Origin of the sequence: Enterobacter cloacae complex sp. P18RS (assembly GCF_014982105.1) — a bacterium.
In the GTDB taxonomy this organism is placed as follows: domain Bacteria; phylum Pseudomonadota; class Gammaproteobacteria; order Enterobacterales; family Enterobacteriaceae; genus Enterobacter; species Enterobacter hormaechei_C.
This window is the reverse complement of record NZ_JADCKV010000011.1, coordinates 419,044-467,723: the sequence shown is the minus strand read 5'-3', so window position 1 is coordinate 467,723 and position 48,680 is coordinate 419,044. Positions and strand designations below refer to the sequence as shown.

Below are 48,680 nucleotides of genomic sequence, written 5' to 3'. Positions count from 1 at the left end.
TCCGTTCCGCCACTTATTAAAAGCCCTGAGCTAACGCTCAGGGCTTTTTTCTTATCTGTCGTTTGATTGTTGCGAAATTAGCAAAAATCCTCTGCGGTTCACGATCTTTTTCGGCATAACAACTACAGCGATAATTCTCCTCAGTTTATGAACATAACGATTGAGGAATCATATGACTATCCCTGCACTGGGTCTGGGCACTTTCCGCCTGAAAGACGACGTTGTTATCGCATCTGTTAAAACCGCACTTGAGTTGGGCTATCGTGCTATTGATACGGCGCAGATTTATGATAACGAAGCTGCCGTAGGCCAGGCCATCGAAGAGAGTGGCGTACCGCGCGACGAACTTTTCATCACCACTAAAATCTGGATTGAGAATCTCGGCCAAGACAAGCTGATCCCAAGCCTGAAGGAAAGTCTGAAAAAGCTGCGTACTGACTATGTTGATCTGACGCTGATCCACTGGCCATCACCTGACGATGCCGTCTCTGTGGAGGAGTTCATGCAGGCGCTGCTGGAAGCGAAAGAGCAGGGCTTAACGCGTAAAATTGGCATCTCTAACTTCACCATCCCGTTGATGGAAAGGGCCATTGCCGCAGTGGGTAAAGAAAATATTGCCACCAACCAGATTGAACTCTCTCCTTACCTGCAAAACCACAAAGTCGTGGACTGGGCGAAACAGCATGGTATTCACATCACCTCGTACATGACGCTGGCATATGGTAAGGCGCTGAAAGATGAAGTGATTGCACGCATCGCTGAAAAACACAATGCGACAGCCGCACAGGTGATCCTGGCATGGGCGATGGGTGAGGGCTATGCCGTGATCCCGTCTTCAACCAAACGTGAAAACCTGGCAAGTAACCTGTTAGCGCGGGATCTCCAGCTTGATGATGAAGATAAAAACGCGATCGCTGCACTGGAATGCAACGATCGTCTGGTCAGCCCGGAAGGGTTAGCACCAGACTGGGATTAATAAAAGCCCTTCCTCTGTACCCTTAAACCCTCACACAGCTCCTCCGGGAGCTGTTTTTATATGTTCGCTAAGGAAGTCGATAAAAGCGCGTATGCGCGTACTTACCGCTCTGTCACTGTAATACACTGCGCTAAAAGGCATCTCTACAGGTAAGCGTTTGTCAGCCATCAGTTCTACAAGCTGACCCGCAGCTATTTCCTTATCAATCATATAGTCTGATAAACAGGCGATCCCATTTCCTTCAAGACAAAGCTGTTTCAGCGTTTCTCCGCTATTAGACGAAAGTCCGCAAGTGATCTCATGAAGTTGTCCGTCATGACAGGCCACGGGCCAGGTGTTCAGCGAGACAGGTTCCGTAAAGCCCAGGCACAGGTGCTGCTTCAGCTCCTCAACGGTCTCCGGTTTGCCATGCTCTGCAATATATTGCGGTGACGCGATAATTTTGCGGTAGCTGGTGAACAGTGGGCGAGCGCGTAAACTTGAATCCGTCAGGGTTCCCGCGCGGATCGCCACATCAACTTTACGCTCAATCAGGTTAATAAACGTCTCTGAAGAGACCAGGGACAGAGTCATCTCCGGATAACGTTCCCGGAATGGCTTGATTAACGGCATCAGAAAATGAAGCACGACCGGCGTCGCCGCATCAATGCGTAGCAATCCACGCGGAGTGCTACGCGACTCCATTATTTCCGTCTCAGCTGCCGCCATCTCCTGCAAAACGGATTGTACGCGGCGAAAATAACGTTCACCTTCTTCCGTCAGGCTGAGCTGCCGCGTTGTTCTGTTGAGCAGACTTACCCCGAGCTTCATCTCCAGCTTTTTCACCGAGCGGCTGATGGCGGAGTTCGCCTGCCCGAGCTGTTCGGCCGCACGGCTGAAGCTGCCGCTTTCAACAACGGCAACAAAGATAGTCAGTTCTTCCGATGTGGCTTTCATTATTGCATCATCCGCAAAATTCTATTGAGATTCTAACCATTTTTGTTATTTAAACACTGGCGCATACTGCCTGTCATCTTAATCCTGAAGAGACGGAGTATTTATGCCACTGGCGCTTCTTGCCCTGACGATCAGTGCCTTCGCAATTGGCACGACCGAATTTGTTATTGTAGGACTTGTTCCCACTATTGCTGAACAACTCGCCATTTCGCTGCCTTCTGCCGGGCTGCTGGTATCTATTTACGCGTTAGGCGTCGCTGTTGGGGCGCCTGTGCTGACCGCACTGACTGGACGCTTTCCACGTAAACAACTGTTAGTTGCCCTGATGGTGCTCTTCACCGCCGGCAATATTCTGGCGTGGCAGGCTCCGGACTACACTACCCTGGTCATTGCCCGTTTGCTGTCTGGCCTCGCGCACGGTGTCTTCTTCTCCATCGGTTCTACGATTGCAACCAGCCTGGTGCCAAAAGAGAAAGCGGCGTCAGCCATTGCGATTATGTTTGGCGGCTTAACCGTCGCGCTGGTCACCGGCGTACCGTTAGGAACGTTTATTGGGCAACATTTTGGCTGGCGAGAAACCTTCCTTGCGGTATCGCTGTTGGGCGTGATTGCTCTGGTAGCCAGCCTGCTGCTGGTGCCCTCCAGTATTCCGGGGCGCGCGAGCGCCAGCCTGAGCGATCAGGTTAAGGTTCTGACACACCCGCGCCTGCTGCTGATCTATGCCGTTACGGCTCTGGGTTATGGAGGTGTGTTCACTGCGTTCACTTTCCTTGCACCGATGATGCAGGAACTGGCTGGTTTTTCTCCGGGCGCAGTGAGCTGGATTTTACTGGGCTACGGTATCTCCGTCGCAATCGGCAATATCTGGGGCGGCAAGCTTGCAGATAAGCATGGTGCGGTACCGGCGCTAAAATTTATCTTCGCCGCGCTGGTTGTCCTGCTGATGATTTTCCAGTTCACCGCGTCGATACAATACGCAGCGCTGGTAACTGTGTTGGTTATGGGAATATTCGCGTTTGGTAACGTACCGGGATTGCAGGTCTATGTTGTACAGAAAGCCGAACGCTATACGCCCAATGCGGTGGATGTCGCATCCGGCCTGAATATCGCCGCATTCAATATCGGTATCGCACTCGGATCGGTTATCGGCGGGCAGACGGTTGAACACGTTGGATTAACCCAAACGCCATGGATTGGTGCGGTAATTGTGCTTGTCGCTTTCCTGCTTATTGGTCTGAGTGGACGGCTTGATAAACCCGCTCGTATCGCGCTTGGATAAGTATCAGTAAGTGCTTGCTTACAAAACTGGAAAGCGGTTTCTCAGTAATTGCGTTGAAAGTGTGACCTAAAATCCCTATAACATTAGAACCAGTCCGTTTTCCGGGCTGGTTCATGTTACAGAGGTCGTTTCCAAAAGTGCGAAAAAATACCTATGCCATGCGTTATGTTGCCGGAATGCCCGCGGAGAGGATCTTGCCTCCGGGGTCGTTTGCGAGCTTGGGTCAGGCATTACCAGCGGGCACGCCATTAAGCAGTGACGAAAAAATTCGCGTACTGGTGTGGAACATCTTTAAACAACAGCGTGTGGAGTGGTTATCCGTACTTAAAAATTTTGGTAAAGATGCGCATCTGGTTCTGTTACAGGAGGCGCAAACCACGCCTGAGCTGGTCAGGTTTGCAACGACAAACTATCTTGCAGCCGATCAGGTGCCTGCCTTTGTTCTGCCACAGCATCCTTCTGGGGTGATGACCCTTTCAGCCGCACATCCGGTCTATTGCTGCCCGCTGCGTGAACGTGAGCCAATCCTGCGTCTGGCAAAATCGGCGCTGGTCACGGTCTATCCGTTGCCCGACACCCGTCTGCTGATGGTGGTAAACATTCATGCGGTGAACTTCAGCCTGGGTGTTGATGTGTACAGTAAGCAGTTACTACCCATTGGCGATCAGATTGCTCATCACAGTGGGCCGATCATTATGGCCGGGGACTTCAATGCCTGGAGCCGTCCACGTATGAACGCGTTGTACCGCTTCGCGCGTGAAATGTCGCTGCGTGAAGTTCGTTTTAACGATGACCAGCGCAAGAAAGCGTTTGGTCGTCCTCTCGATTTTGTCTTCTATCGGGGTTTAAGCGTGCACGACGCCTCCGTTCTGGTGACGCGCGCCTCCGATCATAATCCTCTACTAGTTGAATTCAGTCCCGGCAAACCTGATAAATAATGGTGCGTCAGGTCTGCCGTGGGGCAGGCCTGTGCGGGTGCTGCCCTTTATTTTTTAACCCATAAAAGGACAGCAACATGACAACAACACACTCCCATCATGACAACGTCGAAAAACAGTTTGGTTCTCAGGCAAGTGCCTACCTGAGCAGCGCCGTGCACGCCTCTGGCCGCGATCTGGTACGTCTCGGCGAACGGCTCGCCGCGTTTCCTGACGCGCACGTGCTGGACTTAGGCTGCGGGGCGGGGCACGCCAGTTTTACCGCCGCACAGCAGGTTGCTCAGGTGACGGCATATGACTTATCGAGCCAGATGCTGGATGTGGTTGCTGAAGCGGCGAAAGCGAAAGGGCTGAATAACGTCACGACGCGCCAGGGCTACGCTGAATCTTTACCCTTTGAGGATGCGTCGTTTGAGGTTGTGATTAGCCGTTACTCTGCACACCACTGGCATGATGTGGGGCAGGCATTACGGGAAGTGAAACGCGTGCTCAAACCGGGCGGAATCTTCATCATCATGGACGTGATGTCTCCCGGACATCCGGTACGAAATATCTGGCTCCAGACGGTTGAAGCGCTGCGTGATACCTCGCACGTGCAAAACTACTCCAGTGGAGAGTGGCTTACGTTTATCACCGAAGCCGGCTTGATTTCACGCTCATTGATAACCGACCGTTTGCCGCTGGAGTTCACATCATGGATTGCACGGATGCGCACACCCGAGGCATTGACTCAGGCGATCCGATTGTATCAGGAGAGCGCCTCTGCTGACGTGAAGGCGTACTTTGAACTGCATGATGATGGTTCGTTTACCAGCGACACCATTATGGCTGAAGCGCAAAAAGCGGGATAAATAAAAAAGGCACCGAGGGGAATCGGTGCCTTTTTAACAAGCGATCGTACTATCAGGAATCTGGCGTAGCGCTGTTTTTCACAAACAACGTCAGCTGGTCGCCAGGTTGCAGGTTGTCAGTATCGTTGTTCCAGCGCATCACATCTTTGATGTTTACGCCGTGACGCTTAGCAATACTGGACAGCGAGTCGCCTTTACGTACGCGATAGGTAATGCTATCGCTGTTTTTAGCGAGACGCTGTGCGCTGCTACCTGCACCTACGGTCAGCGTTTGACCCACTTTCAGACCAGATCCGCGCAGATTATTCCACTGCTGGAGATCTTTCGCATTCACGCCAAGACGTGATGCAATACCTGAAAGCGTATCACCTGAACGCACCTTATAGCTGCGGCTACTTACAGGCGACGTATCAGCGATCAGCGTGGACTGAACGGCTGCAATTTCACCCGAAGCCAAAGACTCTCGTAACTGTTCCGCATGTTTCTGCGGAACCATCACATAGCCAGGGCCACTAGCGCCCAGCGTGGAGCCTTTAACACCTGCATTAAAGGTTTTAAGCTTACTTACCGACATACCCGTCATATCGGCAACCTGTTGAATATCAACCGGGCTGCTGAGGCGGACACGCGCCAGTGCACGACTTTCGTCTGGTGTTGGCAGTTGTACACCGTAACGTTTGCTGTTCTTGAGAATATCGCCCAGTGCCAGCATTTTCGGTACGTAAATCTTTGTTTCCTGTGGCAGTGAGAGCGACCAGAAGTCTGTGGATTTTCCACGCGCTTTATTCGCTTTCATTGCCTTCAGTACACGACCTTCACCACTGTTATACGCCGCGACGGTCAATAACCAGTCGCCGTCAAACATCTTGTTCAGACGTTGCATCATGTCGAGAGCGGCTGTCGTTGAAGCGACAACATCACGACGCGCATCGTAGTTGCGGGTCTGCTTTAAACCATAATTTCGCCCTGTGCTCGGAATGATCTGCCAGATGCCTGCTGCATTGGCGCCAGACGTCGCGTGCGGGTCAAAAGCGCTCTCCACTATGGGTAGTAGTACCAGTTCCATAGGCATGTTACGTTTCTTAACTTGCCCGGCTATCCAGTACATATACGGCTCTGCCCGTAATGTTACATCGTGGAGATAGCTCTTATTTCTCAAATACTTCTGTTTCTGTTCGCGAATCCGGCTGTTTTCCGGAATTCCCATCTTTAGCTCGTCGCCAATAGAGGCCCACAAGTCTTGTTCCTGCGCGAAGGATGTCCCATCGTCCAACCATCGCGCCTGACTCGTAAACTTCCCTGCTTCCCCTTGACCAGCCGCAGAAAGGCTCTGTGCGTGCTGTTGTACGTTGCTGCCGTTTTGTGACTGGCAACCTACAAGCAGGACAGAGGCGAGTAATATCGCTTTTGCCTTCATGTGTGTGTCAATAGTTGCTTAAAAGACGAGCGATGATAACGGCGAAATTTTGAAAAGGCAACCCGCAATTATCTGAAGTTATCTTTCTTTGACCTTAACCATGCAAATCGCGCTTCAGGTTGTAACAAATTTGTTTCTTGATTAATTTTATTAATTAAATCAACATCATCAGTTCTTAAAAATAAATTTATTTGTCGCTCATTTTTCAGAATTACGGGGAGTGTTTTTTGGTTTTTTGCACGTAACTCCTTCACTTTCTGGTAATAATCCTGAATCGCCCGATCCTCAGGCAGCACGCTTGCAGCAAACTTCATATTCCCTAATGTATACTCATGTGCGCAACAAATTACGGTGTCGGCTGGCAGCGCATTAATTTTTTGTAAAGATTGATACATCTGTTCTGGCGTGCCTTCAAACAGCCTTCCACAGCCGCCAGAAAACAGCGTGTCGCCACAAAACAGATAAGGTTTGCTGTAGAAACAGAGATGACCGGAAGTGTGACCTGGCGTAGCAAATACGGAAAACTCCCACCCGAGGATGAGGATACTTTCGCCTTCTTCGACAACTTGCGTTGTACCCTTATCCTGTGTCTCTGCTGGTCCGTAGACGGGTAGATGGGGATAGCGTGCAAGGAGATCGGGAACACCGCCGACATGATCGTGATGGTGATGGGTAAGAAGGATCGCCTCCGGCTGCCAGCCGTTTTCTTTAATCGCGTGCAGGATCGGTGCGGATTCGCCTGGATCAACAATGATGCATCTGCGATCGTGGTCGACTAAAACCCAGATGTAATTGTCCTGAAAGGCGGAAATACTGATAAGATTCATGCATTACCTCTTATAGCGTGGCGGGTGTTTTGATGAAACCGGCAAGGATACCTCAGACTGTCGCACCACCGGAACGTTGGGCAGAGTTGCCCTGGGGTGAATATTATCGCGAGGCCTTAGAACTTCAGCTTAAACCCTGGCTCGCGAAAATGTATGGTTTTCACCTGCTTAAGATTGGCAATCTGAGCGCAGAAATCAATACCGAAAGCTGCGCTATCTCGCATCAGGTCAGCGTATCGCTTAATGGCTCCCCGGTTCAGGTGAAAGCGGATCCGCTGCATTTGCCGTTTGCGGAAAAATCCATTGATGCCTGTCTGCTCGCCCACACGCTGCCCTGGTGTAGCGATCCCCATCGTCTGCTGCGGGAAGCCGACCGCGTTTTGATTGATGACGGCTGGCTGATCCTGAGCGGTTTTAATCCGCTGAGTCTGATGGGGCTACGTAAACTGACGCCCGTTCTGCGTCGCACGCCGCCTTATAACAGCAGGATGTTTACCATGATGCGCCAGCTGGACTGGCTTTCACTGTTAAATTTCGAAGTGCTAAGCTACGGGGGTTTTCAGGTCATCCCCTGGACGCGTAAAGGCGGGGTCTTATTAAGCACCCATTTACCCGCGCTGGGCTGCATGCAATTTATTGTCGCGCGTAAGAGGACGATCCCCCTTACGCTCAACCCGATGAAGCAAAGCAAATCAAAAACGCGGATCCGCCAGACCGTGGGGGCCACGCGGCAGTACAAAAAACCGTGATCAGGATTCAGGTTGATAACCTGCATCCTCATGGGTCGGGTTGGATGCCGCCGCGCGAGCCAGCTCGTCACAGCGTTCGTTTTCAGGATGACCGGCGTGCCCCTTTACCCACTCCCATTTGATTTCGTGCTGACCGAGGGCGGCATCAAGACGCTTCCAGAGATCGACATTCTTGACGGGTTTTTTCTCTGCCGTTTTCCAGCCCCGCTTTTTCCAGTTGTGGATCCATTGGGTAATGCCCTGGCGGACATACTGGCTGTCGGTACTCAGCACCACGTCACAATGTTCTTTTAACGCTTCCAGCGCCACGATGGCCGCCATCAACTCCATGCGGTTGTTGGTGGTCAGGAAATAGCCTTCACTAAATGTTTTTTCATGCTGGCGATAGCGCATAATGGCGCCATAGCCGCCGGGCCCTGGGTTACCGAGACAAGATCCATCGGTGAAAATTTCTACCTGTTTACGCATCTCTGGTAGACTTCCTGTATTTGAAACGTTCAGTAAAACGATAAGTCTGACATAAATGACCGCTATGAGCACTGCAATTACTCGCCAGATTGTTCTTGATACCGAAACCACCGGTATGAACCAGATTGGCGCCCACTACGAAGGGCACAAAATCATTGAGATTGGTGCCGTTGAAGTGGTGAACCGTCGTCTTACGGGCAACAACTTCCACGTTTACCTCAAACCCGATCGGCTGGTGGACCCGGAAGCGTTCGGTGTTCACGGAATTGCCGATGAGTTTTTGCTGGATAAGCCCACCTTTGCCGACGTCGCAGATGAATTTCTCGACTACATCAGAGGTGCGGAACTTGTCATTCATAACGCGTCGTTCGATATCGGCTTTATGGACTATGAGTTCAGCAAGCTCAACCGTGATATTCCGAAGACGAATACGTTCTGTAAAGTCACGGATAGCCTGGCGCTGGCAAGGAAGATGTTCCCCGGCAAGCGTAACAGCCTTGATGCCCTGTGCTCTCGCTATGAGATAGACAACACCAAGCGAACGCTGCACGGCGCGTTGCTCGATGCCCAGATCCTGGCCGATGTCTACCTGACCATGACCGGCGGGCAAACGTCGATGAAATTCAGTATGGAAAATGAATCCCAGCAGACGCGGGATGAAGGGGGAATTCAGCGCATTGTGCGTCAGGCGAATCGCCTGCGGGTTGTTTTAGCCAGTGATGAAGAACTGATGAACCATGAATCTCGTCTCGATTTAGTGCAGAAGAAGGGCGGAAGCTGTCTGTGGCGCACGTGAAAATGTGCTGAAACGTTTGTTAAATCACCGTTTGGGTGAATTTTGCAGCAAACGATTCAAAGCCTGAGAAAAAGCGTTGACGAGTTCAGAGGCAAACCGTAATATTCGCCTCGTTCCCCAAACGGGAACAGTGGAGCGGTAGTTCAGTCGGTTAGAATACCTGCCTGTCACGCAGGGGGTCGCGGGTTCGAGTCCCGTCCGTTCCGCCACTTATTAAGAAAGCCTGAGTCAGAAATGATTCAGGCTTTCGTCGTTTTATAGTCCCTCGAATATTGTTTATTCCTCTTTTTATTTCCATTAACAAAAAGTTAATAAGTACGGTGCATTTTATTAACAAATGCATGATTTTAGTGCGTTATTTGCACTGTTTTTGTGCGTTTCTTGCCCATTCTCACCTTCGCGCCCATCTTCTTATGTAATAATTATGTAAAATAATTGGTAGGAAATCATTCGGTTACCGATCATTTTTCAGAAAATTAACGAACCAATACGCTATTGGTTCGTTAATTGCTTAATTACTAGCACGTTAAGTTCTGCGTCATATCAATAACTTATTATTAATAAAAATAAAGCAATGATGAAAGCGAGCGAACCAATATGGAAAAGCCTTCACGGTTTTTAGCTAATTCCAGTACCGCGCTTGAGCAGCTGCGCGGGCTTATCAACCAGCACGAGTCAACACCAGGCATTCCGCTGCCCACTGAACGTGAGCTGTCGGACACTCTCGGCGTAGGCCGACGTGAAGTGCGTCGCGCGCTGGACGTGCTGGAAGAGGAAGGGCGTATCTGGCGCAAGCAGGGCAAGGGTACCTTCATTGGTCCATCTGCCCCGGTTGAGCCGTTGGCGCTTCAGGGATTGGTTCAGCAAACCAACCTGCTGGAAGTCATGGAAGCTCGACTACAGCTCGAACCCGGCTTAGCCCGACTTGCGGCACTGCGTGCCACCAGGGAAAACCTCGCGCTCATGCAGCGTATGCTGGAACGCATTAATAAGGTCAGCCCGGATGACCGCGATCTCAACGAACTGTGGGATAGCGCCTTCCACCGCGCCATTGCGGAGGCAGCAGGTAACCGCCTGATGCTTGGGCTTTTTGATGCGATAGATGCCGTCCGCCGGGAGCCTGGCTGGCAGCATTTACGCGAACTTGCCCGCACCCCTGAACGTGTCGATAGCTACAACGACCACCATCACAAAATCATGTCAGCGATTATTCATCGCCAGCCTAATGAAGCAGCTGCCGCGATGCGCGAGCACCTGCTCAGCCTGCAAACCGCCCTGATTCAGGCGATCCACCTTGAGGACGATTTCACGCTATGACGACCATACCCTTTAAGGACGCCACGCCCGTATTGCGGCTGCAAAACCTCAACGTTAAATTCGCGGGCTCGCCGGTGAGCGTGCTCGACGATATCTCGCTGACGGTCAGGGCGGGAGAAACGCTGGCGCTGGTAGGCGAGTCCGGCTGCGGTAAAAGCATCACTTCCCTGGCGCTGATGGGGTTATTACCTGCCAGCGCCAGGATCGTCAGCGGGGAGATGAATTTCCGCCGCCAGGATCTGCGCAAGCTCTCGCCGCGGGAGTATGCCGATCTGCGCGGCAGCGAGCTGGCGATGATATTCCAGGAGCCCATGACCTCGCTCAACCCGGCCTTCACGCTTGGCGATCAGCTCAGTGAAGCGGTGATGCGCCATCAAACGATCTCCCGGGCTGAGGCGATGACGGTTGCGCTACAGATCCTGGAGAAGGTGCAGATCCCGGCCGCAGAGATGCGCCTTAAGGCTTACCCGCATCAGCTTTCCGGCGGTATGCGCCAGCGCGTGATGATAGCGATGGCGCTGATAAACCATCCCAAACTACTCATTGCTGACGAACCCACTACCGCTCTGGACGTGACCATTCAGGCGCAAATTCTCTCCCTGCTCAATACTTTAAAAGAAGAAACGGGCACGGCGGTGCTGATGATCACCCACGATTTAGGCGTGGTGGCCGAAGTCGCGCAGCAGGTGGCGGTGATGTATGCCGGACAGGTAGTGGAGCAGGGGAGTGTTGAAGCCCTGTTTGCCGATCCGCAGCACCCCTATACCATTGGCCTTATGGGTTCCCTTCCTTCTATGGGCGCGCGTAAAGGCCAGCTATCAACTATTCCCGGATCGGTCCCGCTGCCGGAATCCATGCCTCAAGGCTGCCGCTTTGCTACCCGATGTCCCTTCGCGCAGACGCGCTGTCATGCTGAAAAACCACCGCTCACTACGCTCGGTACGGGCCATCAGGTTGCCTGCTTCCGCGTGCCGCTCGAACATCACATTGCCCTGGGAGAGACCGCATGACCATGCCCATTCTTGAAGCCCGCGATCTGAGCAAGCTTTTCCCCGGCCCGAAAAAACTGTTTACGCCGGCCCGCTTTGTCACCGCTGTCGACCGAGTTTCGATGTCGGTGATGCCTGGCGAAACGCTGGCAATTGTCGGCGAGTCGGGGTCCGGGAAATCCACCCTTGGTCGTCTGCTGCTGCGCCTGCTGGGCGCCAGCGAAGGGCGGGTATTTTATCAGGGTGAGGAGATCACCCACGCCTCGGGCGCCCGTCTGAACCAGCTCCGGCGTGAGCTACAGATCATCTTTCAGGATCCCTTCGCCTCGCTGAACCCGCGCATGACGGTGGAGCAAATTGTCGGTGAGCCGCTGTGGCTGCACCAGAACATGAAAAAAACGGATCGCCAGTACCGCGTTTCCGAGCTACTCAGGACGGTCGGCTTGCCCTCAGCCTGGGCCGGGCGTTATCCACACGAATTTTCCGGCGGGCAGCGCCAGCGTATCGGCATTGCGCGCGCGCTGGCGTCAGGCCCAAAGCTGCTGCTGGGTGATGAGCCGGTTTCTGCGCTGGACGTTTCCGTTCAGGCACAGGTGGTTAATTTACTGGAAAGCCTGAAGCACCAGTTGGGGCTAACGATGGTGATCGTCGCCCACGGGCTGGCGGTTATCCGTCATATGAGCGACCGCGTGGCGGTAATGTATCTTGGGCAAATCGTCGAGCTGGCCACCGTCGACGACATCTTCGACGCACCGTTGCATCCTTATACCCAGGCGTTGATTGCCTCAGCGCCGCAAATGCAGCCAGGCGTAGCGCGGGATACGCCGCTGTTGCAGGGTGATTTACCGAACCCGGCTAACCCGCCGTCCGGCTGCCGTTTCCACACCCGTTGCCCCTACGTTACAGATGAATGCCGCCAGATCGAGCCGATTAATCAGGTGCTCGACGGCGGACGTCAGGTTGCTTGCCATCGCTGGCAGGAGATCAATCGCGATCGCAGCGTTATCCAGATCGCGCCGCCATCCGCCGCTTTTCTGCGCCGCCGCGCGCTGTTTGAACACGCGGCCACTCACTCCTCCCTTCCTTCAAGGAACTCATGATAATGACAATGCGTAATTCTCTTTTGACCGTACTGGGAAGTGTTATGTTGCTTGGCGCGGCGCTGCCCGCCCATTCTGAAAGCGTGCTGCGGATCGGCCTGGGGGCCGACCCGGATATGCTCGACCCGCATCTGGCGCGCACCTACTATGGCCGTTTCGTGTTTGCCTCCCTGTGCGACAGGCTGGTGGACGTCGACGAGCACCTGAAAGTGGTGCCGGGTCTGGCAAAATCCTGGGCCTGGAGCGAAGATGGCAAAACGCTGACTATGGATCTACGCGAAGGTGTGACCTTCCACGACGGTGAAAAATTTGATGCCGCTGCGGCAAAATACAACCTCGACCGCGCCCTGACCCTCAAAGGCTCCCTGCGTAAAAGCGAGATCTCATCCGTTGAATCGGTCGAGGTCACCGGCCCGATGCAGATTGCGCTGCACCTGAAAACACCGGATGCCGCGCTGCTAATGCAGCTTACCGACCGCGCGGGCGCGATGATGGCACCCGATGCGGCGAAAAAGCCTGACTTTGCCGCCCATCCCGTCTGCTCCGGTCCATACAAATTCGACAGCCGCGTGTCGCAGGACCGCATCGTTCTGACCCGCTTCGACAACTACTGGAACAAAGACGCCTATCACTTCGACAAAATCATCTATCTGCCGATCCCGGATGCCTCCGTGCGTCTCGCGAACCTGCGCGCGGGCGATCTCGACCTGACCGAGGGCATTGCCGCCAGCGACGTCAAAACCGTCGAAGCCGACAGCAAGCTGGCGCTGGCGAAGGTCACCGGTCTGGGCTATCAGGGGATCACCTTCAATATTAACAACGGCAAGGTGCCGGCCAACGATCCGTTCAAAGATGCCCGCGTGCGCGAGGCATTTTCTCAGGCAATCGATCGCGATGCCTTAAACCAGGTGGTCTTTGAAGGGCTCTACACCCCGGCAAATCAGGCGTTTTCACCGGTCAGCCCGTACCACGTTAACCTGCCGGTCCCGCCGCGCGACGTCGATAAAGCCAAAGCGCTGCTGAAAGCCGCCGGTGTGACCACGCCGCTGAGCGTCAATCTGCTGGTGCCAAACAACCCAACCTCGCAGCAGGTGGGACAGGTATTGCAGGCGATGGTGGCAGAGGCGGGCTTTAACCTGAACCTGCAAATGACCGAGTTCGCCACGCTGCTGGATCGCCAGCAGAGCGGTGACTACCAGTTGAGCTTCTCCGGCTGGTCGGGGCGCCCGGATCCGGATGGCAGCATTTACGGCTTTATCAACAGTAAAGGCACCCTGAACGACGGCCGCTACAGTAACGCGCAGATCGATGAATGGCTGACTCAGGCGCGTCAGAGCACCGACCAGGCCGCACGCCAGCCGCTGTACGACAAGGTGGTGAAGCAACTCCAGACCGACATGCCGATTGCCTACCTCTACTTCGAGCCGCGCATTTTTGGACTGAACAAGAACGTGCAGGGCTTTAAGCCGTACCCGGACGGCATCGTGCGTCTGGCCGGTTTGACGCTGGCAAAATAAACGTCCTGAGGAGAACCCATGCTGGAACTGATTTGCAAACGTCTGCTGCTGGCCGTCCCGACGCTATTGCTGGTGAGCATGATGGTGTTCGGGCTGCAAAAGCTGCTGCCCGGCGACCCGCTGATCGCCATGGCCGGGGAGGAGCGCGATCCGGCGGTCATTGCCCAACTGCGTGCTGAGCTTAATCTGGATGCGCCGATCCCCGTGCAGTATTTCCATTGGCTGACGCGCGCGCTGCAGGGCGATCTGGGCGTCTCCTTGCGCACGCATGAACCGGTCACGCAGCTGATTGCCAGCAAGCTGCCGGTCACGCTGGAGCTCTCTCTGCTGGCGATGATCATCGCGCTGGTGTTTGGCATCAGCATGGGGATCCTTGCGGCGGTGAATAAAAACAGCTGGGTCGATCACGGGGCGAACTTTGTGGCGATCTCGGGGATATCAATTCCGCACTTCTGGCTGGGGATCCTGCTGATTCTGGTCTTTTCGGTGAACTTGCAATGGTTACCTGCGTCCGGTTATGTGCCATTCAGTGAAGATCCGATCCAGAACCTGCGCACGCTGCTGCTGCCCGCGTCCGTGCTCGGAACCGGACTGGCGGCGACGCTGATGCGCCATACCCGTGCGTCGATGATTGCGGTACTGAAGGCGGATTACATCCGCACCGCGCGCGCTAAGGGGCTGCTGCCGAAAGCAGTGATCCTGAAGCACGCCTTTCGCAACGCGCTGGTGCCTGTAATCACCCTCACCACGCTGCTGTTCGGCGAGCTACTGGGCGGCGCGGTGCTGACCGAGCAGGTCTTCACCATTCCGGGCTTTGGCAAAATGATCGTCGACTCGGTGTTCAATCGTGACTATGCGGTGGTGCAGGGCGTGGTGCTGATCGTGGCGATCGGCTTCCTGATGCTCAATCTGCTGGCCGACGTGCTCTACGTCCTTATCAACCCGAAAATGCGAGGTTAACCATGGCGGAACTGACGACGCAAACCGTTGCCCCCACGCTGCCGCGCGCGCAGAACCGGGTGCTGAAGAAATTTCTCGGCAATAAAAGCGCGGTGATTGGCGCGCTTGTGGTGGGCTTTTTTGTCCTGGTGGCGCTGCTGGCGCCGTGGATCGCCCCCTTCGACCCGGTCAAAGCCAACTTCCTGGCGGTGCGCAAAGCGCCGTCGGCGATGTACTGGTTCGGCACCGACGAGCTGGGGCGTGACATCTTATCCCGCATTATTTGGGGGGCGCGCACCTCGCTGATGGCGGGCTGTATGTCGGTCATTATTGCCGTGGTCATCGGCGTGCCGCTGGGGCTGGTGGCGGGCTACTTCCAGAAGATGTGGGACGGCGTGATCTCGCGCTTTATTGAGGCCTTGCTGGCCTGTCCGTTCCTGATCATGGCGATCGCGCTGGGGGCATTTTTGGGCCCAAGCCTGACGAATGCGATGATCGCCATTGGTCTCTCGGCAATGCCGATTTTCGCCCGGCTGACGCGCGGCCAGGTGATCGCCATTCGCAACGAAGAGTATATCGACGGCGCGCGGGCGATTGGCCTGCCGGATCGCTGGATCATCATTAAATACGTCCTGCCAAACGTGATGTCGCCGATCCTCGTGCAGGCCACGCTGGCGATCGCCTCGGCGATTATCGCCGAAGCCAGCCTGTCGTTTTTGGGGCTGGGACAGCAGCCGCCAAATCCGTCCTGGGGCTCCATGCTCAACACCGCGAAAGGGTTTCTGGAGCAGGCTCCGTGGATGTCCGTTTTCCCCGGCGTGGCGATTTTCCTTGCCGTGCAGGGCTTTAATCTACTCGGCGACGGGCTGCGCGATGCGCTCGATCCGCGCCACGACTAAGGAGTCATGATGACCAAAGCGCTTGATTTTACGTCCGGTTACGATTCACGCCGCCCGCCGATGCTGGGCCATAACGCGGTTGCCACGTCGCAGCCGCTGGCGGCGCAGGCGGGGATGAAGATGCTGCAACTGGGCGGCAATGCCGTCGATGCAGCCATTGCCACCGCGATGGCGCTGACGGTAGTTGAGCCGACCGGCAACGGGATCGGCAGCGACGCCTTTGCCATCGTCTGGGACGGTGAAAAGCTTCACGGCCTCAACGCATCAGGCCGCTCGCCGGCCAGCTGGCATGCGGATCTGTTTGCCGGAAAAAGCGCAGTGCCGGAAATTGGCTGGGACGCGGTGACCGTGCCGGGAGCTGTATCCGGCTGGGTCGCGCTGGCGGAGCGCTTCGGCACGCTGCCGCTGACCACGCTGGCGCAGCCTGCCATTGACTACGCGCGCAACGGCTTTCCCGTCTCGCCGCTGATTGGTCATCTCTGGCAGCGAGGCTATAGCAAGCTGAAAGATCAGCCGGGCTTCAGCGCCTGCTTCGCGCCGGAAGGCCGCGCCCCGCGCGTGGGGGAAATCTTCCATAACCCGGCGCAGGCGAACTCGCTGGAGCTGATTGCGAAAACCAACGGCGATGCGTTTTACCGCGGCGAGCTGGCGCAGAAAATCGCTGCTTTTGCCAAAGAACACGGTGCGCATCTGACGGCAGAGGATCTGGCAAACCATCGCGTGGACTGGGTAGACCTGCTGTCGCGCGACTTCGCGAGCGGCTCGGTTCAGGAATTGCCGCCAAACGGTCAGGGGATCGCCACGCTGATTGCGCTCGGCATTCTTGAGCAGTGCGGCATTGAGAAGCACCACCCGGATTCCGTGCAGTCTCTTCATCTCTCCATTGAGGCGATGAAGCTGGCGCTGGCGGATCTCGACCGCTACGTTGCGGATGAAGAACACATGGCCTTCGCGGCGAAAGAACTGCTGAGCGACCATTACCTGAAGTCGCGCGCGGCGCTTATTAACCACGATAGCGCCTCTGATTTTGTCTACGGTTCCCCGACGCAGAGCGGTACGGTTTACATCAGTACCGCGGACGCCAGCGGGATGATGGTCTCGTTTATTCAGTCCAACTATATGGGATTCGGTTCAGGGATCGTGGTGCCGGATACCGGGATCAGCCTGCAAAACCGGGGCTGCGGCTTTGTGCTGGATCCTGCGCACCCGAACGCGCTGGCGGGCAGCAAGCGCCCGTTCCACACCATCATTCCGGGATTTGCGATGGACGGCAACGGCAAGCCGCTGATGTCCTTCGGCGTGATGGGCGGCCCGATGCAGGCGCAGGGGCACATGCAGATGGCGCTGCGCATTATGCTGCACGGGCAAAACCCGCAGGCGGCAATCGATGCACCGCGCTGGCGCGTGGTGCAGGGCAGGGAGGTGATCGTCGAATCAACGTTCGATCGCAATACTATCGCGGCGCTGCGCGAGCGCGGGCATCAGATCGTGGTGGAAGATCCGCTTCAGGATTATAACTTCGGCGGTGCGCAAGTGATTTACCGTATGCCGGAAGGGCACTACGTGGCCGCGACGGAAAGCCGCAAAGACGGGCAGGCGCTGGTGAGTTAATTAACGCCCGGTGGCGCTGCGCTTACCGTGCCTACGCTGTGCTTTTTGTAGGCCGGGTAAGGCGCAGCCGTCACCCGGCTTTTTTTCAACCAATGCTAAACGGATCTGCATCCTGCCAGGCCGGAAACTTCTCCCGATACTCCTTTAACGCCGTTAACGAGATCTCAGCGTCAATTCGTGTTGCCTGATGCGGCTCGGCGGTGGCAATAATCTCACCCTGCGGACTTATCACCCGGCTGTCACCGCGATAGTGATGCCCGTTGCCGTCCGTTCCCACGCGGTTACAGCCAACGACATAAGCCTGATTTTCAATCGCGCGCGCGGTCAGTAAAGCCTGCCAGTGCAGGGAGCGTGGGGCGGGCCAGTTGGCGACGTACAACGCCAGGTCATAATCGTTGCGGTTGCGCGACCACACCGGGAAGCGCAGGTCATAGCAGACCAGCGGCAGAATACGCCAGCCGCGCCATTCAAATACCACGCGTTCGCTTCCGGCTTCATAATGTTGATGTTCATCCGCCATGCGGAACAGGTGGCGCTTATCGTAGAAATGGACTTTTCCTTCCGGCTCGACCAGCAGGAAGCGGTTGACCGGTCCGCGCCCGGTCTGGAGTGCGACGCTACCGGCAATCAGCGCATTTGTTTCCTGCGCCCTGGCGTGCATCCAGGCCACCACCTCGTCCTGCGGCATGGACTGTTTTGCTGCCTCCATCGCGAAACCTGTGGTAAACATCTCCGGCAGGACAATCACATCGCGTCCGGTAATCTCTTCCAGCTGGCGATCAAAATGGCGAAGGTTGGCGGGGCCGTCCATCCACACTAAAGGTTGCTGCAAAACAGAAATCTTTAAACCAGGCACGATACAGGCTCCTTAATAAACACTTTTTGACACTGTAGCACGTCATTACCAGAAAATGTGGCAATAAAAAACCCCGCGCGGGGCGGGGTTTGTGGGAGCAAAAGGCCTTATGCCGCTTCAGGTTTGCGGTGTTTCTCTGGCAGCTTTACCGGCTGTGTCGCCAGCTCTTCAGGTTCGAAATCATCCACATTAATACTGCGCAGACGGCTCTCTTCGGCTTTCACCAGAATCGCAACTTCGCTGTTGTCGATGATGCCACCTGCCAGCGCCTGTTTTGCCAGCTCATCCAGTCGTGTAAACGGCAGGTTTTTGCCCAGCTGTTTGCAGATCTTCTGGTGAATCGGGTCGGCGGCCATCACGTCAAGCAGCGCCTCTTCCAGCAAACCTACCGGGTTATGCGGGGTAGGTGCCAGATATTGACCCCGACCAATACGAGAGCGGGTTGCGCTTGGTACCTGGAGGATTTTTGCCACTTTGTGATCCAGCTTGTCGGACGGCGCCAGGTGATGACGACCGGTCGGGAAGATCACCGCGCGCAGGGCACCCGCTACGAAGCGGTTCGGGAAGTTCGCCAGCAGATCGTCAATCGCCTGTTCGGCCTGATACATCGCATCCTGCACGCCCCAGTGCACCAGCGGCAGATCCGCTTCCTGACGGCCTTCATCGTCGTAGCGTTTCAGCACCGCAGAGGCCAGGAAGATCTGGCTCAGCACATCACCCAGACGGGCGGAGATGCGTTCGCGACGCTTCAGGCTACCGCCCAGGACGGCCATTGAGACGTCAGACAGCAGGGCCAGGTTGGCGCTCAGACGGTTCAGATGCTGGTAGTAACGTTTGGTCGCATCGCCGGTTGGCGTCGCGCTGGTCAGCCCGCGCGTCAGGCCCAGCCAGAAGCTGCGCACCTTGTTGCTGCCGACGTGACCGATATGTTTGAACAGCAGCTTGTCGAAGGCATCCACATCATTATTCTGCGCGGCAGCCATCTCTTCCAGCACGTACGGATGGCAACGAATCGCACCCTGGCCGAAGATCATCATGCTGCGGGTCAGGATGTTTGCCCCTTCCACGGTGATGGCAATCGGCGCACCCTGATAGCCGCGCGCCAGGAAGTTGCCTTCGCCGAGCATGATACCTTTACCGCCTGCGATATCCATTGCATCAATAATTGACTGCTGTGCGCGGTGGGTACAGTGATACTTCACAATCGCTGACAGCACGGCGGGTTTTTCACCCAGCATAATGCCGTAGGTAATCAGCGAGGCTGCGGCGTCCATCACGTAGGCATTGCCCGCAATACGCGCCAGCGGCTCTTCGATACCTTCCATCTTGCCGATGGAGATTTTGAACTGACGGCGGATATGCGCGTAAGCCCCAATCCCCATCGCCACCGATTTCAGACCGCCTGTTGAGTTCGACGGCAGGGTAATGCCGCGGCCCACAGACAGACATTCCACCAGCATACGCCAGCCCTGCCCGGCCATTTTCGGGCCACCGATGATGTAGTCAATCGGGACAAAGATATCCTGACCGCGGGTAGGACCGTTCTGGAACGGTACGTTCAGAGGGAAGTGACGGCGACCAATTTCAACGCCCGGGGTTGAGGTTGGGATCAGCGCACAGGTAATACCCAGCTCTTCTTCACCGCCCAGCAGTTTTTCCGGGTCAGAGAGTTTGAACGCCAGGCCCAGCACCGTGGCGATAGGTGCGAGGGTGATATAACGTTTGTTCCAGGTCAGGCGCATACCCAGCACCTGCTGGCCCTGCCATTCGCCCATGCAAACCACGCCGGTATCAGGGATTGCGCCGGCATCGGAGCCCGCCTCCGGGCTGGTCAGCGCGAAGCACGGAATTTCCTGACCACGCGCCAGACGCGGCAGGTAGTGATCTTTCTGCTCTTCTGTACCGTAATGCTGTAAAAGCTCGCCCGGGCCTAAGGAGTTTGGCACGCCAACGGTGATCGCCAGGATCCCGGAGACACCCGCCAGTTTTTGCAGTACGCGAGCCTGAGCGTAAGCGGAGAATTCCAGACCGCCGTACTCTTTCTTAATGATCATCGCGAAGAAGCGATGCTCTTTCAGGTATGCCCACAGCTCAGGCGGCAGGTCGGCCATTTCGTGAGTGATGGCAAAGTCGTTTGCCATGCGGCACGCTTCTTCTACCGGACCATCAATAAAGGCTTGTTCTTCGGCGGTCAGACGCGGCTGCGGATAGTTGTGAAGCTTTTTCCAGTCAGGGTTGCCCTGGAACAGATCGCCTTCCCACCAGGTTGTACCGGCGTCAATCGCTTCTTTCTCTGTACGCGACATCGGCGGCATCACTTTACGGAATCCCCTGAACACCGGCGCAGAGATCATCGACTTACGCATCGGCGTCAGGTTGAACGGCAGCAAAATGATGGCCAGGGGAACAAGGACCCAGATATTCCACAGGCCAGCGACGCCAAGTGCAGCCGTCCAGGCCAGAAGAATCAGGCTACTCAGGAATAAACTGACACGGTGATAGAACAACACACCGAGCAGCACAACGGTTGCGAAAATGCTCAAAATCATCATAAAGAAAAGCTCCCTTGCTTGTAGGAGGTCTGACCACTTGTGATGATATGGTTGTAGTTGATGTCATTTCCTTTAGCAATGTGTTTACAAAATAATTACAACCTGGTTCACATTGTTCGCGTTTTAGCCGGCACAAAAATCAAAACGCCGGACGATTCGCATGGCTTTAGCTTCTCGCTTTTACTGCTATCCGGTACACTCCACTGTGTTATTTCATCAATACTGAAGGATTATCCTCATGTACCAGGATCTTATTCGTAACGAACTGAACGAAGCGGCGGAAACGCTGGCGAATTTTCTGAAAGATGATGCCAATATTCACGCTATTCAGCGCGCGGCGGTCCTGCTTGCCGACAGCTTCAAAGCCGGCGGTAAAGTGCTCTCCTGCGGTAACGGCGGTTCCCACTGTGACGCCATGCACTTCGCCGAAGAGCTGACCGGACGCTATCGCGAAAACCGTCCGGGCTACCCGGCGATTGCGATTTCCGACGTGAGCCACATCTCCTGTGTAGGCAACGACTTCGGTTACGACCATATCTTTTCCCGCTACGTTGAAGCCGTAGGCCGTGAAGGCGACGTGCTGCTGGGTATCTCCACGTCCGGTAACTCTGCTAACGTGATCAAAGCGATCGCCGCCGCGCGTGAGAAGGGCATGAAAGTGATCACCCTTACCGGGAAAGATGGCGGTAAGATGGACGGTACAGCGGACATTGAAATCCGTGTACCACACTTCGGTTATGCGGATCGCGTTCAGGAAATTCACATCAAAGTGATCCACATCCTGATCCAACTGATCGAAAAAGAGATGGTTAAGTAAGACTTCGCTGGGGGGCGCCGGTGCCCCCCGCTGTTGTGGAGGTGATCTATGTGCGAACTGCTCGGGATGAGCGCCAATGTGCCAACCGATATCTGCTTTAGTTTTACCGGGCTGGTTCAGCGCGGTGGAGGAACCGGGCCGCATAAAGACGGCTGGGGTATTACCTTCTACGAAGGCAAAGGATGTCGCACGTTTAAAGATCCACAACCCAGCTTTAACTCACCCATTGCCAGACTGGTGCAGGACTATCCTATTAAATCCTGTTCGGTGATCGCCCATATCCGCCAGGCAAATCGCGGCGAAGTGGCGCTGGAAAATACCCATCCGTTTACCCGTGAACTGTGGGGCCGTAACTGGACCTATGCGCACAACGGGCAGCTTTCGGGCTATAAGTCGCTGGAAACCGGCAATTTCCGTCCTGTCGGTGAAACGGACAGCGAAAAAGCATTTTGCTGGCTGCTGCACAAGCTGACCGAGCGCTACCCCCGTACGCCCGGCAACATGACCGCCGTTTTTAAGTACATAGCGTCACTGGCGTCTGAGTTACGCGAGAAGGGCGTCTTTAATATGCTGCTGTCTGACGGGCGCTACGTGATGGCGTTCTGCTCGACGAATCTGTTCTGGATCACCCGACGTGCGCCGTTTGGCGTCGCCACGCTGCTCGATCAGGATGTGGAAATTGATTTTCAGAAGGAGACCACACCGAACGATGTGGTCACTGTCATTGCAACGCAGCCGCTGACCGGCAACGAAACCTGGCAAAAGATCATGCCAGGCGAGTGGGCGCTATTTTGTCTCGGGGACCGCGTAATTTGACGCCAGCTGCGGCTGAACCACTTCATGGCTGAGCGGTTTACTCACCACGTAACGGCCATTGACGATGGACACCACCGGCGGCTTATGGGTCTGCTCGAAGTAGTCATAGCCCGGTTTTAGCTGTTTCCAGAAATCTGTGTAAACAGAGTACTTATGGCGCGCCATGTTCGCATCCGTCATACGGAACGGATAGATGCTGACCTGAACGTTCGGCTGGCCGAAGACCAGTGCGCCCGTGACAAACTGGAAGATTTCATCAATGCCGGAATCCGTCATCGCATAACAACCGACAGACACGCAGGCACCGTGAATCATCAGGTATTTCCCTTCGTAACCGTGCGCACGGTCGAAGGCATTGGGGAAACCGATGTTAATCGCTTTATAGAACCGGCTGTCCGGTTTTAGCTGGTTACGCTGAACGTTGTAAAACCCTTCCGGACTTTTGAAGTCACCCTGGCGCTGTTTCGGCCCCAGCCCGCCAGAATAGTTACAGATTTTGTAGCTATCGAGCAGCTGATACGTCTCGCCCATTTTGACAAACAGATCGAGTGTGCGCTCTTCCTTGAAGATTTGAATATAAACCGGGGATCCCATCAACTGCTGTTTATACTCTTTGCTGACCGGCGTCGTTGAACTATTACTGCCAAGCAGCCCGGCAAACGACATGCACGGTATCAGAAGCATCGCAATGAACAATGCGATTTTACGCATACTACTGGTTCCTTGATAAAACAATGACCAACTTGCCAGAACGGCAAAAGACACCCGAAATCAGACTAATCTGGACAGGAGCGCTCACATTAGCACCGATGGAGATTTTCGCAAGAGCCAACCTTTGCGTTTACAAATTAGTTTTACTTTATAACCCATTCATAATGTCCTGACTCCAGGAACTTTGCGCAATAGCTCGCATTTCGGCGCGCCAGACGGCGGATTTGCTGCCCCTGGCAGGGCCGAAAATGGTACACTCCGGCCTCTCTGGATTGTTGTTCATGGATACCTGCTAACCACATGTTTAGAATCAGAAAAGGACTCGATCTGCCAATCTCTGGCGTGCCTGAACAGCACGTCACCACCGGCGCCAGTATTCATCATGTCGCTATTGTAGGTGATGATTACGTGGGCATGCGTCCCGCGATGCTGGTACAGGAAGGCGATCGCGTAATAAAAGGTCAGGCGCTCTTCGAGGATAAAAAAAATCCTGGCGTTATGTTTACAGCCCCAGCCAGCGGCACCGTTGTCGCCATCCATCGTGGTGAGCGTCGCGTCCTGCAATCGGTTGTTATTCAAATTGAAGGCGATGAGAAACGCGAATTTGCGCGTTTTGACGCCGCCGATCTTGCCACCCTCAGCCACGACGCGGTGCAGACGCAACTGCTGGAGTCGGGACTGTGGACGGCGCTTCGCACGCGCCCCTATAGCAAAACGCCCGTGCCTGGCACTGTGCCGGCCGCTATCTTCGTCACGGCCATCGACACCAACCCGCTTAGCGCAGATCCGCAGCCTCTTATCCTGGCGGAACGAAACGCTTTCGATGCCGGCCTCACCGTGTTAACGCGCCTGACGCCGGGTAAAGTGCATGTCTGTCAGGCCAGCGGCGGTAAGCTGGGCGGGCATCCGCAAGGGCAGGTAGCCTTTAATGAATTTGCCGGCCCGCATCCGGCCGGGCTGGTGGGAACGCATATTCATTTCCTGGAGCCGGTAAGCCTGACGAAACAGGTCTGGCATCTTAATTATCAGGACGTGATCGCTATCGGTAAGCTATTCACCACGGGTGAGCTGTGCGCAGAACGCATTATTGCCATCGGCGGCCCTCAGGCAACCCAACCGCGTCTGGTTCGCACGCTGCTTGGGGCAGACCTGACGGCGCTGTTGGCTGGCGAAACGAAAGAGGGTGAAAACCGTATTATTTCCGGTTCGGTGCTGAGCGGCAGGCACGCGACAGGCCCGATGGCCTGGCTGGGTCGTTTCCATCTTCAGGTGAGCGTTGTGCTTGAAGGACGCGAGAAAGAGCTGTTCGGCTGGGTACTGCCTGGTGCAGAAAAATACTCGGTAACGCGCACCACGCTCGGCCACTTCCTGCGTCGTAAGCTGTTTAACTTCTCCACCAGCACCAACGGCGGTGAGCGCGCCATGGTTCCGATTGGCAACTACGAACGCGTGATGCCGCTGGATATTCTGCCCACCGTGCTGCTGCGCGATCTCCTGGCCGGCGATACCGACGGTGCCCAGGCGTTGGGCTGTCTGGAGCTGGACGAAGAAGATCTGGCGCTGTGTACCTATGTGTGTCCAGGTAAATACGAATATGGACCCGTATTGCGCGAGGTGTTAACCCGCATTGAGCAGGAAGGATAACCATGGGCTTAAAACACCTCTTTGAAAAAATTGAGCCGCACTTTACCGAAGGGAAGCTCAAAAAGTACTACCCGCTGTATGAAGCGACAACGACCATTTTCTACACGCCGGGTCTGGTGACGAAAGGCGCGGCGCACGTTCGCGACGCCATCGACCTCAAGCGAATGATGATTCTGGTCTGGTTTGCGGTCTTCCCGGCCATGTTCTGGGGGATGTATAACGTTGGGTTGCAAACTATTCCGGCGCTGCACCATATGTACAATGCAGAGCAGCTGGCGCAGGTGATTCAGTCTGACTGGCACTATCGTCTGGCGCAGTCGCTGGGGGTGAGCTTTGCGGCAGATGCCGGCTGGATCAGCATGATGACGCTGGGCGCTGTCTTCTTCCTCCCCATCTATATGACTGTCTTTATCGTCGGCGGTTTCTGGGAGGTGCTGTTCGCTATTATTCGCAAACATGAGATCAACGAGGGCTTCTTTGTTACCTCTATTCTGTTTGCGCTGATTGTTCCGCCAACGCTGCCGCTCTGGCAGGCGGCGATGGGGATCAGCTTTGGCGTGGTGATTGCCAAGGAGATCTTCGGCGGGACCGGACGCAACTTCCTCAATCCGGCGCTGGCAGGGCGCGCGTTCCTGTTCTTTGCTTATCCGGCGCAAATCTCGGGCGACCTGGTGTGGACGGCAGCAGACGGATTCTCCGGCGCGACGCCACTTTCACAGTGGGCGGCTGGCGGCGGCGAAACGCTGGTCAATAATGCAACCGGACAGCCTGTCACCTGGTTTGATGCGTTTATCGGCAATATTCCAGGCTCCATCGGTGAAGTGTCTACACTGATGATTTTGATCGGCGGGGCCATCATCCTCTTTGGCCGCGTGGCGTCCTGGCGCATTGTCGCAGGCGTCATGCTCGGGATGGTACTCACCGCCACGCTTTTCAACTTCATTGGTTCAGACACAAACCCGATGTTCTCCATGCCGTGGTACTGGCACCTTGTGCTGGGAGGCTTTGCGTTTGGCATGATGTTCATGGCCACCGATCCGGTCTCGGCTTCGTTTACCGACAGAGGTAAATGGTGTTACGGCGCGCTCATTGGGGTGATGTGTGTACTGATTCGCGTGGTCAACCCGGCTTATCCGGAAGGGATGATGTTGGCCATTCTGTTTGCCAATCTGTTTGCGCCGCTGTTCGACTACCTGGTCGTGCGCGCCAACATTAAGCGGAGGAAGGCGCGTGGCTGAGATCAAAAATAACGACAGCATCAGCAAAACGCTGCTGGTGGTGCTGGTACTGTGTCTGGTCTGTTCCATTGTCGTGGCCGGTTCTGCCGTAGGGTTAAAACCGCTACAGCAGGAGCAACGAGCGCTGGATAAACAGCGTAACATCCTGGCCGTGGCCGGGCTGATGCAGGAAGGCATGACGAAGGATGACGTCGCAGCGGTGTTTGCCGAACGTATTACCGCACGGCTGGTGGATTTAAAAACCGGGGAGTTAATGGATAAAGACCCGGCGAAATACAACCAGGCGCTGGCGCTAAAAGATCCGCAGATGAGCACCACGCTTGACGCCTCGCAGGATCCGGCAGGCATTAAGCGCCGCAGCAATGTCGCGGAGATTTACCTCGTCCGTGATGAGCAAAAGCGCATCCAGGAAATCGTGTTGCCCATCTATGGCAACGGTTTATGGTCAATGATGTACGCCTTTGTGGCGCTGGATACCGATGGTCGTACGGTGAAAGGCATTACTTATTACGATCAGGGCGAAACACCAGGGCTGGGGGGCGAAGTTGAGAACCCTAACTGGCGGGCACAGTTTGTTGGTAAAAAAGTGCTCGACGACAACGGCCAGCCTGCGCTGAAGGTGGTGAAAGGGGGCGCACGTCCCGGCGATGAATTTGCCGTTGATGGCCTTTCCGGTGCCACGCTCACCTCTAACGGTGTGCAGCACAGCTTTGATTTCTGGATGGGTGAACTGGGCTTTGGTCCCTTCCTGAAGAATGTACGTGAAGGAGCGCTGAATAATGGCTGATACGGGTGAACTGAAAGAAGTTAAAAAGGTGCTGATTGGCCCGCTGTTAGCCAATAACCCGATAACGCTACAGGTGCTGGGGGTGTGCTCGGCGCTGGCGGTGACCACCAAGCTGGAAACGGCGGTGGTCATGACGCTGGCGGTAACGCTGGTGACAGCGTTTTCCAGCATGTTTATCTCAATGATCCGCCACCACATACCCAACAGCGTGAGGATCATCGTGCAGATGGCGATTATCGCCTCGCTGGTGATCGTGGTCGATCAGCTCCTGCGCGCCTTCGCCTATGAAACCTCGAAGCAGCTTTCGGTGTTTGTCGGCCTGATAATCACCAACTGCATCGTGATGGGGCGTGCTGAAGCCTATGCGATGAAAATGCCACCGCTGGCGAGCTTTATGGACGGTATTGGCAACGGCCTGGGTTACGGCGTGATCCTGTTGACGGTTGGTTTCCTGCGCGAACTTATTGGCAGCGGCAAGCTGTTTGGCATTCCGGTGCTGGATACGGTACAGAACGGCGGCTGGTATCTGCCGAACGGCCTGTTCCTGCTGGCCCCAAGCGCATTTTTCATTATCGGTTTGCTGATCTGGCTGATTCGTACGTTGAAGCCTGAACAGCAGGAAAAGGAGTAACCGACAATGGCTCATTACCTGAGTTTATTTGTGCGCGCGGTGTTTGTTGAAAACATGGCGCTCGCTTTCTTCCTGGGCATGTGTACGTTCCTTGCCGTTTCTAAAAAGGTATCGACGGCATTTGGTCTGGGCGTGGCAGTTACCGTTGTGCTGGGGCTTTCCGTTCCGATTAACAACCTGGTATTCAACTTCGTGCTGCGCGATGGCGCGCTGGTGGAGGGGGTTGATCTTAGCTTCCTGAACTTCATCACCTTTATCGGAGTGATTGCGGCGCTTGTTCAGATCCTGGAGATGATCCTCGATAAATACTTCCCGTCGCTGTACAACGCGCTGGGGATCTTCCTGCCGCTGATCGCCGTGAACTGCGCCATCTTCGGTGGCGTCTCGTTTATGGTTCAGCGCGATTACAACTTCAGTGAATCGGTTGTGTATGGCTTCGGTTCCGGTATCGGCTGGATGCTAGCGATTGTCACCATGGCGGGGATCCGTGAAAAAATGAAATATGCCAACGTACCTGCGGGGCTTCGTGGCTTAGGGATCACCTTTATCACCACCGGCCTGATGGCGTTGGGCTTTATGTCCTTCTCCGGTGTGCAGCTATAAGGGCTAACAGATGGAAATTATTCTTGGCGTGGTGATGTTCACGCTGATAGTACTGGTGCTGTCAGGGCTGATCCTGGCGGCGCGTGCGAAGCTGGTCAATTCCGGAGATGTGATCATTGATATCAATGACGATCCGAAGAATCAGATCCGTACCCCGGCAGGGGATAAGCTGCTTAACACGCTCTCCGGCAACGGGATTTTTGTCTCGTCTGCCTGTGGCGGCGGTGGCTCCTGTGGCCAGTGCCGTGTGACGGTCAAAGAGGGCGGCGGTGATATTCTGCCAACGGAACTGTCGCATATCACGAAGCGTGAAGCGAAAGAGGGATGCCGTCTGGCGTGCCAGGTCGCTGTGCGCCAGAACATGAAGATTGAGCTGCCGGAGGAGATCTTCGGCGTGAAAAAATGGGAATGCGAAGTTATCTCTAACGATAACAAAGCCACGTTCATCAAAGAGCTCAAGCTGCGTGTCCCTGAAGGGGAGAGCGTCCCGTTCCGTGCGGGTGGGTATATCCAGATTGATTGTCCGGCACACACCGTCGCGTATGCTGACTTCGATGTGCCTGAGGAGTACCGGGCAGACTGGGATAAATTTAACCTCTTCCGCTTTGTTTCCGAGGTAAAAGAGCCCGCGCTTCGCGCCTATTCCATGGCTAACTATCCGGAAGAGAAGGGCATTATTATGCTCAACGTGCGTATCGCCACGCCGCCACCGAATGTGCCTGATGCCCCTCCTGGCGTCATGTCGTCGTATATCTGGTCCCTCAAGCCTGGCGACAAAGTGACGATTTCCGGCCCGTTCGGCGAATTCTTTGCCAAAGATACTGACGCGGAGATGGTCTTTATCGGCGGCGGTGCGGGTATGGCGCCGATGCGTTCGCATATTTTTGACCAGCTCAAACGACTTGGCAGCAAGCGTAAGATCAGCTTCTGGTACGGGGCGCGTTCACTGCGCGAAATGTTCTATGACGATGAGTTTGAACAACTGGCGCGTGATAACCCTAACTTTACCTTCCATGTGGCGCTATCCGATCCGCAGCCGGAAGATAACTGGACAGGCTATACGGGCTTCATCCACAACGTGTTGTATGAAAATTACCTCAAACAGCACCCGGCACCGGAAGACTGCGAGTTCTATATGTGTGGTCCACCAATGATGAACGCCGCCGTGATTAAGATGCTAAAAGATCTTGGCGTGGAAGATGAGAACATCATGCTTGATGATTTCGGAGGCTGATTATGCTGACTTTTCTGGCGACCTTTGCGGTGTTTGTGCTGGTGATCTTCGGCATGTCCTTAGGCTGGATCATCAAGCGTAAAAGCATTCAGGGCAGTTGCGGAGGCATCTCTTCCATCGGAATGGAAAAAGTGTGCGATTGTCCGGAACCGTGCGATGCGCGGAAAAAGCGGATGGCTCGCGAGCAGCAACGCATTATTTAGTCTTCCAGGTCGGGTAAGGCAACGCCGCCACCCGACAATTCCTGCGCGCACTTCTCAACCCTCATTTGTTTACTGTATACTTATCCAGTAATAAGTGAGGGCTTACTATGCGCAAAATAATCCATGTCGATATGGACTGCTTTTTTGCCGCAGTGGAGATGCGTGACAACCCGGCGCTGCGGGATATTCCGATCGCCATTGGCGGCAGCCGGGTTCAGCGCGGTGTCATCAGCACCGCCAACTATCCTGCTCGCAAATACGGTGTACGCAGCGCCATGCCGACAGCGATGGCGCTGAAACTGTGCCCGCATCTCACTCTTTTGCCCGGACGTTTTGATGCCTATAAAGAAGCATCGAGCCACATTCGGGAGATCTTCGCCCGCTACACCTCACTGATTGAACCGTTATCGCTGGATGAAGCCTATCTGGATGTCACCCACAGCATGCACTGCCACGGCTCCGCCACCCTCATGGCGCAGGAGATCCGCCAGACTATTTTTAATGAGCTGAACCTGACGGCATCGGCAGGCGTCGCGCCGGTCAAATTTCTCGCCAAAATCGCCTCCGATTTAAATAAGCCCAACGGCCAGTACGTCATCACTCCGGAAGAGGTTCCGGCGTTTTTAAAGACGCTGCCGCTCAGCAAAATCCCCGGCGTGGGCAAAGTCTCCGCCGCGAAGCTGGAAAGTATGGGGCTACGCACCTGCGAAGACGTTCAGCGCAGCGATCTGGCGCTGCTGCTTAAGCGTTTTGGCAAGTTTGGCCGCGTACTGTGGGAACGCAGTCAGGGCATTGATGACCGGGATGTGAACAACGAACGGCTGCGTAAATCGGTCGGCGTTGAACGCACACTGAGCGAAGATATCCATGACTGGACCGAGTGTGAAACCATTATTACGGAACAGCTTTATCCTGAGCTTGAACGACGCTTACTGAAGGTCAAACCGGATCTGCTTATTGCCCGACAGGGCATCAAACTGAAATTTAACGATTTTCAGCAGACGACGCAGGAGCACGTCTGGCCACGCCTCAACAAAGAGGATCTTATCGCGACGGCGAAAAAGGCGTGGGAAGAACGGCGGGGCGGACGAGGGGTGAGGCTGGTGGGGCTGCACGTCACCTTGCTGGATCCGCAGCTGGAGCGTCAGCTGGTGTTGGGACTGTAGATTACGCTAATCGTAGGCCCGGCAAGCGTAGCGCCACCGGGCATCAAACGGCTAATTACTTAACAGGAATTGCTTTCAGCAGCTCAGTCAGCAGCGTCCAGTAGTGACCGACGCTTTCAATGTGAACCTGCTCATCCGGGGAGTGTGGCCCGGTGATGGTTGGCCCGATGGAGACCATGTCCATATCCGGATACGGTTTCTTGAACAGACCACACTCCAGACCCGCATGAATAACCTGAATATTCGGGGTGCTGTTGAACAGACGCTGATAAGTTTCACGCACCAGTGCCATGACCGGAGAACTTGCATCCGGCTGCCAGCCCGGGTAGCTGCCTTTTGCAGACGTTTTCGCGCCCGCCAGGGTACCCAGAGATTCCAGCATGCTCACAACGTACTCTTTACCGCTGTCGATCAGGGAACGGATCAGGCAGATGATCTCTGCGCTGTCGTCACCCATGGTCACCACGCCCACGTTCAGGGAGGTTTCCACCACGCCTTTCGCCACGTCAGAGTTGCGAATAACGCCGTTTGGCGTTGCGTTCAGCAGCTGGACGAACGTGTCACGAGACTGTGCGGTCAGCGCGGCTTTATCCGTCGTAACGGACTCCAGCACCACCGTCAGGTTTTTCTCTTTTGCAGACAGTTCGTTTTTCAGGATCTCCAGATACACGCTGGAGAGGTTTTTCAGCTCGTCCGCTTTCGACGCAGGCACCGCCACGGTAGCGAAGGCTTCGCGAGGGATCGCGTTACGCAGAGTACCGCCGTTGAAGTCCACCAGACGCAGATCCAGTTCAGCGGCATGGCCCGCCAGGAAACGCGCCAGCAGTTTGTTGGCGTTGCCCAGGCCCAGGTGAATATCACCGCCGGAGTGACCGCCTTTCAGCCCTTTCAGCGTCAGCTTAAAGGTCTCGAATCCAGCAGGGATCGCTTCGCGGGACAGCGGCAGGGTAGAGATAAAATCGATCCCGCCCGCGCAGCCCATGTAGATCTCACCCTCTTCTTCGGAGTCGGTGTTGATCAGAATGTCCGCTTGCAGCCAGTTTGCCTGGAGACCGAACGCGCCATCCATGCCCGCTTCTTCAGTCATGGTCAGCAGCACTTCCAGCGGACCGTGTTCAACGCTGTCGTCAGCCAGCACGGCCAGCGCGGAAGCCATACCAATACCGTTATCTGCGCCCAGAGTCGTGCCGCGCGCCTTCACCCACTCGCCGTCGATGTACGGCTGAATCGGGTCTTTTGTGAAGTCGTGAACGGTGTCGTTGTTTTTCTGCGGAACCATATCCAGGTGCGCCTGCAATACCACTGGCTTACGGTTTTCCATACCTGCGGTGGCAGGTTTGCGGATAAGAATATTGCCAACCTGGTCGCGCTCAGCGTGCAGACCTTTTTCCTTCGCCCAACCCATAATATGTTCGGCAAGCTGTTCTTCGTGATAGGAAGGGTGCGGAATGGAGCAGATTTTGGCAAAAATATCCCACAGTGGCTGTGGAGATAATTGAGACAGTTCAGACACGATAGGTCTCCTTGTCGTTGCGCTGCAAAACAATGTTGCAGGTCACAGGGTTAGCAGGTTAATCGTTACCACAAGTCAGGCTTGCGAGATGCAACTGAGAATACCACTTTCTCCCGTGGCTGGTAGCATTAAGCATGTAAAAACTCAGGCTCATGGCGCGTAACACTGGTTTTTAGTGCGTCAGATCTCTATAATCTCGCGCAACCTGGTTCACCCTCATTTTTTTAAGCCGTATATAAACAGGCTGGGACACTTCACATGAGCGAAAAATACGTCGTCACCTGGGACATGTTGCAGATTCACGCACGCAAACTGGCTGCGCGTCTGATGCCTTCCGAACAGTGGAAAGGCATTATTGCCGTCAGCCGTGGCGGTCTGGTACCGGGGGCGCTGCTGGCACGTGAGCTGGGTATTCGTCATGTCGATACCGTATGTATCTCCAGCTACGATCACGACAACCAGCGCGAACTGAAAGTGCTGAAACGCGCGGAAGGCGACGGTGAAGGCTTTATCGTTATCGACGATCTGGTGGACACCGGCGGTACCGCGGTGGCTATCCGCGAAATGTATCCAAAAGCGCACTTCGTCACGATCTTTGCGAAACCAGCGGGTCGCCCACTGGTTGATGATTACGTCATTGATATCCCGCAGGATACCTGGATTGAACAGCCATGGGATATGGGCGTGGTCTTCGTACCGCCTATCTCTGGCCGTTAATTTCAGTACGTAACTTTACACGCCCGGTTATGCCGGGCGTTGTTCTTTTTACCCTGCCACGCGTTACAATGGTCTTCATATGACGTATCCATGGAGGCAACGCAATGACGCAGGCGAATCTTACCGAAACTCTCTTCAAACCCCGTTTCAAGCACCCTGAAACGTCGACGCTGGTGCGTCGGTTTAATCCGGGGACAATGCCTGCCGTTCAGTCAGCGTTAGACGGAAAGAACGTGCCCCACTGGTATCGAATGATTAACCGCCTGATGTGGATCTGGCGCGGCATCGATCCGCGTGAAATCCTCGACGTGCAGGCGCGTATCGTGATGAGCGAGTCCGAGCGTACCGACAGCGATCTCTACGATACGGTGGTGGGCTACCGTGGTGGAAACTGGATCTACGAATGGTCAAAGCAGGCCATGCTCTGGCAGCAAAAAGCGGGCCAGGAAGAAGATGCCACTCTCAGCGGAAAGCACTGGCTGCATGCGGCAAATCTGTACAGCATCGCTGCATATCCGCATCTTAAAGGCGACGAACTGGCAGAGCAGGCCCAGGCGCTGGCAAACCGGGCTTATGAAGAGGCCGCGCAGCGGTTGCCTGGCCGGATGCGTGAAATTGAGTTCGCCATTCCCGGTGGCAGCCCGGTGACCGGATTCCTGCATATGCCGGAGGGGGAAGGGCCGTTCCCGACGGTTCTGATGTGCGGTGGACTGGACTCGTTACAAATTGACTATTACAGCCTGTATGAGCGCTACTTTGCCCCAAACGGAATCGCCATGCTGACGCTTGATATGCCTTCCATTGGTTTTTCATCCAAATGGAAACTTACGCAAGACTCCAGCCTGCTGCACCAGCATGCTTTAAAAGCGCTGGAGAATATCCCTTGGGTTGACCACACCCGGGTTGGCGCGTTTGGCTTCCGCTTTGGCGCTAACGTCGCGGTACGGCTGGCCTACCTTGAATCTTCACGCCTGAAGGCCGTCGCCTGTCTTGGCCCGGTGGTGCATGCTCTGTTAAGCGATCCTGCGCGTCAGGGTAGCGTTCCTGAGATGTATCTGGACGTACTGGCGAGCCGACTTGGCATGCATGATGCTTCAGACGAAGCGTTGCGCATTGAACTTAATCGTTATTCATTAAAAACGCAGGGCTTACTCGGCCGCCGCTGCCCAACCCCGATGATGTCCGGTTTCTGGAAGAACGATCCGTTTAGCCCGGAAGAGGAGTCACGCTTAATCACGTCGTCATCTTCTGATGGTAAATTGCTGGAGGTACCCTTCAGCCCGGTGTACCAGAATTTTGACAAAGCGCTGAAAGAGATCACACGCTGGATCACGCAGAGATTGTGTTAATAGTTTGCTAAATTTCGTTGGTTTGGTAAAACAGTGCTTCACAAAAGGAGATCGCAATGACGTTACCGAGTGGACACCCGAAAAGTAGACTGATTAAGAAGTTCATGGCTCTTGGCCCGTATATTCGAGAAGAGCAGTGTGAAGAGAATCGCTTTTTTTTCGACTGCCTGGCTGTTTGCGTCAACGTGAAGCCTGCACCCGAAAAACGTGAGTTTTGGGGCTGGTGGATGGAAATGGAAGCACAGGAAAACCGTTTTACCTATAGCTATCAGTTTGGCCTGTTTAATAAAGACGGGCACTGGCAGGCGACGAGCATCAAAGATCAGGAAGTGATCGATCGTCTGGAGCATACGCTAAAAGAATTTCACGGCAAAGCTCGTGACCTGCTGGCAACGCTGGATCTGAAGCTGGAGCCTGCGGACGATTTTTCCAGCGAAGCGGTGAAACTGAGAGCCTGATGATGTCACAGCGCCGGGTGGCGGCTACGCCTTACCCGGCATGAAAAATGTACTATCCCGTACGCCCGGTAAGCACAGCGTCACCGGGCACAAAAAAACCGGCTCAGCGCCGGTTTTTTATTACCACAACATCAGAACTGGTAGGTCATGCCCAGCGCAACGATATCATCGCTGCTTACGCCCAGTTTATTATCGTCATCGATCTGGTTGATCTTATAATCAACAAACGCAGACATATTTTTGTTGAAATAATATGTAGCACCTACGTCGATGTATTTCACGATATCTTCATCGCCGATACCTTCGATATCTTTGCCTTTAGACTGCACGTAACCCAGAGATGGACGCAGACCAAAGTCAAATTGATATTGTGCGACCACTTCGAAGTTTTGCGCTTTATTTGCAAAGCCACCGGAAATAGGGGCCATATTGCGGGTTTCGGAATAGATAGTGGCCAGATAAATATCGTTGGCATCATATTTCAAACCGGTTGCCCAGCCTTCTGCTTTTTTACCTTCGCCGCGTGCCTGAAGGTTTTGATCGTTAGTGCGATCGGAGCTGGCATAGGCACCAATCACAGAAAAATCGCTGCCGCCGAAGTCATAGCTCAGGGAGGTACCGAAGCCGTCACCGTTTTGCTTCTTCACGTCGCGGTTTTCATTTTTGCCCTGGTATTGCAGGGTCATATTCAGGCCGTCAACCAGGCCAAAGAAATCGGTATTACGGTATGTGGCCAGACCGGAGGCGCGTTTCGTCATGAAGTTATCGGTCTGTGCCAGTCCGTCACCGCCGAACTCCGGGAACATATCGGTGTATGCGGCGACGTCATACAGCGCGCCCAGGTTACGGCCGTAATCCAGTGAGCCGAAGTCTTTCAGTTTCAGCCCGGCAAATGCCAGACGTGTTTTTTGAGAAGAGTCGCTCTCAGCTTTGTTACCTGCGAACTCAGCTTCCCAACGTCCGTAGCCGGTCAGCTGATCGTTAATCTGCGTTTCACCCTTAAAGCCGAAACGAACGTAAGTCTGGTCACCATCCTTAGCGTCATCATCACTGATGTAGTGCATTGCTTTTACTTTGCCGTACACGTCCAGTTTATTCCCGTTTTTATTATAAACTTCTGCTGCCTGAACAGATGCGGAAGCAACTACGCCCATTACCACTAATGCCAGAGTGCTCTTTTTCATTTTCAATCCTGATTTTATAAAAACGCGCTAATATTCGCTGAGCAATAAGATTCGACTTATTACCCCGTGAAAAACAGGAAGGGTTTTATCGTTCGTGGGTGAAAGTTTTATGACAAAGTAAGAATATGTCTAAAAAAGTATGTTTTAATTTTTCGGTAATAAAATTGTCAAAATCTGCCGCTACGCTTCCTGATCCCGCGCAACAAAGTGACGGGTCATGCGCTAAGGCAGTTGGCAACGGAGCTGACACCTGTTAAAACGTCTGACTGACATCATTTTCCCTTATTGTTGAACGGCAGAGAATCATGAGTGACAGCCAGACGCTGGTGGTAAAACTCGGTACCAGTGTGTTAACAGGCGGATCGCGCCGCCTGAATCGTGCCCATATCGTTGAGCTTGTACGTCAGTGCGCTCAGTTGCATGCCGCAGGGCATCGTATTGTGATTGTGACTTCCGGGGCGATTGCCGCCGGGCGTGAACACCTGGGCTACCCCGAACTCCCCGCGACGATCGCCTCCAAACAGCTGCTGGCCGCCGTGGGACAAAGCCGACTCATACAGCTCTGGGAACAACTATTCTCCATCTACGGCATTCACGTTGGGCAGATGCTGCTGACGCGTGCGGATATGGAAGACAGAGAACGTTTCCTGAACGCCCGCGATACGCTGCGTGCCCTGCTGGATAACCATATCGTTCCGGTCATTAACGAAAACGACGCTGTTGCCACCGCTGAAATCAAAGTGGGCGACAACGATAACCTCTCTGCGCTGGCGGCGATCCTGGCAGGGGCCGATAAGCTGCTGCTTCTGACCGATCAGCAGGGGCTGTTTACCGCTGACCCGCGCTCTAATCCACAGGCTGAACTGATCAAAGACGTTCACGGCATTGACGATGCGCTGCGTGCCATTGCGGGTGACAGCGTTTCTGGTCTGGGGACCGGCGGCATGGGCACCAAGCTCCAGGCCGCGGACGTGGCGTGCCGGGCCGGTATCGACACCATCATCGCCGCGGGCAGCCGTCCGGGTGTGATCGGTGATGTGATGGAAGGCATCTCTGTGGGCACTCGCTTCCACGCCCAGGCGTCCCCGCTGGAAAACCGAAAACGCTGGATCTTTGGTGCGCCACCGGCTGGCGAATTGACCGTGGATGAAGGCGCGACCGCCGCTATTCTGGAAAGAGGAAGCTCGTTACTTCCAAAAGGAATTAAAAGCGTGACAGGCAACTTCTCGCGTGGTGAAGTGATCCGAATCCGTAACCTTGAAGGTCGCGACATCGCTCATGGCGTAAGTCGTTATAACAGCGACGCGCTGCGTCGAATTGCTGGTCACCATTCCCAGCAGATCGACGCCATCCTGGGCTATGAATATGGCCCGGTTGCCGTGCATCGTGACGACATGATTATTCGTTAAGGAGCCAGAACATGCTGGAACAAATGGGCGCAGCCGCGAAAGCCGCCTCTTATAAACTGGCGCTCCTTTCCAGCCGCGAGAAAAATCGCGTGCTGGAAAAAATCGCTGATTATCTGGAATCTCAGTCGCAGGAAATTTTGCTCGCCAACGAGCAGGATCTGCTGGAAGCGCGTCGCAACGGCTTGAGTGAAGCGATGCTCGATCGTCTGGCGCTGACCCCGGCGCGTCTGAAAGGTATTGCCGACGACGTCCGTCAGGTGTGCAACCTCGCCGACCCGGTAGGGCAGGTGATTGACGGTGGGGTGCTCGACAGCGGATTACGCCTTGAGCGTCGCCGCGTGCCGCTTGGCGTCATTGGGGTGATTTACGAAGCGCGTCCAAACGTGACGGTGGATGTCGCCTCCCTGTGCCTGAAGACCGGTAATGCCGCGATCCTGCGTGGCGGGAAGGAGACCTGGCGCACCAACGCCGCGACGGTAAACGTCATTCAGCAGGCGCTGGAGGAGTGTGGTTTACCGGCGGGTGCCGTGCAGGCGATTGAAAGCCCCGACCGTGCGCTGGTCAACGAGATGCTGCGCATGGACAAATACATCGACATGCTGATCCCACGCGGCGGCGCGGGCTTGCACAAGCTGTGCCGTGAGCAATCTACCATTCCGGTGATCACCGGTGGTATTGGCGTATGCCATATCGTAGTGGATGACACCGCGGAGGTAGAACCTGCGCTGAAGATTATCGTCAACGCTAAAACACAGCGTCCAAGCACCTGTAATACGGTAGAAACGCTGCTGGTGCATCAGGGCATCGCCAGTACCTTCCTGCCAGCGCTGAGCAAGCAGATGGCGGAAAGTGGCGTCACGCTGCATGCGGACGAGAAGTCTCTCGCCCTGCTGAAAGACGGTCCGGCGAAGGTCGTTCCGGTTAACGCGGAGCAGTACGACGATGAGTATTTGTCGCTGGATCTGAACGTGAAGGTAGTTGCGGATCTCGATGACGCTATTGCGCACATTCGTGAACACGGAACCCAGCATTCTGACGCGATCCTGACGCGCACCCTGCGCAATGCCGATCGGTTTGTGAATGAAGTGGATTCGTCTGCGGTTTACGTGAATGCCTCGACGCGCTTCACCGATGGCGGCCAGTTTGGTCTGGGCGCGGAGGTGGCTGTGAGCACTCAGAAGCTGCACGCCCGCGGTCCGATGGGGCTGGAAGCACTGACCACCTACAAGTGGATCGGCTACGGTGATGATACGATTCGTGGGTAAATAATCGCGGGTGATGCAAAAATAGCCGTTTGATTCAAAAGGGCATTGACGCATCACCCGGTTAGATCTACTCTTTTGCCCCGTGGTTACGCTCGTAACCGGCCTTTCAGGGCCGATATAGCTCAGTTGGTAGAGCAGCGCATTCGTAATGCGAAGGTCGTAGGTTCGACTCCTATTATCGGCACCAGTCATATCAAGTAGTTACACATCATTTGTACCTTCCTTATTTTCGCTATGGGACAGATTTGGGACAGAACACCCAAAAATCGAGTCTATTTGCCGCGCATGTTCGGTCAAGTGATTAGGCGCAAGGTGAGCATATCGACGAACCATTTCTATTGACTCCCAGCCTCCCATCTCCTGCAACACAGAAATAGGCACTCCAGCCTGAACAAGCCAACTTGCCCACGTATGTCTCAGGTCATGAAAACGGAAATCCTCAATTCCTGCTCGTTTTAGTGCAGCCCTCCATGCAGTGTTGGCGTCGTAGCGCATCTTCCTCACTACAGGTGATTTAGTGCCGTCAGGCTTAGTGCTGCTTTCCTTGTAAACGAACACCCACTTGTGGTGATTTCCGATTTGCTTTTTCAACACCCGACAAGCAGTATCATTCAGCGCCACGCCAATAGCCTGATTAGACTTGCTCTGCTCCGGGTGAATCCAGGCAACCTTTCTCTGCATGTCTATCTGCTGCCATTCCAGATTGATGATGTTCGAACGCCTTAAGCCAGTAGAAAGCGCAAACTCCACGACTGACTTAAGCGGCTCCGGACATTCATCAATCAACCTTCTCGCCTCGTGAGGTTCAAGCCATCTGATCCGCTTGTTCTTCGGTTGAGGAACTTTGACGATAGGAGCTTTATCAAGCATCTTCCATTCACGTTCCGCAGACCTGAGAAGCGCCTTAATGAATGAAAGGTGTGTTGCTTTTGTAGCTACCGCAGCTGGCTTTGGTTTGTAATCTGGAGGCTGCTTTCCTTTCTTGCGACACGCCTCTTCCATGAGCTTCCAGTTTTCCTCATGCCGACGATTTGTCATCTTCTGAATGGCAGAGTAAATCTTCGTTTCTGTAATGTCCTTCAACTGCATCCCTGCAAAATGCTGTAGCCAGAATCCTATCCGGCTCTTGTCGTCGTCCAGTGACTTCTTATGAGACTTCTCCTCCAGCCACCTGACACAAGCCTCCTCAAAGGTCATGTCAGGGGTTTCTCCTAATTTACTCACCCTCCATGCTTCGCCCTTTAGCTTGTCATGAAGCTCCGTGGCCTGCCTTTTGTCCTTTGTCCCAAGAGACTGCTTAAATCTTTTGCCGTCCGGCAATGTGAAACTGGCGTACCAGGTTTCACCTCTGCGGAAGAGTGACATTTCTTTTCCTCTTTAATGCCATCACCCGCGCTCACGCCGACAGTATGCAGCGGAGACTGAAGCGCCGCAATGCATGCTTGCCGTGTTGTGAGGTAACCACCGAAGGGTTAGCACAGGATTTAGGCCTTCAGCAGGGAGCGCTAACCCCTCAGACCACGGAAGGGAAGATATTTGCCGAAGCATTGCCATATCTGACCCCTGTAGGTGCTGAGAGAATTGCCACCCAGGCTCCGACGATTGCCGGTCGTGTAGCGCAAGGAGCATCGCGCTTACTGGCAGAGAACGCAGTAGGCTCTATGGCTGCGAATAGCGAACAGAATAACCCTTCAGCACTGGCAACAGACCTTGGTACTGGTGTTGTATTAGGTGGCGCCATTAATCAGATAGGACGCGTTGCTGGCGCTGCATATCGTGGAGTAAAAGGCGCAATCTCTCCGGAAGCGCAGCAGGCGATCCGATTCGCCAATTCTGCGGATGTTCCGCTTCATACAACAGACGTATTGCAGCCAAATTCCCGCGTTGGACGAATGGCACAGACAACTGCGGAAAATATTCCATTCGCCGGCACAAGCTCCATGCGAGCTAATCAGCAGGAAGCTCGCAGTCAGCTGGTAGATGAGTTTGCGTCACGATTTGGGGAGTATGACCCATCAATTGTTATTGGCAGTCTTAAAGCAAAAACCTCAGGAATTCGAAAGGCGGCAGGAAATCGTCTTGAACAAGTTCAGGGTGCGATGGCCGGCGTGAATATTCAGCCAACCAGAGCCATACAGCAGATTGATGACGAGATTGGTAGACTGCAAAGATTAGGCGAAGTCGCAGACAATGACACAATTAACAAGCTTCAGTTGTACAGAAATGAACTTGCTAAAGGAGATGTGGACCTTGAGCAATTAAGCAGGTTAAGAACGCAGTTCAGGATGGATGTAAGAGGAGAGAGGACGCAGATGCCACCTCCAGCTGAAGCGGCAGTCCAGCGAGTCTACAGGGCTATGACAGGAGACATTGATAACTCCATTGGACAGAACCTTGGAAACGACACTCTACGACGCTACAAGCAGGCGAATGCGGTATACGCTGATGAAGCCAGCAAACTTCAGAATACACGCTTGAAGAACGTTCTGATGAAAGGCGATCTGACACCAGAAGTTGTTAACAACATGCTTTTCAGCAAGAACAAATCTGAAGTCCAAAACCTCTACAACTCAGTAGGTCAGATTGGGCGAGCCCAAATGCGTAACGGCATTATCGGCAAGGCGATGGAGAAATCTGGCGGTTCACCTGACCAGTTTCTGCGGCAGGTTAACCTGATGTCTAACCAGACTGGAATCGCGTTTAAAGGACGTGATGCTGCATATCTGAAAGGACTGAAGAACTATCTTGAGTCAACGAAACGAGCGGGTCAGGCTGGGGTAACTACTCCGACAGGTCAACAGACTATCCCATTCATAATGGGAATTGGCACTGTTACCAACCCTGCATTGATAGGAGTTGGTGGCGGGTATGGGTTGCTTGCAAGAATGTATGAGAGCGAGCCTGCACGTAATGCAATGCTTCGCCTGGCTAACACTCCAAGAGGCTCTACAGCCTTTGAGAAAGCGTTATCTGATGTTGAACGAGCAGTTAACTCATTCGCTCAGGGTGCGAAATCTGAGGCATTAAGTGAATAGGGCGACGCCTACACAAATACCGAAGATTAAGAAAGCAAAGTTCAACCAGTCTCGTTCCATAAATCCTCCACTCTTTTAATCAATTATAACCGACCTTAACGCAACGCTGCGCAAGTTTTAGCTTGTGCGGCTTTGCTGCGCCCGGAGCACAGTAAATGGCGACAAACACTGTCATTAGCATGCCTTCGCAGTTATTCACTGCATCGCGTTCTTTTAAAGCACTGGCAAATGGGAAAGTGTACGTTGGTCAGGTAGATACTGACCCTACAATTCCATCTAACCAGATTCAGGTTTACATAGAAAACGAAGATGGGAGTAAAGTTCCAGTTAGTCAGCCGTTAATAATTAATGCTGCCGGATTTATTGTTTACGGCGGTCAAATTGTTAAAATTGTCGCTGATTCAAACTACAGCATGGCTGTATATGATGCATATGGAACGCAGGAATTCTATTTTCCTGACCTACTGAAGTACAATCCTGACCAGTTCATTCCGGAACTTGCTGACCCTGATAGCACGGTGATCATAGCTGGAACCGAGGCTAGCAAGATCTCCTATGCTGCAACTATCACTGCCAACATGAACACTGTGCAGGAGCTTATTGCAGCGCATGTTCCAGACAATATCGGGATCGTCATTACAGCTTGTTATTATGATGTTTTCGGAAAGCGTGACGTATGGGTTAGATCTACGGAAATGGACCTTCCTAGCAAAACTCCAATCCAGCTTAACAAGCTTTCTGTGACTGATGCTAATGGCTCTGTATGGAATCTTGATATTTCATCAGGATATATCTACATCGATTCAATCGGAGCAAAAGGCGATGGAACTACAGATGACTGGTATCACCTTGAGCTCTGCTTCAAAAATGCAGAGCAAGGAACAAACAGAATTGTAAAAGGAAATAAGTCAGCTTACTTCTTCTCTAAGCCAATACTATTAAAAACAGGAAGGCACCTTGAATTCAATGCAAAATTTGGGGTTGATATCACTTATGGAGGCCAGCTTCTTTCTTCAACAGATGCTCCTAGTGCAACCACACCAATAGGATCAGGGTTCACATCAACATTTTCAGACAAGCAGGCACAGATTGTGGTCGCACACAAGGATGGCCAGTTTGCAAGATATTGGTCAGTTAAAAACTGTTATATCAAAAATGACAGCGGCACATCCTCAACATTTGGTATTTATTGCCCTTTCGGCAATGCCTTTGATCTGGAACATGTCTGGTCTATAGGTGGGCTTACTGGATTTGATGCGAGAAATATTTACACGTACTCTTTTAGCGGGTGCTACTTCGCCGCTCCAGTTGGAATAACTGGCACTGTTGGAATTAATGTCACGCCGATTCAAAATGGATTGGGCTCTGGAACGTCTGGAACGTATGAGCGCGTAGGAATTGTAGGTTATAAATACAGCTGGATATTCACAGAGATGAACTATACAACTCTTACTAGTTGTTATAGTGAAGATACCAGAACCAGATACGCCTTATTTCTTACTAGGTGCAATGGAATAAATATAAACACATATGGAATAGAAAACCTGACCGTCGTTTCTGGTGATGGAAGGCTTGCTGCTATTGCCGATAGCCAAATTTCTATCAACGCACTACAAGCTTCATATAACATAAACCTTTCTGGAGTAAGTGCTATAACAGTAACTGGTAACTCACAGGTTACAATCAACGATGTGTTCATTGTTGCAGTTGGTTCTCCATATGTACCGCTCCAAACCGACAACACTTCTCGTGTGAGAATGTTTGGATTTAAATCAACAGGCCCTACGCCTCTTGTCAATATCACTGGATTGCAAACTGTCATTTATGGTGATCAGGGGAGAACAGAATGCGCTAAATTTCCTGGAAACTGGAACGGTGGATTCTTGAGGATTGGGGATGTGAGACTATGGGATGATGGAACAGGACTACGTATTAAGCGTGGAACAGACCCAGCAAATGTCTCTGATGGCACAGCCCTATAACAAAAACAGGCCACTTCGGTGGCCTTTTAACCCCCTGTTGCTCCCCCAAAGAACTTGCCTGCCTACGCCTCATGTGTGAAAATCCCCGCCTAAATCCTCAGAAAAAACCTAAAATTAGATGATTCAATGTCAATGACAAGGATAGATATTAAGAGGTCAACGCCTCAGATTTTGTTGTCACTGTTTGGGCTGATTATGACGCTCATAGCGTTTTATCCTGGCATAGTAAGCAGTGATGCCCTTGACCAGTATCAGCAAGGATCAAGATTCATATTCACAGACTGGCACCCACCAGTAATGAGCTTTATTTGGTCGATTACAGATAAGATAATACCAGGTCCATTCGGCATGCTCCTTCTGGAGTGCTTAATGTACTGGGGTTCTCTTTTACTGCTATCAGCATCAATTCCAGCAAAACATAAATACCTCTCCCTGTCAGTGATTGTTGTTGGGTTCATGCCGTTTGCATTGGGTACGCTAAGCCACGTCCTGAAAGATGTCTTCCATGCCGTAACATGGATGCTTGCAGTTGGCCTCGTTGCCATGGCTAACCGGAGTGAAACAAGAAAAAGGAAGTTCATTATCTTTGCCGGCATGCTTCTGATAACTGGAAGCATGTTTAGATTCAATGCCATATTCGGACTCATTCCACTGGCATGGCTGCTGGTTGCAGATGATAAACCATGGGCATGGAGAAAACTGGCGTTTTCATTCGTTTTATTCCCACTATGCGCAATACTTTTAACTTCAGTTTTTAACTACAAAATCCTAAATGCATCAAAATCAAAGGCTTTCCAGTCGCTTATAGTTTTTGATATTGGCGGGATATCACACTTCTCTGATAGCAACCTCTTCAAGGAAGAGTGGAGCGATGAAGAAGACAGCAAAATAAGGAATGAGTGTTACGATTCACGGTCATGGAACAGCTACGCGTGGGGGCCATGCGATTTTGTTCTCAAAAGGCTTGTTACATCTGGAGCATGGGATGATGGTTCTTTGATGGGAAAATGGCTGGAGGCTATTTACCATCAGCCAACTGCATATCTTCAGCATCGCTATGAAAACTTTAAGAACCTGCTGTGGGAACCAGGAGGAATTCTGGAAGACAGGACGGCAAGCAACTCATTAGGATTCGAATACAAAAAGACAAAAGCCTTTGCTGGATTGCAAGGGATAACCAATTTCCTTCGTGACACCCCACCGTTTAAGCCTGGATTCTGGTTAATAGTTTCGTTGGCATTTTCTTTGTATGGACTGTTTGCCAGCAAAGGAGAAGCGAAAAACTTAATCATTGCCTTGAATACATCCAGCTTCCTTTATCTGCTTGCTTATCTGTTTGTAGGGGTTGCATCAGACTTCAGGTACGCGTACTGGTCTATTATGGCTACTTCCGTAAGCGTTCCATTTATTTTGCTGTCTATCAAAACTAGAAATAATTAACCGAGGTTAGTATGCATTACCGTGGTCAGCACGTGGCATTAATTGTTCCATGCTATAACGAAGAATCAGCGATAGAGTCTGTTGTTTATGGGTTCAGAGAGGCGCTCCCAGAGATAGACATTTATGTTTTCGACAACAACTCAAGCGATCGCACTGCACAGGTAGCAGAGGCAGCGGGAGCGAAAGTTATCGCGGTAAAATTGCCCGGCAAGGGTAACGTAGTAAGACGCATGTTCGCAGATGTAGAGGCTGATATCTACGTGATGGTGGATGGTGATGCGACCTATGAAGCAGGAGCGGTTAAATCGCTGGTAGACAAGCTTCTTGACAATCATCTAGATATGGTTGTCGGGTGCAGGAAGACAAGAGAAGAGATTACCGGAGAGGCTTACAGGCGCGGTCACCAGTGGGGCAACTACATGCTTACCAACAGCGTTGTGAAGATTTTTGGCGGTAACTTTACGGACATGTTATCCGGTTACCGCGCATTTACTCGCAGGTATGTGAAATCCTTCCCGGCTATTTCTCGCGGTTTTGAGATAGAAACAGAGCTCACCGTGCATGCTCTTGAACTTCGCATGCCTTATGGTGAAGTCATGACTGAATATGGTGCGCGTCCAGAGGGCTCTGTCAGCAAGCTTTCAACATATCGTGATGGATTCCGCATCCTGAAGATGATTGCGCGGCTGTATATTACTGAGCGCCCATTTGCCTTCTTTGGTATCTGCGCGCTGCTTATGGCCTTGACCTCAGTTATTCTCGGATTCCCTCTGCTCACAGAGTATCTTGAAACGGGCCTTGTTCCCAGATTCCCTACTGCAATTCTAGCTGCTTCAATCATGATTGCCTCAGCACTTTCATTTGTCTGCGGATTAATCCTGGATAACGTTACCAGAGGACGACATGAAATGAAGAGACTGGTATATCTAGGAATACCACTTCCATCCATGGGCAGCAATAAATGATAAAGGCTTTAAGAGAGTTGTTTTTCTTCGCTATCAGCGGAGGTCTTGGTTTTCTCGTGGATACTGCGGTTCTGTACCTGCTAATGGGAAGCATGGGGCCTTACATAGCAAGAGGGCTCTCTTTCCTTTCCGCAGTTCTGTTTACATGGCTTTTCAACAGGAGCGTCACCTTCAAAGGCAAAAGCTCAAACATGAAGGCCGGTTCAGAATTCGCGTCGTATCTTTTGCTCATGCTATGCGGTGGTGCTGTTAACTATGGTCTGTACAGCTGGCTTATAACATCTTACAGAATTGTTTTTGAGCATCCAGTAATAGGAGTAGCAGCAGGTAGCATTGCCGGAATGTTTGTGAATCTCGCAACATCGAAGCTCATTCTTTTCCGAAAGGAAGCGAATAACTAAAATTCAAAACATAGCAAGCCATTAGCCCACTCAGGTGGGCTTTTTGTTAACTACGTATTGATCGATACCGCCGATCGATAATACTGTATGCATATACAGTAACTATCGGAGGTAAGTTATGGGATTCCCGAGCCCGGCCGCTGATTACGTTGAAACACGCATATCGCTTGATGATGCGCTTATCCAGAAACCAGCCGCTACGTACTACATGCGAGCGTGTGAGACTATCTACAGGTGCGGCATCATGAAAGATGCGCTGCTTGTCATCGACTCATCCCTTAAACCATGTGACGGCTCGCTGCTTATCTGTGACTGCAATGGTGAGTTTAAAGTAAAGAGGTATCGCACATACCCGCAACCTCATCTTGAGAACGTAGCGAACGGGAGAAAAGAAAGGTTGCCTGGGAACGACGAGGGTACCGGTAATACCGTAATCACGTGCCCAGGTACAAAGCATCTCTCCCGAGCCGCTGCCGAGATCGAGAATGCGAGTGCCTGGCTTCATGCGTAACACGCGGCCCAGCGTCGCGTACTTCTCTGGTGTAAAGGGGTTATGAATGCGGTGTTCGCTTTCGCTAACAGTAAAAATACGTGGGATATCCATCATCCTCTCCTCAACGATTATCAGGCTGAGCGCGAACATTGTTCAGCCCCGTAGTGTTAATGCGGTAGGGCTGACCGTTAACGGATTTGATCAGCTTTTTGGTTTTGAGCTTTTTGAAAACGGCGAGCGTGCAGTCAGCCAGCAGTAGCCCTTCGCGGCTATAGCATTCAACGGCGGTGACGCGGCCAGAGTTATCGCGGACGTGCACAATACGGCCACCTTTGGCGAGAACGTGTAAGGTACGTTGTTCCTGACGGGATAAATTCATACTGGAAAACCTGTTTAATCATCATGTGCAAAATGTGCAAACACACAGCGGTGTCCGCATACGATTTCGGCGCATTGATAATCAGTCCGGCCTGGAAAGGTCGGGAAGCTGATTATCGGATGATTACATTCTCCAGCATCAAAGCCTCGGTTTGAGTTGATAGGTATTTACGGGGTGAATGATAACACCTGGTTATTGTCAGTGAATACCCAGGGGTGAAAAATGTGATCCCGGTTGGTATCGGGCTGAGCAGAGGGGATCATTCCTGGCCGCTCATAATTTTGCTGTCGACCTGAGGCTGTGGTTTGCTGAAAAGATATCCCTGCACAAGCTCGCAACCCAGAGCCTGAAGCCGCTCAAGCTGCTCTTCGGTCTCAACGCCCTCGGCAATGACGCCCATATTAAGGCTTTTAGCCATACCGGTAATCAGCTTCACAATATTAAGCGCATCTTCCTGCGTAGATATCGGATTGACAAAAGATTTATCGATCTTGATTTTATCAAAATTCAGTTCGCTGAGTCTGGAGAGCGACGAATAACCCGTGCCAAAATCATCAATAGAAATTCTTACGCCCAGTGAGCGTAGTTTTTTGAGGATCGCAATGGGGTTATTTCTGTCACTGAAGAGGGAAGACTCTGTGACCTCTAACTCAAGACGGTTAGCCGGTAGCCCGGTCTCAGCCAGAACGGACTGCACCGTATTAATAAATGATTTGCTGCCCAATTGAACAGGCGAGACGTTGACGGAGATCCTGGCCGGAACAGCCCAGGAGACCGCCTCCCTACACGCCAGTTTAAGTACAGTTTTACCTATCTCGTTGATCATGCCTGTTTTTTCAGCGGCGAAAATAAAGCTATCCGGGGAGAGCATCCCCTTGACGGGGTGCATCCAGCGAATAAGCGCTTCATAGCCGTAAATTTCCTTGCTGACGGAATTCACAATAGGCTGGTAATAAACAATAAACTCATCATTCTCTATTGCTCTTGCCATATCATTTTCAAGGGTTCTGCTTTCCTGCAACTTCTGTAGCATTCGCTGGCGGAAGACTTTGATTTGCTGAGAACCTTCTTTCTTGGCTTCATAGAGCGCCAGATCGGCAAATTTATAAAGGTAATCTGAACGTCGTTCGTTATCCGATAAAACAATACCCACACAGGTGGCTATTTTTATAAGTTGATTATTAATTGTATAGGGCTTGCTGATGCTATCACTGATTTCTCGC

General features: G+C 53.2%; 44 protein-coding genes, 2 tRNA genes and 3 pseudogenes (1 of these 49 running past the window's edge). 36 read left to right on the top strand and 13 right to left on the bottom strand.

Annotation, left to right across the window (positions count from 1 at the left end; all coding sequences use genetic code 11):
* The first annotated feature begins 172 nt into the window (after positions 1-172).
* Positions 173-976, top strand: coding sequence for a 2,5-didehydrogluconate reductase DkgB (gene dkgB / locus INF61_RS09955; RefSeq protein ID WP_032620217.1), 804 nt, complete (start codon positions 173-175; stop codon positions 974-976).
* Positions 977-1,006: 30 nt separating this feature from the next.
* Here the strand turns inward: dkgB and yafC are convergent, their stop codons facing one another.
* Positions 1,007-1,912 (bottom strand): DNA-binding transcriptional regulator YafC, encoded by a 906-nt coding sequence (yafC, locus tag INF61_RS09950; RefSeq protein WP_015571393.1) that lies wholly within the window; start codon positions 1,910-1,912, stop codon positions 1,007-1,009.
* Between the two features lie 103 nt (positions 1,913-2,015).
* Between yafC and INF61_RS09945 the strand changes: the two genes are divergently transcribed.
* The 3 genes from INF61_RS09945 (at position 2,016) to INF61_RS09935 (ending at position 4,980) form a co-directional block, all read left to right on the top strand.
* Positions 2,016-3,191: an MFS transporter gene (locus INF61_RS09945; protein ID WP_015571392.1), complete on the top strand. Its 1,176-nt coding sequence runs from the start codon at positions 2,016-2,018 to the stop codon at positions 3,189-3,191.
* Between the two features lie 137 nt (positions 3,192-3,328).
* Positions 3,329-4,129 (top strand): endonuclease/exonuclease/phosphatase family protein, encoded by an 801-nt coding sequence (locus INF61_RS09940; RefSeq protein ID WP_193547736.1) that lies wholly within the window; start codon positions 3,329-3,331, stop codon positions 4,127-4,129.
* Positions 4,130-4,206: 77 nt separating this feature from the next.
* Positions 4,207-4,980 carry a class I SAM-dependent methyltransferase gene (locus INF61_RS09935; RefSeq protein ID WP_015571390.1) on the top strand — a complete coding sequence of 258 codons (774 nt, stop codon included), beginning with the start codon at positions 4,207-4,209 and terminating at the stop codon, positions 4,978-4,980.
* A gap of 52 nt (positions 4,981-5,032) precedes the next feature.
* Here INF61_RS09935 and mltD read toward each other — a convergent pair whose 3' ends face one another.
* Both mltD and gloB read right to left on the bottom strand, forming a co-directional pair.
* Complete coding sequence (gene mltD / locus INF61_RS09930; protein ID WP_032671409.1) at positions 5,033-6,397, bottom strand: murein transglycosylase D; 1,365 nt, start codon at positions 6,395-6,397, stop codon at positions 5,033-5,035.
* A gap of 68 nt (positions 6,398-6,465) precedes the next feature.
* Positions 6,466-7,224, bottom strand: coding sequence for a hydroxyacylglutathione hydrolase (gene gloB / locus INF61_RS09925; RefSeq protein WP_045334564.1), 759 nt, complete (start codon positions 7,222-7,224; stop codon positions 6,466-6,468).
* Positions 7,225-7,256: 32 nt separating this feature from the next.
* On the opposite strand from gloB, the gene INF61_RS09920 reads away from it, so the two are divergent.
* Entirely contained in the window at positions 7,257-7,973 is a 717-nt protein-coding gene (locus tag INF61_RS09920; RefSeq protein ID WP_017383714.1) for a class I SAM-dependent methyltransferase, read from the top strand.
* Here the strand turns inward: INF61_RS09920 and rnhA are convergent, their stop codons facing one another.
* The gene (gene rnhA / locus INF61_RS09915; RefSeq protein ID WP_160840538.1) at positions 7,974-8,552 is read right to left on the bottom strand and encodes a ribonuclease HI; all 579 of its coding nucleotides are present in this window, start codon (positions 8,550-8,552) and stop codon (positions 7,974-7,976) included.
* On the opposite strand from rnhA, the gene dnaQ reads away from it, so the two are divergent.
* The 9 genes from dnaQ to INF61_RS09870 all read left to right on the top strand — a co-directional run bounded on the left by dnaQ (position 8,506) and on the right by INF61_RS09870 (position 17,609).
* On the top strand, positions 8,506-9,237 hold the full coding sequence (gene dnaQ / locus INF61_RS09910) for a DNA polymerase III subunit epsilon (RefSeq protein WP_003863237.1): 732 nt from the start codon (positions 8,506-8,508) through the stop codon (positions 9,235-9,237). The genes rnhA and dnaQ overlap by 47 nt on opposite strands.
* Before the next feature lie 132 nt (positions 9,238-9,369).
* Positions 9,370-9,446 (top strand) — tRNA-Asp (locus INF61_RS09905).
* A gap of 388 nt (positions 9,447-9,834) precedes the next feature.
* Positions 9,835-10,554, top strand: a complete 720-nt coding sequence (locus INF61_RS09900) for a FadR/GntR family transcriptional regulator (protein ID WP_109937688.1) — start codon at positions 9,835-9,837, stop codon at positions 10,552-10,554.
* Positions 10,551-11,564: an ABC transporter ATP-binding protein gene (locus tag INF61_RS09895; RefSeq protein ID WP_109937687.1), complete on the top strand. Its 1,014-nt coding sequence runs from the start codon at positions 10,551-10,553 to the stop codon at positions 11,562-11,564. Before INF61_RS09900 ends, INF61_RS09895 begins: the two co-directional genes overlap by 4 nt.
* Positions 11,561-12,643, top strand: coding sequence for an ABC transporter ATP-binding protein (locus INF61_RS09890; RefSeq protein ID WP_015571384.1), 1,083 nt, complete (start codon positions 11,561-11,563; stop codon positions 12,641-12,643). Before INF61_RS09895 ends, INF61_RS09890 begins: the two co-directional genes overlap by 4 nt.
* A 2-nt stretch (positions 12,644-12,645) precedes the next feature.
* Positions 12,646-14,160: an ABC transporter substrate-binding protein gene (locus INF61_RS09885; RefSeq protein WP_023295959.1), complete on the top strand. Its 1,515-nt coding sequence runs from the start codon at positions 12,646-12,648 to the stop codon at positions 14,158-14,160.
* Between the two features lie 18 nt (positions 14,161-14,178).
* Positions 14,179-15,120, top strand: a complete 942-nt coding sequence (locus INF61_RS09880; RefSeq protein WP_015571382.1) for an ABC transporter permease — start codon at positions 14,179-14,181, stop codon at positions 15,118-15,120.
* A gap of 2 nt (positions 15,121-15,122) precedes the next feature.
* Positions 15,123-15,998, top strand: coding sequence for an ABC transporter permease (locus INF61_RS09875; RefSeq protein ID WP_015571381.1), 876 nt, complete (start codon positions 15,123-15,125; stop codon positions 15,996-15,998).
* A gap of 9 nt (positions 15,999-16,007) precedes the next feature.
* On the top strand, positions 16,008-17,609 hold the full coding sequence (locus INF61_RS09870) for a gamma-glutamyltransferase family protein (RefSeq protein ID WP_109937686.1): 1,602 nt from the start codon (positions 16,008-16,010) through the stop codon (positions 17,607-17,609).
* A gap of 85 nt (positions 17,610-17,694) precedes the next feature.
* On the opposite strand, the gene INF61_RS09865 is transcribed toward INF61_RS09870, so the two are convergent.
* Both INF61_RS09865 and fadE read right to left on the bottom strand, forming a co-directional pair.
* Entirely contained in the window at positions 17,695-18,465 is a 771-nt protein-coding gene (locus INF61_RS09865; RefSeq protein WP_017383119.1) for an amidohydrolase, read from the bottom strand.
* Positions 18,466-18,572: 107 nt separating this feature from the next.
* Positions 18,573-21,017: an acyl-CoA dehydrogenase FadE gene (fadE, locus tag INF61_RS09860; protein ID WP_058701016.1), complete on the bottom strand. Its 2,445-nt coding sequence runs from the start codon at positions 21,015-21,017 to the stop codon at positions 18,573-18,575.
* 238 nt (positions 21,018-21,255) lie between these two features.
* Here fadE and lpcA point away from each other — a divergent pair, with 238 nt between their 5' ends.
* Together lpcA and INF61_RS09850 are read left to right on the top strand one after the other, a co-directional pair.
* Complete coding sequence (gene lpcA, locus INF61_RS09855) at positions 21,256-21,834, top strand: D-sedoheptulose 7-phosphate isomerase (RefSeq protein WP_003863232.1); 579 nt, start codon at positions 21,256-21,258, stop codon at positions 21,832-21,834.
* A 48-nt stretch (positions 21,835-21,882) separates the two neighbouring features.
* Entirely contained in the window at positions 21,883-22,650 is a 768-nt protein-coding gene (locus INF61_RS09850; protein WP_017383120.1) for a class II glutamine amidotransferase, read from the top strand.
* Here the strand turns inward: INF61_RS09850 and dpaA are convergent.
* Positions 22,621-23,361, bottom strand: a complete 741-nt coding sequence (gene dpaA, locus INF61_RS09845) for a peptidoglycan meso-diaminopimelic acid protein amidase (RefSeq protein ID WP_006810008.1) — start codon at positions 23,359-23,361, stop codon at positions 22,621-22,623. The two genes, INF61_RS09850 and dpaA, sit on opposite strands and share 30 nt — an antisense overlap.
* A gap of 300 nt (positions 23,362-23,661) precedes the next feature.
* On the opposite strand from dpaA, the gene INF61_RS09840 reads away from it, so the two are divergent.
* From INF61_RS09840 to dinB, 8 genes are all read left to right on the top strand, one after another.
* Positions 23,662-25,005: a Na(+)-translocating NADH-quinone reductase subunit A gene (locus INF61_RS09840; RefSeq protein WP_032647337.1), complete on the top strand. Its 1,344-nt coding sequence runs from the start codon at positions 23,662-23,664 to the stop codon at positions 25,003-25,005.
* A 2-nt stretch (positions 25,006-25,007) separates the two neighbouring features.
* Positions 25,008-26,243 (top strand): NADH:ubiquinone reductase (Na(+)-transporting) subunit B, encoded by a 1,236-nt coding sequence (locus INF61_RS09835; RefSeq protein ID WP_017383123.1) that lies wholly within the window; start codon positions 25,008-25,010, stop codon positions 26,241-26,243.
* Positions 26,236-27,030 carry a Na(+)-translocating NADH-quinone reductase subunit C gene (locus INF61_RS09830; RefSeq protein ID WP_023295964.1) on the top strand — a complete coding sequence of 265 codons (795 nt, stop codon included), beginning with the start codon at positions 26,236-26,238 and terminating at the stop codon, positions 27,028-27,030. Before INF61_RS09835 ends, INF61_RS09830 begins: the two co-directional genes overlap by 8 nt.
* Positions 27,023-27,661, top strand: coding sequence for an NADH:ubiquinone reductase (Na(+)-transporting) subunit D (locus INF61_RS09825; protein WP_003863219.1), 639 nt, complete (start codon positions 27,023-27,025; stop codon positions 27,659-27,661). The genes INF61_RS09830 and INF61_RS09825 overlap by 8 nt, the downstream gene beginning before the upstream one ends.
* A gap of 6 nt (positions 27,662-27,667) precedes the next feature.
* Positions 27,668-28,264: an NADH:ubiquinone reductase (Na(+)-transporting) subunit E gene (nqrE, locus tag INF61_RS09820; protein ID WP_003863217.1), complete on the top strand. Its 597-nt coding sequence runs from the start codon at positions 27,668-27,670 to the stop codon at positions 28,262-28,264.
* Between the two features lie 10 nt (positions 28,265-28,274).
* Positions 28,275-29,498 carry an NADH:ubiquinone reductase (Na(+)-transporting) subunit F gene (nqrF, locus tag INF61_RS09815; RefSeq protein WP_017694467.1) on the top strand — a complete coding sequence of 408 codons (1,224 nt, stop codon included), beginning with the start codon at positions 28,275-28,277 and terminating at the stop codon, positions 29,496-29,498.
* 2 nt (positions 29,499-29,500) lie between these two features.
* A complete protein-coding gene (gene nqrM, locus INF61_RS09810) occupies positions 29,501-29,701 on the top strand; it encodes a (Na+)-NQR maturation NqrM (protein WP_003863212.1) in 201 nt (66 codons plus the stop codon).
* 107 nt (positions 29,702-29,808) lie between these two features.
* Entirely contained in the window at positions 29,809-30,867 is a 1,059-nt protein-coding gene (gene dinB, locus INF61_RS09805) for a DNA polymerase IV (protein ID WP_017694466.1), read from the top strand.
* 55 nt (positions 30,868-30,922) lie between these two features.
* Here dinB and pepD read toward each other — a convergent pair whose 3' ends face one another.
* Positions 30,923-32,380, bottom strand: a complete 1,458-nt coding sequence (pepD, locus tag INF61_RS09800; RefSeq protein ID WP_023295966.1) for a cytosol nonspecific dipeptidase — start codon at positions 32,378-32,380, stop codon at positions 30,923-30,925.
* A gap of 258 nt (positions 32,381-32,638) precedes the next feature.
* Here pepD and gpt point away from each other — a divergent pair, with 258 nt between their 5' ends.
* From gpt to crl, 3 genes are all read left to right on the top strand, one after another.
* Positions 32,639-33,097 carry a xanthine phosphoribosyltransferase gene (gene gpt / locus INF61_RS09795; RefSeq protein WP_003863205.1) on the top strand — a complete coding sequence of 153 codons (459 nt, stop codon included), beginning with the start codon at positions 32,639-32,641 and terminating at the stop codon, positions 33,095-33,097.
* Between the two features lie 104 nt (positions 33,098-33,201).
* On the top strand, positions 33,202-34,446 hold the full coding sequence (gene frsA, locus INF61_RS09790) for an esterase FrsA (RefSeq protein ID WP_047740945.1): 1,245 nt from the start codon (positions 33,202-33,204) through the stop codon (positions 34,444-34,446).
* 56 nt (positions 34,447-34,502) lie between these two features.
* Positions 34,503-34,904 carry a sigma factor-binding protein Crl gene (gene crl / locus INF61_RS09785; protein ID WP_006809999.1) on the top strand — a complete coding sequence of 134 codons (402 nt, stop codon included), beginning with the start codon at positions 34,503-34,505 and terminating at the stop codon, positions 34,902-34,904.
* Positions 34,905-35,035: 131 nt separating this feature from the next.
* On the opposite strand, the gene phoE is transcribed toward crl, so the two are convergent.
* Positions 35,036-36,088, bottom strand: coding sequence for a phosphoporin PhoE (gene phoE / locus INF61_RS09780; protein ID WP_017383128.1), 1,053 nt, complete (start codon positions 36,086-36,088; stop codon positions 35,036-35,038).
* A gap of 305 nt (positions 36,089-36,393) precedes the next feature.
* Here phoE and proB point away from each other — a divergent pair, with 305 nt between their 5' ends.
* The 3 genes from proB (at position 36,394) to INF61_RS09765 (ending at position 38,949) form a co-directional block, all read left to right on the top strand.
* Complete coding sequence (proB, locus tag INF61_RS09775; protein ID WP_015571369.1) at positions 36,394-37,497, top strand: glutamate 5-kinase; 1,104 nt, start codon at positions 36,394-36,396, stop codon at positions 37,495-37,497.
* An 11-nt stretch (positions 37,498-37,508) separates the two neighbouring features.
* Positions 37,509-38,762 carry a glutamate-5-semialdehyde dehydrogenase gene (proA, locus tag INF61_RS09770; RefSeq protein ID WP_017694463.1) on the top strand — a complete coding sequence of 418 codons (1,254 nt, stop codon included), beginning with the start codon at positions 37,509-37,511 and terminating at the stop codon, positions 38,760-38,762.
* Positions 38,763-38,873: 111 nt separating this feature from the next.
* Positions 38,874-38,949: transfer RNA gene (locus INF61_RS09765), tRNA-Thr, on the top strand.
* A 14-nt stretch (positions 38,950-38,963) separates the two neighbouring features.
* Here the strand turns inward: INF61_RS09765 and INF61_RS09760 are convergent.
* Positions 38,964-40,127: a site-specific integrase gene (locus INF61_RS09760; protein WP_193547735.1), complete on the bottom strand. Its 1,164-nt coding sequence runs from the start codon at positions 40,125-40,127 to the stop codon at positions 38,964-38,966.
* Between the two features lie 80 nt (positions 40,128-40,207).
* Here INF61_RS09760 and INF61_RS09755 point away from each other — a divergent pair.
* From INF61_RS09755 to INF61_RS22875, 6 genes and pseudogenes are all read left to right on the top strand, one after another.
* Positions 40,208-41,797, top strand: a pseudogene (locus tag INF61_RS09755) (lytic transglycosylase domain-containing protein); the annotation flags it as partial.
* 155 nt (positions 41,798-41,952) lie between these two features.
* Positions 41,953-43,779: a phage head-binding domain-containing protein gene (locus INF61_RS09750; RefSeq protein ID WP_193547734.1), complete on the top strand. Its 1,827-nt coding sequence runs from the start codon at positions 41,953-41,955 to the stop codon at positions 43,777-43,779.
* A gap of 132 nt (positions 43,780-43,911) precedes the next feature.
* A complete protein-coding gene (locus INF61_RS09745) occupies positions 43,912-45,219 on the top strand; it encodes a hypothetical protein (protein WP_227413469.1) in 1,308 nt (435 codons plus the stop codon).
* An 11-nt stretch (positions 45,220-45,230) separates the two neighbouring features.
* Positions 45,231-46,184, top strand: coding sequence for a glycosyltransferase (locus INF61_RS09740; RefSeq protein ID WP_193547732.1), 954 nt, complete (start codon positions 45,231-45,233; stop codon positions 46,182-46,184).
* Positions 46,181-46,585, top strand: a complete 405-nt coding sequence (locus tag INF61_RS09735) for a GtrA family protein (RefSeq protein WP_193547731.1) — start codon at positions 46,181-46,183, stop codon at positions 46,583-46,585. The genes INF61_RS09740 and INF61_RS09735 overlap by 4 nt, the downstream gene beginning before the upstream one ends.
* Before the next feature lie 118 nt (positions 46,586-46,703).
* Positions 46,704-47,012, top strand: a pseudogene (locus INF61_RS22875) (S24 family peptidase); the annotation flags it as partial.
* Here the strand turns inward: INF61_RS22875 and INF61_RS09730 are convergent.
* From INF61_RS09730 to INF61_RS09720, 3 genes and pseudogenes are all read right to left on the bottom strand, one after another.
* A pseudogene (locus tag INF61_RS09730) lies at positions 47,001-47,189 on the bottom strand (cyclopropane-fatty-acyl-phospholipid synthase family protein); the annotation flags it as partial. The pseudogenes INF61_RS22875 and INF61_RS09730 overlap by 12 nt on opposite strands.
* 10 nt (positions 47,190-47,199) lie before the next feature.
* On the bottom strand, positions 47,200-47,457 hold the full coding sequence (locus tag INF61_RS09725) for a YjhX family toxin (RefSeq protein ID WP_017694448.1): 258 nt from the start codon (positions 47,455-47,457) through the stop codon (positions 47,200-47,202).
* Between the two features lie 259 nt (positions 47,458-47,716).
* Positions 47,717-48,680, bottom strand: the final stretch of a protein-coding gene (locus tag INF61_RS09720) for a bifunctional diguanylate cyclase/phosphodiesterase (protein ID WP_193547730.1). The gene runs 974 nt beyond the window's last position; 964 of the gene's 1,938 nt are visible here — the last part of the coding sequence; its start codon lies beyond the right edge, outside the window; it ends in the stop codon at positions 47,717-47,719.

Coding starts and splice junctions, on each gene's coding strand:
- dkgB (WP_032620217.1), top strand. CDS start 173: ATGACTATCCCTGCACTGGGTCTGGGCACTTTCCGCCTGAAAGACGAC.
- yafC (WP_015571393.1), bottom strand. CDS start 1,912: ATGAAAGCCACATCGGAAGAACTGACTATCTTTGTTGCCGTTGTTGAA.
- INF61_RS09945 (WP_015571392.1), top strand. CDS start 2,016: ATGCCACTGGCGCTTCTTGCCCTGACGATCAGTGCCTTCGCAATTGGC.
- INF61_RS09935 (WP_015571390.1), top strand. CDS start 4,207: ATGACAACAACACACTCCCATCATGACAACGTCGAAAAACAGTTTGGT.
- mltD (WP_032671409.1), bottom strand. CDS start 6,397: ATGAAGGCAAAAGCGATATTACTCGCCTCTGTCCTGCTTGTAGGTTGC.
- gloB (WP_045334564.1), bottom strand. CDS start 7,224: ATGAATCTTATCAGTATTTCCGCCTTTCAGGACAATTACATCTGGGTT.
- INF61_RS09920 (WP_017383714.1), top strand. CDS start 7,257: ATGAAACCGGCAAGGATACCTCAGACTGTCGCACCACCGGAACGTTGG.
- dnaQ (WP_003863237.1), top strand. CDS start 8,506: ATGAGCACTGCAATTACTCGCCAGATTGTTCTTGATACCGAAACCACC.
- INF61_RS09900 (WP_109937688.1), top strand. CDS start 9,835: ATGGAAAAGCCTTCACGGTTTTTAGCTAATTCCAGTACCGCGCTTGAG.
- INF61_RS09895 (WP_109937687.1), top strand. CDS start 10,551: ATGACGACCATACCCTTTAAGGACGCCACGCCCGTATTGCGGCTGCAA.
- INF61_RS09890 (WP_015571384.1), top strand. CDS start 11,561: ATGACCATGCCCATTCTTGAAGCCCGCGATCTGAGCAAGCTTTTCCCC.
- INF61_RS09885 (WP_023295959.1), top strand. CDS start 12,646: ATGACAATGCGTAATTCTCTTTTGACCGTACTGGGAAGTGTTATGTTG.
- INF61_RS09880 (WP_015571382.1), top strand. CDS start 14,179: ATGCTGGAACTGATTTGCAAACGTCTGCTGCTGGCCGTCCCGACGCTA.
- INF61_RS09875 (WP_015571381.1), top strand. CDS start 15,123: ATGGCGGAACTGACGACGCAAACCGTTGCCCCCACGCTGCCGCGCGCG.
- INF61_RS09870 (WP_109937686.1), top strand. CDS start 16,008: ATGACCAAAGCGCTTGATTTTACGTCCGGTTACGATTCACGCCGCCCG.
- fadE (WP_058701016.1), bottom strand. CDS start 21,017: ATGATGATTTTGAGCATTTTCGCAACCGTTGTGCTGCTCGGTGTGTTG.
- lpcA (WP_003863232.1), top strand. CDS start 21,256: ATGTACCAGGATCTTATTCGTAACGAACTGAACGAAGCGGCGGAAACG.
- INF61_RS09850 (WP_017383120.1), top strand. CDS start 21,883: ATGTGCGAACTGCTCGGGATGAGCGCCAATGTGCCAACCGATATCTGC.
- dpaA (WP_006810008.1), bottom strand. CDS start 23,361: ATGCGTAAAATCGCATTGTTCATTGCGATGCTTCTGATACCGTGCATG.
- INF61_RS09840 (WP_032647337.1), top strand. CDS start 23,662: ATGTTTAGAATCAGAAAAGGACTCGATCTGCCAATCTCTGGCGTGCCT.
- INF61_RS09835 (WP_017383123.1), top strand. CDS start 25,008: ATGGGCTTAAAACACCTCTTTGAAAAAATTGAGCCGCACTTTACCGAA.
- INF61_RS09825 (WP_003863219.1), top strand. CDS start 27,023: ATGGCTGATACGGGTGAACTGAAAGAAGTTAAAAAGGTGCTGATTGGC.
- nqrE (WP_003863217.1), top strand. CDS start 27,668: ATGGCTCATTACCTGAGTTTATTTGTGCGCGCGGTGTTTGTTGAAAAC.
- nqrF (WP_017694467.1), top strand. CDS start 28,275: ATGGAAATTATTCTTGGCGTGGTGATGTTCACGCTGATAGTACTGGTG.
- nqrM (WP_003863212.1), top strand. CDS start 29,501: ATGCTGACTTTTCTGGCGACCTTTGCGGTGTTTGTGCTGGTGATCTTC.
- dinB (WP_017694466.1), top strand. CDS start 29,809: ATGCGCAAAATAATCCATGTCGATATGGACTGCTTTTTTGCCGCAGTG.
- gpt (WP_003863205.1), top strand. CDS start 32,639: ATGAGCGAAAAATACGTCGTCACCTGGGACATGTTGCAGATTCACGCA.
- frsA (WP_047740945.1), top strand. CDS start 33,202: ATGACGCAGGCGAATCTTACCGAAACTCTCTTCAAACCCCGTTTCAAG.
- crl (WP_006809999.1), top strand. CDS start 34,503: ATGACGTTACCGAGTGGACACCCGAAAAGTAGACTGATTAAGAAGTTC.
- phoE (WP_017383128.1), bottom strand. CDS start 36,088: ATGAAAAAGAGCACTCTGGCATTAGTGGTAATGGGCGTAGTTGCTTCC.
- proB (WP_015571369.1), top strand. CDS start 36,394: ATGAGTGACAGCCAGACGCTGGTGGTAAAACTCGGTACCAGTGTGTTA.
- proA (WP_017694463.1), top strand. CDS start 37,509: ATGCTGGAACAAATGGGCGCAGCCGCGAAAGCCGCCTCTTATAAACTG.
- INF61_RS09760 (WP_193547735.1), bottom strand. CDS start 40,127: ATGTCACTCTTCCGCAGAGGTGAAACCTGGTACGCCAGTTTCACATTG.
- INF61_RS09750 (WP_193547734.1), top strand. CDS start 41,953: ATGGCGACAAACACTGTCATTAGCATGCCTTCGCAGTTATTCACTGCA.
- INF61_RS09745 (WP_227413469.1), top strand. CDS start 43,912: ATGACAAGGATAGATATTAAGAGGTCAACGCCTCAGATTTTGTTGTCA.
- INF61_RS09740 (WP_193547732.1), top strand. CDS start 45,231: ATGCATTACCGTGGTCAGCACGTGGCATTAATTGTTCCATGCTATAAC.
- INF61_RS09735 (WP_193547731.1), top strand. CDS start 46,181: ATGATAAAGGCTTTAAGAGAGTTGTTTTTCTTCGCTATCAGCGGAGGT.
- INF61_RS09725 (WP_017694448.1), bottom strand. CDS start 47,457: ATGAATTTATCCCGTCAGGAACAACGTACCTTACACGTTCTCGCCAAA.